This is a genomic window from Roseivivax sp. CAU 1761, assembly GCF_054482755.1.
On the sequence record NZ_JBTLRM010000009.1, the window covers coordinates 31,603 to 87,000 of the forward strand.

General features: G+C 70.2%; 53 protein-coding genes (1 of these 53 only partly in view). 21 read left to right on the top strand and 32 right to left on the bottom strand.

Going from position 1 to position 55,398, the window contains the following annotated elements:
• Positions 1–65 precede the first annotated feature (65 nt).
• The 7 genes from ACXYMW_RS07820 to ACXYMW_RS07850 form a co-directional block, all read right to left on the bottom strand.
• Positions 66–1,211, bottom strand: coding sequence for an iron-containing alcohol dehydrogenase (locus ACXYMW_RS07820; protein WP_459034752.1), 1,146 nt, complete (start codon positions 1,209–1,211; stop codon positions 66–68).
• Entirely contained in the window at positions 1,208–2,590 is a 1,383-nt protein-coding gene (locus ACXYMW_RS07825; protein ID WP_459034753.1) for an aldehyde dehydrogenase family protein, read from the bottom strand. The genes ACXYMW_RS07820 and ACXYMW_RS07825 overlap by 4 nt, the downstream gene beginning before the upstream one ends.
• 1 nt (position 2,591) lies before the next feature.
• A complete protein-coding gene (locus tag ACXYMW_RS07830; protein WP_459034754.1) occupies positions 2,592–3,956 on the bottom strand; it encodes a glutamine synthetase family protein in 1,365 nt (454 codons plus the stop codon).
• Positions 3,957–4,029: 73 nt separating this feature from the next.
• Positions 4,030–5,067, bottom strand: coding sequence for a TRAP transporter substrate-binding protein (locus ACXYMW_RS07835; protein WP_459034755.1), 1,038 nt, complete (start codon positions 5,065–5,067; stop codon positions 4,030–4,032).
• 56 nt (positions 5,068–5,123) lie between these two features.
• On the bottom strand, positions 5,124–6,452 hold the full coding sequence (locus ACXYMW_RS07840) for a TRAP transporter large permease (protein WP_459034756.1): 1,329 nt from the start codon (positions 6,450–6,452) through the stop codon (positions 5,124–5,126).
• On the bottom strand, positions 6,442–6,987 hold the full coding sequence (locus ACXYMW_RS07845; protein WP_459034757.1) for a TRAP transporter small permease subunit: 546 nt from the start codon (positions 6,985–6,987) through the stop codon (positions 6,442–6,444). Before ACXYMW_RS07845 ends, ACXYMW_RS07840 begins: the two co-directional genes overlap by 11 nt.
• On the bottom strand, positions 6,984–7,778 hold the full coding sequence (locus ACXYMW_RS07850) for an N-formylglutamate amidohydrolase (RefSeq protein ID WP_459034758.1): 795 nt from the start codon (positions 7,776–7,778) through the stop codon (positions 6,984–6,986). Before ACXYMW_RS07850 ends, ACXYMW_RS07845 begins: the two co-directional genes overlap by 4 nt.
• Positions 7,779–7,841: 63 nt before the next feature.
• Here ACXYMW_RS07850 and ACXYMW_RS07855 point away from each other — a divergent pair, with 63 nt between their 5' ends.
• Positions 7,842–8,732: a MurR/RpiR family transcriptional regulator gene (locus ACXYMW_RS07855; protein ID WP_459034759.1), complete on the top strand. Its 891-nt coding sequence runs from the start codon at positions 7,842–7,844 to the stop codon at positions 8,730–8,732.
• 6 nt (positions 8,733–8,738) lie between these two features.
• Here the strand turns inward: ACXYMW_RS07855 and urtE are convergent, their stop codons facing one another.
• The 6 genes from urtE to urtA form a co-directional block, all read right to left on the bottom strand.
• Positions 8,739–9,434, bottom strand: coding sequence for an urea ABC transporter ATP-binding subunit UrtE (gene urtE / locus ACXYMW_RS07860; RefSeq protein ID WP_459034760.1), 696 nt, complete (start codon positions 9,432–9,434; stop codon positions 8,739–8,741).
• Between the two features lie 3 nt (positions 9,435–9,437).
• The gene (urtD, locus tag ACXYMW_RS07865) at positions 9,438–10,181 is read right to left on the bottom strand and encodes an urea ABC transporter ATP-binding protein UrtD (RefSeq protein ID WP_459034761.1); all 744 of its coding nucleotides are present in this window, start codon (positions 10,179–10,181) and stop codon (positions 9,438–9,440) included.
• Complete coding sequence (urtC, locus tag ACXYMW_RS07870; RefSeq protein ID WP_459034762.1) at positions 10,178–11,419, bottom strand: urea ABC transporter permease subunit UrtC; 1,242 nt, start codon at positions 11,417–11,419, stop codon at positions 10,178–10,180. The genes urtD and urtC overlap by 4 nt, the downstream gene beginning before the upstream one ends.
• 34 nt (positions 11,420–11,453) lie before the next feature.
• Complete coding sequence (locus ACXYMW_RS07875) at positions 11,454–11,855, bottom strand: DUF6636 domain-containing protein (RefSeq protein ID WP_459034763.1); 402 nt, start codon at positions 11,853–11,855, stop codon at positions 11,454–11,456.
• A gap of 122 nt (positions 11,856–11,977) precedes the next feature.
• Entirely contained in the window at positions 11,978–13,945 is a 1,968-nt protein-coding gene (urtB, locus tag ACXYMW_RS07880) for an urea ABC transporter permease subunit UrtB (RefSeq protein ID WP_459034764.1), read from the bottom strand.
• A gap of 53 nt (positions 13,946–13,998) precedes the next feature.
• A complete protein-coding gene (gene urtA, locus ACXYMW_RS07885; RefSeq protein WP_459034765.1) occupies positions 13,999–15,279 on the bottom strand; it encodes an urea ABC transporter substrate-binding protein in 1,281 nt (426 codons plus the stop codon).
• A 448-nt stretch (positions 15,280–15,727) separates the two neighbouring features.
• Between urtA and ACXYMW_RS07890 the strand changes: the two genes are divergently transcribed.
• From ACXYMW_RS07890 to ureG, 8 genes are read left to right on the top strand one after another with little or no spacing between them, the layout of a single operon-like run.
• Positions 15,728–16,522: an urease accessory protein UreD gene (locus ACXYMW_RS07890; protein WP_459034766.1), complete on the top strand. Its 795-nt coding sequence runs from the start codon at positions 15,728–15,730 to the stop codon at positions 16,520–16,522.
• A gap of 1 nt (position 16,523) precedes the next feature.
• Positions 16,524–16,826 carry an urease subunit gamma gene (locus ACXYMW_RS07895; RefSeq protein WP_459034767.1) on the top strand — a complete coding sequence of 101 codons (303 nt, stop codon included), beginning with the start codon at positions 16,524–16,526 and terminating at the stop codon, positions 16,824–16,826.
• A gap of 11 nt (positions 16,827–16,837) precedes the next feature.
• Positions 16,838–17,146 carry an urease subunit beta gene (locus ACXYMW_RS07900; protein ID WP_459034768.1) on the top strand — a complete coding sequence of 103 codons (309 nt, stop codon included), beginning with the start codon at positions 16,838–16,840 and terminating at the stop codon, positions 17,144–17,146.
• A 60-nt stretch (positions 17,147–17,206) separates the two neighbouring features.
• The gene (locus ACXYMW_RS07905) at positions 17,207–17,563 is read left to right on the top strand and encodes a lysozyme inhibitor LprI family protein (protein ID WP_459034769.1); all 357 of its coding nucleotides are present in this window, start codon (positions 17,207–17,209) and stop codon (positions 17,561–17,563) included.
• Between the two features lie 46 nt (positions 17,564–17,609).
• Positions 17,610–19,322 (top strand): urease subunit alpha, encoded by a 1,713-nt coding sequence (ureC, locus tag ACXYMW_RS07910; RefSeq protein ID WP_459034770.1) that lies wholly within the window; start codon positions 17,610–17,612, stop codon positions 19,320–19,322.
• 11 nt (positions 19,323–19,333) lie between these two features.
• Positions 19,334–19,801, top strand: coding sequence for an urease accessory protein UreE (locus tag ACXYMW_RS07915; protein ID WP_459034771.1), 468 nt, complete (start codon positions 19,334–19,336; stop codon positions 19,799–19,801).
• On the top strand, positions 19,785–20,450 hold the full coding sequence (locus ACXYMW_RS07920; protein WP_459034772.1) for an urease accessory protein UreF: 666 nt from the start codon (positions 19,785–19,787) through the stop codon (positions 20,448–20,450). Before ACXYMW_RS07915 ends, ACXYMW_RS07920 begins: the two co-directional genes overlap by 17 nt.
• Positions 20,447–21,100: an urease accessory protein UreG gene (gene ureG, locus ACXYMW_RS07925; protein WP_459034773.1), complete on the top strand. Its 654-nt coding sequence runs from the start codon at positions 20,447–20,449 to the stop codon at positions 21,098–21,100. Before ACXYMW_RS07920 ends, ureG begins: the two co-directional genes overlap by 4 nt.
• 10 nt (positions 21,101–21,110) lie before the next feature.
• Here ureG and ACXYMW_RS07930 read toward each other — a convergent pair whose 3' ends face one another.
• The 9 genes from ACXYMW_RS07930 to minC form a co-directional block, all read right to left on the bottom strand.
• Positions 21,111–21,272, bottom strand: a complete 162-nt coding sequence (locus ACXYMW_RS07930) for a hypothetical protein (RefSeq protein ID WP_459034774.1) — start codon at positions 21,270–21,272, stop codon at positions 21,111–21,113.
• A 557-nt stretch (positions 21,273–21,829) separates the two neighbouring features.
• Positions 21,830–22,612, bottom strand: a complete 783-nt coding sequence (locus tag ACXYMW_RS07935) for a crotonase/enoyl-CoA hydratase family protein (RefSeq protein WP_459034775.1) — start codon at positions 22,610–22,612, stop codon at positions 21,830–21,832.
• On the bottom strand, positions 22,609–23,466 hold the full coding sequence (locus ACXYMW_RS07940) for a hydroxymethylglutaryl-CoA lyase (protein WP_459034776.1): 858 nt from the start codon (positions 23,464–23,466) through the stop codon (positions 22,609–22,611). Before ACXYMW_RS07940 ends, ACXYMW_RS07935 begins: the two co-directional genes overlap by 4 nt.
• Positions 23,459–25,462, bottom strand: a complete 2,004-nt coding sequence (locus ACXYMW_RS07945) for an acetyl/propionyl/methylcrotonyl-CoA carboxylase subunit alpha (RefSeq protein ID WP_459034777.1) — start codon at positions 25,460–25,462, stop codon at positions 23,459–23,461. The genes ACXYMW_RS07940 and ACXYMW_RS07945 overlap by 8 nt, the downstream gene beginning before the upstream one ends.
• A 10-nt stretch (positions 25,463–25,472) precedes the next feature.
• On the bottom strand, positions 25,473–27,080 hold the full coding sequence (locus ACXYMW_RS07950; RefSeq protein ID WP_459034778.1) for a carboxyl transferase domain-containing protein: 1,608 nt from the start codon (positions 27,078–27,080) through the stop codon (positions 25,473–25,475).
• Positions 27,080–28,246, bottom strand: coding sequence for an acyl-CoA dehydrogenase family protein (locus tag ACXYMW_RS07955; RefSeq protein ID WP_459034779.1), 1,167 nt, complete (start codon positions 28,244–28,246; stop codon positions 27,080–27,082). The genes ACXYMW_RS07950 and ACXYMW_RS07955 overlap by 1 nt, the downstream gene beginning before the upstream one ends.
• A gap of 222 nt (positions 28,247–28,468) precedes the next feature.
• Complete coding sequence (gene minE / locus ACXYMW_RS07960) at positions 28,469–28,735, bottom strand: cell division topological specificity factor MinE (RefSeq protein ID WP_459034780.1); 267 nt, start codon at positions 28,733–28,735, stop codon at positions 28,469–28,471.
• A gap of 1 nt (position 28,736) precedes the next feature.
• Complete coding sequence (minD, locus tag ACXYMW_RS07965) at positions 28,737–29,555, bottom strand: septum site-determining protein MinD (protein WP_459034781.1); 819 nt, start codon at positions 29,553–29,555, stop codon at positions 28,737–28,739.
• A gap of 23 nt (positions 29,556–29,578) precedes the next feature.
• Positions 29,579–30,397 carry a septum site-determining protein MinC gene (minC, locus tag ACXYMW_RS07970; RefSeq protein ID WP_459034782.1) on the bottom strand — a complete coding sequence of 273 codons (819 nt, stop codon included), beginning with the start codon at positions 30,395–30,397 and terminating at the stop codon, positions 29,579–29,581.
• A gap of 181 nt (positions 30,398–30,578) precedes the next feature.
• Here minC and ACXYMW_RS07975 point away from each other — a divergent pair, with 181 nt between their 5' ends.
• From ACXYMW_RS07975 to htpX, 4 genes are all read left to right on the top strand, one after another.
• Positions 30,579–31,130, top strand: coding sequence for a PAS domain-containing protein (locus tag ACXYMW_RS07975; RefSeq protein ID WP_459034783.1), 552 nt, complete (start codon positions 30,579–30,581; stop codon positions 31,128–31,130).
• Positions 31,131–31,152: 22 nt separating this feature from the next.
• Positions 31,153–34,614 (top strand): chemotaxis protein CheB, encoded by a 3,462-nt coding sequence (locus ACXYMW_RS07980; protein WP_459034784.1) that lies wholly within the window; start codon positions 31,153–31,155, stop codon positions 34,612–34,614.
• 13 nt (positions 34,615–34,627) lie between these two features.
• Positions 34,628–35,014, top strand: coding sequence for a response regulator (locus ACXYMW_RS07985; RefSeq protein ID WP_459034785.1), 387 nt, complete (start codon positions 34,628–34,630; stop codon positions 35,012–35,014).
• 129 nt (positions 35,015–35,143) lie between these two features.
• Complete coding sequence (gene htpX / locus ACXYMW_RS07990) at positions 35,144–36,046, top strand: zinc metalloprotease HtpX (RefSeq protein WP_459034786.1); 903 nt, start codon at positions 35,144–35,146, stop codon at positions 36,044–36,046.
• A 45-nt stretch (positions 36,047–36,091) separates the two neighbouring features.
• Here the strand turns inward: htpX and ACXYMW_RS07995 are convergent, their stop codons facing one another.
• Together ACXYMW_RS07995 and ACXYMW_RS08000 are read right to left on the bottom strand one after the other, a co-directional pair.
• Positions 36,092–37,453: an FAD-binding oxidoreductase gene (locus tag ACXYMW_RS07995; RefSeq protein ID WP_459034834.1), complete on the bottom strand. Its 1,362-nt coding sequence runs from the start codon at positions 37,451–37,453 to the stop codon at positions 36,092–36,094.
• An 8-nt stretch (positions 37,454–37,461) separates the two neighbouring features.
• The gene (locus ACXYMW_RS08000) at positions 37,462–38,064 is read right to left on the bottom strand and encodes a LysE family translocator (protein WP_459034787.1); all 603 of its coding nucleotides are present in this window, start codon (positions 38,062–38,064) and stop codon (positions 37,462–37,464) included.
• A gap of 299 nt (positions 38,065–38,363) precedes the next feature.
• Here ACXYMW_RS08000 and ACXYMW_RS08005 point away from each other — a divergent pair, with 299 nt between their 5' ends.
• Both ACXYMW_RS08005 and ACXYMW_RS08010 read left to right on the top strand, forming a co-directional pair.
• Positions 38,364–40,133, top strand: coding sequence for an IlvD/Edd family dehydratase (locus tag ACXYMW_RS08005; protein WP_459034788.1), 1,770 nt, complete (start codon positions 38,364–38,366; stop codon positions 40,131–40,133).
• Between the two features lie 10 nt (positions 40,134–40,143).
• On the top strand, positions 40,144–40,887 hold the full coding sequence (locus ACXYMW_RS08010; RefSeq protein ID WP_459034789.1) for an SDR family oxidoreductase: 744 nt from the start codon (positions 40,144–40,146) through the stop codon (positions 40,885–40,887).
• Positions 40,888–40,979: 92 nt separating this feature from the next.
• On the opposite strand, the gene ACXYMW_RS08015 is transcribed toward ACXYMW_RS08010, so the two are convergent.
• The 3 genes from ACXYMW_RS08015 to repA form a co-directional block, all read right to left on the bottom strand.
• Positions 40,980–42,014, bottom strand: a complete 1,035-nt coding sequence (locus tag ACXYMW_RS08015; RefSeq protein WP_459034790.1) for a helix-turn-helix domain-containing protein — start codon at positions 42,012–42,014, stop codon at positions 40,980–40,982.
• A 358-nt stretch (positions 42,015–42,372) separates the two neighbouring features.
• Entirely contained in the window at positions 42,373–43,314 is a 942-nt protein-coding gene (gene repB / locus ACXYMW_RS08020) for a plasmid partitioning protein RepB (protein WP_459034791.1), read from the bottom strand.
• Positions 43,311–44,510 (bottom strand): plasmid partitioning protein RepA, encoded by a 1,200-nt coding sequence (gene repA / locus ACXYMW_RS08025; RefSeq protein WP_459034792.1) that lies wholly within the window; start codon positions 44,508–44,510, stop codon positions 43,311–43,313. Before repA ends, repB begins: the two co-directional genes overlap by 4 nt.
• A gap of 465 nt (positions 44,511–44,975) precedes the next feature.
• Between repA and ACXYMW_RS08030 the strand changes: the two genes are divergently transcribed.
• On the top strand, positions 44,976–45,938 hold the full coding sequence (locus ACXYMW_RS08030) for an NAD(P)-dependent oxidoreductase (protein ID WP_459034793.1): 963 nt from the start codon (positions 44,976–44,978) through the stop codon (positions 45,936–45,938).
• 43 nt (positions 45,939–45,981) lie between these two features.
• Here the strand turns inward: ACXYMW_RS08030 and ACXYMW_RS08035 are convergent, their stop codons facing one another.
• Genes ACXYMW_RS08035 through ACXYMW_RS08050 form a run of 4 tightly spaced genes read right to left on the bottom strand, consistent with a single transcriptional unit; the run spans position 45,982 to position 48,310 of the window.
• On the bottom strand, positions 45,982–46,368 hold the full coding sequence (locus ACXYMW_RS08035) for a type II toxin-antitoxin system VapC family toxin (protein WP_459034794.1): 387 nt from the start codon (positions 46,366–46,368) through the stop codon (positions 45,982–45,984).
• Complete coding sequence (locus ACXYMW_RS08040) at positions 46,365–46,601, bottom strand: type II toxin-antitoxin system Phd/YefM family antitoxin (protein ID WP_459034795.1); 237 nt, start codon at positions 46,599–46,601, stop codon at positions 46,365–46,367. Before ACXYMW_RS08040 ends, ACXYMW_RS08035 begins: the two co-directional genes overlap by 4 nt.
• Before the next feature lie 42 nt (positions 46,602–46,643).
• Entirely contained in the window at positions 46,644–47,585 is a 942-nt protein-coding gene (locus ACXYMW_RS08045; RefSeq protein ID WP_459034796.1) for a DMT family transporter, read from the bottom strand.
• Positions 47,585–48,310: an SDR family oxidoreductase gene (locus ACXYMW_RS08050; RefSeq protein WP_459034797.1), complete on the bottom strand. Its 726-nt coding sequence runs from the start codon at positions 48,308–48,310 to the stop codon at positions 47,585–47,587. Before ACXYMW_RS08050 ends, ACXYMW_RS08045 begins: the two co-directional genes overlap by 1 nt.
• 245 nt (positions 48,311–48,555) lie before the next feature.
• On the opposite strand from ACXYMW_RS08050, the gene ACXYMW_RS08055 reads away from it, so the two are divergent.
• The 3 genes from ACXYMW_RS08055 (at position 48,556) to ACXYMW_RS08065 (ending at position 51,104) form a co-directional block, all read left to right on the top strand.
• A complete protein-coding gene (locus tag ACXYMW_RS08055; protein WP_459034798.1) occupies positions 48,556–49,293 on the top strand; it encodes a GntR family transcriptional regulator in 738 nt (245 codons plus the stop codon).
• A 53-nt stretch (positions 49,294–49,346) separates the two neighbouring features.
• Entirely contained in the window at positions 49,347–50,246 is a 900-nt protein-coding gene (gene ltnD / locus ACXYMW_RS08060) for an L-threonate dehydrogenase (RefSeq protein ID WP_459034799.1), read from the top strand.
• A gap of 90 nt (positions 50,247–50,336) precedes the next feature.
• Positions 50,337–51,104: a hydroxypyruvate isomerase family protein gene (locus tag ACXYMW_RS08065; RefSeq protein WP_459034800.1), complete on the top strand. Its 768-nt coding sequence runs from the start codon at positions 50,337–50,339 to the stop codon at positions 51,102–51,104.
• A 40-nt stretch (positions 51,105–51,144) separates the two neighbouring features.
• Here ACXYMW_RS08065 and ACXYMW_RS08070 read toward each other — a convergent pair whose 3' ends face one another.
• Positions 51,145–53,247 (bottom strand): catalase, encoded by a 2,103-nt coding sequence (locus ACXYMW_RS08070; protein ID WP_459034801.1) that lies wholly within the window; start codon positions 53,245–53,247, stop codon positions 51,145–51,147.
• 183 nt (positions 53,248–53,430) lie between these two features.
• Between ACXYMW_RS08070 and ACXYMW_RS08075 the strand changes: the two genes are divergently transcribed.
• Together ACXYMW_RS08075 and ACXYMW_RS08080 are read left to right on the top strand one after the other, a co-directional pair.
• On the top strand, positions 53,431–54,357 hold the full coding sequence (locus ACXYMW_RS08075) for a LysR family transcriptional regulator (protein WP_459034802.1): 927 nt from the start codon (positions 53,431–53,433) through the stop codon (positions 54,355–54,357).
• Positions 54,358–54,463: 106 nt separating this feature from the next.
• On the top strand, positions 54,464–55,398 hold the 5' portion of the coding sequence (locus tag ACXYMW_RS08080; protein ID WP_459034803.1) for a Bug family tripartite tricarboxylate transporter substrate binding protein. The gene runs 70 nt beyond the window's last position; 935 of the gene's 1,005 nt are visible here — the first part of the coding sequence; it begins with the start codon at positions 54,464–54,466; its stop codon lies beyond the right edge, outside the window.

Sequence of the window (55,398 nt, forward strand, 5' to 3'; positions counted from 1 at the left end):
CCTCTCCCCCCCCCCCCCCCCCCCCCACCCCCGGGATATTTCCGCTCAGAAGAAGACCGGCGGGGTCAGAGGACCCGGTCGAAGAGGGCGTGCAGGTTCTGCGCGTCGAGCGGGACCGGGTTGCCGCCGCAGGACGGATCCTCGAGCGCCATGGCGACGAGGTCGTCGATGCGGTCGCGGGCGGCGCCGAGCTCAGAGAGGCGTTCGGGGATGGCGAAGCCGGCGTTGAACTCGGTCACGAAGGCGCGGAATCCGTCGAAGCCGCCGGTGATGCCGAGATAAGGCGCGGCGCGGTCGAAGCGGTCGCGGATCGCCGGCGCGTTCAGCTCCAGCACCGCCGGCATGCAGACCGCGTTGGTGGTGCCGTGATGGGTGTTGTAGAGCGCGCCCACCGGGTGGCTCATGGCATGGATCGCGCCCAGGCCCTTCTGGAAGGCGGTGGCGCCCATCGCCGCGGCCGACATCATGTTGGCCCGCGCCTCGAGATCGCCGCCCTCGGCATAGGCCCGCGGCAGGTTCTCGATCACCAGCTTCATGCCCTCGAGCGCGATGCCCTGGCTCATCGGGTGGTAATGCGGCGAGGAGAAGGCCTCGACGCAATGCGCGAAGGCGTCGAGCCCGGTGCCGGCGGTGATGGCGCGCGGCATGCCCACGGTCAGCTCCGGGTCGCAGATCACCTGCGCCGGCAGCACCTTGGGGTGGAAGATGATCTTCTTCACGTGGGTTTCGGAATTGGTGATGACGCTGGCGCGGCCGACCTCGGATCCGGTCCCGGCAGTGGTCGGCACGGCGACGATCGGCGCGATGGCCGCGGCGTCCGCGCGGGTCCACCAATCGCCGATATCCTCGAAATCCCAGACCGGGCGGGTCTGGCCGGCCATAAAGGCCACCATCTTGCCGAGATCGAGCCCGGAGCCGCCGCCGAAGGCGATCACCCCGTCATGGCCGCCGGCGCGGTAGGCCTCGACCCCGGCGGCGAGGTTCTGCTCCGAGGGGTTCGGATCGACCTCGGCGAAGAGGCCGCGGCCGAGCCCCGCCGCGTCCATGAGATCGAGCGTGCGGGCGGTGATGTCGAGCGCGGCGAGGCCGCGATCGGTCACCAGGAGCGGGCGTTCGATGCCGGCCGCGGCGCAGGCCGCGCCGATCTCGGCGATGCGGCCGGCGCCGAAGCGGATGGCGGTGGGATAGGACCAGTTGGCCACGAGACTCATGCGGTCACCTTCTTGAGATGGTAGGATTTCGGCCTTGTGAGGTTGTGATAGCCGATCACCGACAGCCCGCCGCCGCGCCCGGTCTCCTTGCAGCCGGTCCAGCACAGGCCGGGATCGAGGTAATCGGCGCGGTTGAGGAACACGGTGCCGGTCTCGAGCCGGTCGCCGAGCGCCGCGGCGCGGTCGACATCGCGGCTCCAAAGGCTCGCGGTGAGGCCGTAGCGGCTGTCGTTCATCAAGCGCAGCGCTTCGTCGTCGTCCGCCACCTTCATGATGCCGACCACCGGGCCGAAGCTTTCCTCGCGCATCACCGCCATGTCGTGGCTCACCCCGGTCAGGACCTGCGGCGTCAGATAGGCGCCGCCATCGTCGGCCGGGTCGGTGGCGAGATGCGCGGTGGCGCCCTCCGCCACCGCCGCGGCGATCTGGTCGCGCACCACCTGGGCGAAGCGGGCATGGGCCATCGGCCCGAGGCTGGTCTCGGGGTCGAGCGGGTTGCCGAGCTTCAGCTCGCGGGTCCAGGCCACCGCCCTTTCGACGAAGGCGTCGTAGAGGCTGTCGTGGACGTAGATGCGCTCGATGCCGCAGCAGCATTGCCCGGAATTGAACATCGCCCCGTCCATCAGCCCGGGCACCGCGGCGTCGAGATCGGCATCCGCCATGACGTAGCCCGGATCCTTGCCGCCGAGCTCGGTCGAGACCGGCACGAAGGTGCCCGCCGCGGCCCGCTCCATGGCGCGCCCGCCGGCCACCGAGCCGGTGAAGTTGACGAAGTCGAAGGCGCGTTCGGAAATCAGCGCCGAAGTGGTGTCGTGATCGAGGAAGACGTTCTGGAAGACGTCCTCGGGCACGCCGGCTTCGTGGAAGGCGCGGGCCATGCGCTCGCCCACCAGCAGGGTCTGGGTGGCGTGTTTGAGGATCACCGTGTTGCCGGCGATCAGCGCCGGGGCGACGGTGTTGATCGCGGTCATGTAGGGGTAGTTCCACGGCGCCACCACGAAGACCACGCCCCAGGGCTGGCGGCGGATGTAGCGCCGGAAGCTCGCATCCTCGCCCACCGCGATGTCGGCCAGCGCCTCGGCGGCGATCGCGGCCATGTGCCTGCCGCGCTCGGCGAAGCCGCCGAACTCGCCGCCGAAGCGCACCGGGCGGCCCATCATGCGGGCCAGTTCCGGCACCACCTCGTCGTTCATCGCGCCCACCGCCTCGATCCCCTTGAGGACGAGGTCGATGCGCTCCTCCAGCGGCCGCGCCGCCCAGGCGGGCTGCGCCGCGCGGGCGCGCGCCGCCGCCGCGGCGCCCTCCTCGCGGCTCAGCACCGGGCGTTCGGCGAAGACCGATCCGTCGATCGGCGAGATGCAGTGCAGGGTCTTGCTCATGTCAGGCTCTCTCGAATCCGCGGGCGAGTTCCCAGTCCGTCACGGCCCGGTCGAACTCCTCCTGTTCCCATTCGGCGCAGCGCACGTAGTGATCCACCACGCCCGACCCGAGGGCCGCGCGCAGCATCTCCGAGCCGCGCAGCGTCTCGGTGGCGGCGCGCAGGGTGCGGGGGATCTCCGGCGCGTCGCCGGTCTCGTAGATGTCGCCGCGGGTCGGCGGCGCCAGCGTCATCCGGTCCTCGATGCCCTTCATCCCCGCCGCCAGCAGCGCGGCCTGGGCGAGATAGGGGTTCATGTCCGACCCGCCGATGCGGCATTCCACCCGCACCCCCCGTGTGCCGTCGCCGCAGAGCCGGAATCCGGCGGTGCGGTTGTCCACCGACCAGACGGTCTTGGTGGGGGCGAAGGTGCCCGGCGCGAAGCGCTTGTAGCTGTTGACGTAGGGCGCGAGGAAGACGGTGTAGTCCGGCGCGTAGGCGATCAGCCCGGCCATGAAATGCCGCATCGTGTCCGACATGCCGAGCTCCGCGCCCTCGTCGTGGAAGGCGGGGCGGCCGTCCTGCCAGAGCGACATGTGCACGTGGCTCGACGAGCCGACGCGGCCCGCCGCCCATTTCGGCAGGAAGCTCGCGGCGCGGCCCTGCTGCCAGGCGATCTCCTTGGTGGCGTGCTTGGCGATGGTGTGGTGATCGGCGCAGTCGAGCGCGCCGGCATAGCGGATGTTGAGCTCCTGCTGGCCGAGCTCGGCCTCGCCCTTGGTGTTCTCCACCGGGATGCCGGCGGCGACGAGGTGGTTGCGCAGGGGCCGCAGGATGCCCTCCTCCTTGGTGGTCTGGAAGAGGTTGTAATCCTCGTTGTGCCCCGAGAGCGGCACCAGCTCGCGGTAGCCCTCCTTCTGCAGGGTGCGGTAATCCTTCTCGAAGAGGAAGAATTCGAGCTCCGTGGCCATCATCGCCTCGAAGCCCAGATCGGCCAGCCGGGCGATCTGGCGCTTCAGCATCTCGCGCGGGGCATGGGCGATCGGCGCGTGGTCGTGGTGGTCGAGCACGTCGCCCAGGACCAGCGCGGTCTTTTCCAGCCAGGGCACAAGGCGCAGCGTCGAAAGGTCGGGCTTCAGGACGTAATCGCCGTAGCCGGTGCGCCAGGAGGTGGCCTTGTAGCCTTCGGGCGTCGACATCACGAGGTCGGTGGCCAGGAGGTAATTGCAGCAATGCGTCTCGCGCGCCGAATGTTCGAGGAAGTTCGAGACGTGGAAGCGCTTGCCCATGAGCCGGCCCTGCATGTCGACGAGCGCCACCAGCACGGTGTCGATCTCGCCGGTGGCGGCCTTTTCCTTCAGGGTCTCGAATGTCAGGTTGCCCGGCATCTGGTCACTTTCCGTCGCGCATCAGGGAGGGCGGCCCGGTCAGGGGCCGCCCGGGTCGTGGAAGGGGTCCGGCTCAGAACGTGTAGGGCGGGCCGGCCTGGTTGATGACCTCGTTGTAGTCGCGGAAGATCTGCACGATCTTGGCGTGCACCTCGCCCTCCTCGGCGATCTCGGTCCAGAACTCCTTGGCGGCATTCTCGACCTCGGCCCATTCCTCGGCCGGGACGGTGCGCAGCTCGAGCTTCTCGCCCTCGGCGCGCAGCCGCGCCTCGCCGCCCCAGTACCACTGGTTGCGGTAGGTGTGGCCGGCCTCGATGGAGGCCATGACGAGCTGCTTGAGATGCTCGGGCAGATCGGCCCAGCGTTCCTGGTTGACGAAGAACGACCCGATCCAGGCGCCGGAGATGTTGTTGGTGAGGAAGTAGTCGGTCACGTCGGCCCAGCCGACGGTGTAATCCTCGGTGATCCCCGACCAGGCCATGCCGTCGAGCTCGCCGGTCTGCACCGCGACCTCGGCATCCTCGTAGGGGATGTTCACCGGCACCACGCCGAAGCGGCTCAAGAAGCGCCCGGCGGTGGGGAAGGTGTAGAGCTTCAGCCCGTCGAGATCGGCGACGCTGGTGATCTCCTTCTTGGTGTTGAAGTTGCAGGGATCCTGACCCGCGGCGGACAGCCACTTCACCCCGACCTTGGCATATTCCTCGTCCCAGATCTCCTTCAGCCCGTACTGGTTGAACAGCACCGGCACGTCGAGGATGTGCTTGGTGGCGAAGGGGAAGTAGCCGCCGAAGACCCGCAGCGGCGTGGGCGAGGCCATGCTGTCATCGTCGGAATGCACGCCGTCGATGGTGCCGCGCTGCAGCGCCTGGAACAGCTCGCCGGTGGGCACGATCTGGTCGGCGTAGAACAGCTCGATCTCCAGCTCGCCGTTGGCGGCGGTGTTGATGTAGTCGATGATCGGCTTGGTCACCTGCTCGCCCAGGGCCGAGCCGGCATAGGTCTGGAAGCGCCAGCGGATCGGCTCCTGGGCGTGCAGCACGGCCGGGGTGGCGAGCGTCGCCGGGGCGGCCAGCGCGGCGCCGCGGAGGAATCTGCGTCTCGAGGTTGTCATCGTCTCTCTCTCCTGTCGGGTTGCATTCGGGCCGGTTTGTCCGGCCGCCTTGATTGTCAGTTTCCGTAGATCACCCCGGGCAGCCAGAGCGCGATCTCGGGGAAGACCATCACCAGCGTCAGCGCCACGATCATCACGCCGACGAAGGGCACGATGGAGCGGTAGATGTCGCGCAGGCCGATCTCGGGCGGGGCCATGGCGCGCATCAGGAAGAGATTGTAGCCGAAGGGCGGCGTCATATAGGCGATCTGGCAGGTGATGGTGTAGAGCACGCCGTACCAGACCAGGTCGAAGCCCAGCTGGCCGACCAGCGGCACGTAGAGCGGCGCCACGATCACCAGCATCGCCGTGTCGTCGAGGAAGGTGCCCATCAGCAGGAAGGACAGCTGCATCAGGATCAGGATCACCCAGGGGTCGAGCCCCCAGCGGTCGGTGAACAGATCCTCGATCGCCTTGACCGCGCCGAGCCCGTCGAACACCGCCCCGAAGGCCAGCGCGGCAAGGATGATCCACATGAACATACAGGTGATGCCCAGGGTCTGGCGCACGCTGGTCTCGAACACCGCGCGGGTCATGCGGCCCTTCAGCACCGCCGCGAGGAAGGCCGCGATGGCGCCGATGGCGGAGCTTTCGACGAGGCTCGTCCAGCCGTTGACGAAGGGCACCATCATCACCGCGAAGATGCCCACCGGCAAAAGGCCGGCGCGCAGCAGGCGCAGCTTCTCGCCCCAGGTGATCTCCGCGCGCTCCTCCTCCGAGAGGGCGGGGCCGAGGGACGGCTGGAACTTGCAGCGGATGGCGATGTAGATGACGAAGAGCGCCGCCATCATCAGCCCCGGCACCGCGCCCGCCAGCCAGAGCTGGCCCACCGGCTGGCGCGCGATCATCGCGTAGAGCACCAGCACCACCGAGGGCGGCACCAGGATGCCGAGCGACGACCCGGCCTGGATCACCCCGGTCACCATCAGCTTGTCGTAATTGCGCTTCAGGAGTTCCGGCAGCGCGATGGTGGCGCCGATCGCCATGCCCGCCACCGACAGCCCGTTCATCGCCGAGATCAGCACCATCAGGCCGATCGTGCCGATGGCGAGCCCGCCCGACAGCCCGCCCATCCAGACGTGGAACATGCGGTAGAGGTCGTCGGCGATCTTCGATTCCGACAGCACGTAGCCCATGAAGATGAACATCGGCAGGGTCAGCAGCGGGTACCAGCGCATCAGCTTGATCGCCGCGGCGAAGCCCAGGTCGTAGCCGCCGCGGTCGCCCCAGAGCAGCACCGCCGCCACCACCGCCACGAAGCCGATGGCGCCGAAGACGCGCTGCCCGGTGAAGAGCATCAGCATCATGGTGGAGAACATTAGCGCCGCGATCAGCTCATAGGGCATCGCCCGGCTCCTCGTTCTGGCGCCGGAGCGGGGTGCCGGTCTTGAGGAAAAGAACGTCCTTGGCAAGCTCCGACAGGGTCTGCAGCAGCATCAGAAAGATGCCGACGCACATGATCACCTTGATCGGCCAGATATAGGGACGCCAGGCCGAGGAGCTGCGCTCGCCGCCATACTGGAAGCTGTAGATCGTCGACTCGATCCCGCCCCAGAGCAGGATGCCGAGATAGACCAGCAGGAACAGCACGGTAAACGCGTCGGTCCAGGCCTTCCGGCGCGGCGACAGCTCGCCGTAGAACAGGTCCATGCGCACGTTGGAGCCCATCTGCATCGCGTAGGGCCCGCCGAGGATGTAGTAGCCGACCATCACGAACTGGGCCATTTCCAGCGTCCACAGCGTCGGCGTGAAGAAGGTCTTGTTGATCGACGAGAACAGCAGGATGGCCATCAGCACGAAGATGCCCAGCATCACCACCCGCCCCAGCAGGTAGTTGCAGCGGTCGATCACGGCGACGTAGCGGCGCAGGAAGGCGATCATGGCGCGCCCTCCGCGTCCCGGAGCGCGGGCACCGCGCGCAGCGTGCCGGCAAGATGCTCGGCCATCGCCGCGGCGCTGTCGGGCGTGTCGATCAGGTCGTTGCGGATCTCGATCATCAGCGCCGGGCGGTTGCGCGCGGTGCCGTGCAGTTCGAGCGTGTGGGTGACCCCGTCGGCGGCGGAATAGGGCTCGTTCAGCGCCGCCCGCCAGAGCCCGCGCGCCGTCTCGGCCGCCAGCGCGGCCTCGGCCAGCCCGGGATCGGCGTCGTGCAGGAAGCCCAGATCGACCGCGCGGCGGGCGCCGCGGTAGACCGGGGTGAAGCTGTGCACGGTGATCAGCGCCACCGACCCGGCCCGCGCCGTCTGCCGGTCGAGCAGTTCCGCCAGGGTGGCGTGGAACGGCGTGTGGATGCGGGCATGGCGCTCGGCGCGGGCCTCGGCCGAAAGGTCGCGGTTGCCCGGTACCGCGTGGATCTCGCTGTATGCCGGGATCGCGTCGGGCGCGTCGGCGGGGCGGTTCAGATCGTAGACCAGGCGCGAGATCGTGCCCGCCAGCAGCGGGGCGTCCAGCCGCTTTGCCAGCGCCACGGCGACGTCGCGGGCGCCGATATCCCAGGCCGCGTGGCTGTAGCGCGCCGCCGCGTCGAGCCCGAGATCGTCCAGATCCGGCGGGATATGCGCCGCGGCGTGTTCGCAGACCAGCACCAGGGGCGCCCGACCGTCGGCGTTCGTCACCTCCACCGCTGTCCAGCCGCTGTCGCGCACGCCGCCCCCCGTGGTTTGTGTAAACATCACTACAGTAAATTGTGGCCTGTCAAGAATTATCCTGTAGTATGCTCTTCATCCCGAGTTTGCATGAAGAGAAAGGAACAGAGCTTGGCCCGCAGCAGCCTCCTGGTCCGCGACCTCCTGAAAGAGCGGCAGACCGACCTGACCGCCGCCGAACGCAAGCTCGCGGCGGTGCTGCTCGAGGATTCGCTGCTCTCGGGGCTGCAATCGATCACCAAGCTGGCGGAAAGCGCCGAGGTCTCGACCCCCACGGTGATCCGGCTGGCGCGCAAGCTCGGCTACGAAGGCTTTCCCGATCTCCAGGACGCCATCCGCGAGGAGATCGGCGCGCGCATGAAGCAGCCGCTGGCCAAGCTCGAGACGGCGCGCCGCGACAGCCACCGCGCCCATTTCGTGTCGCGCTTCGTCGAGGCGGTGGCGAGCAACGTCAACCGCACGCTGGACCGGCTCGACCTGGGAGAATTCGACCGCGTGGCGGACCTGCTGGCCGATCCGGCGCGGCGGCTGCATCTGCTGGGCGGGCGCATCACCCGCTCCAACGCGCATTACTTCTACAACCACCTGCAGATCATCCGGCCGCAGGTCTTCCTCGTCGACAGCTCGCCCAGCGTCTGGCCGCAATCGCTGCTCGACATGGATGCCAGCTCGACCCTGGTGATCTTCGACATTCGCCGCTACGAGAAGGAGCTTGAGAAGCTCGCCGGCCTCGCCGTCGGCCAGGGCGCCGACATCGTGCTCTTCACCGATGCCTGGGGCTCGCCGATCGAGCGCCACGCCGCCTTCTGCTTCCGCGCCCAGGTCGAGGTGCCGTCGAGCTGGGATTCGACGCTGGCGATCAATTTCCTGATCGAGGCGCTGGTGGCCGAGATCCAGAACAAGCGCTCGGATTCGAGCGCCGAGCGCATCGCCGCGCTGGAGCGGATGATCGGCGAGTCGCGGATCTTCCGCTCCGGCTGAGACGGCTCAGACCGAGACGCAGCCGAGCAGCATGTCGCGGCTGAAGCGGTCGCGCGCGCCCGACAATTCGGCCCGGCCGCGGCGCAGCACCAGCACCCGGTCGGCAAGGTCGTAGGCGAAGTCGAAATACTGCTCGACCAGCACGATGGCCATTTCGCCCTCGTCGCGCAGATGCCGGATCACCCGGCCGATCTGCTGGATGATGTTGGGCTGGATGCCCTCGGTCGGCTCGTCGAGCAGCAGAAGCTTCGGCCGGGTGATCAGCGCCCGCGCGATCGCCAGCTGCTGCTGCTGGCCGCCCGACAGGTCGCCGCCGCGCCGCGTCAGCATCTTCTTGAGCACCGGGAACAGCTCGTAGATCTCCTCCGGCACCCGGCGCGCGCCCTCGGGCAGGCAGGCAAAGCCGGTTTCGAGGTTCTCGGCCACCGTCATCAGGGGAAAGATCTCGCGCCCCTGGGGGACGTAGGCGATGCCCTTCTGCGCCAGCCGGTGCGCCGGCAGCACGCCCAGATCCTCGCCGTCGAGCCGCATCGTCCCGCCGGAGCGCGGATGGCTGCCCGAGATCGCCTTCATCAGGCTGGTCTTGCCGACGCCGTTGGTGCCCATGACGCAGGTCACCTCGCCCTGCCGCGCCTCGAGCGAGATGTCGTGCAGGATCCGCGAATGGCCGTAATGCAGGGTCAGGTTCTCGATGTGCAGCATGTCTCAGCGCCCCAGATAGACGTCGATGACCTCGCGGTTCGACGTGACGTGATCGAGCGACCCCTCGGCCAGCACCGCGCCCTCGTGCAGCACCGTGACCTTGCAGTTGAGCCGCCGCACGAACTCCATGTCGTGCTCGATGACCACCACGGCGCGGCTTTCGGCGGCGCGGGTCAGGATCTCGGTGGTGTGTTCGCGCTCCTCCGGGGTCATCCCGGCGGCGGGCTCGTCGACGAGCAGCAGCCGCGGCTCCTGCGCCAGCAGCATGCCGATCTCGAGCCATTGCTTCTGGCCGTGGCTGAGCTCGCCCGAGATGCGGTCGAGCTGCGCCCCGAGGCCGATCTCGCCGGCCAGCTCCTCGACCCGCGCCATGTCCTCGGGGCCCGGGCGCCAGAACAGCACCGCGAAGGGCCCGCGCTTGGCGCGCAGCGCCAGCAGCAGGTTGTCGCGCACGCTCTGGTCCTCGAAGACGGTGGGCTTCTGGAACTTGCGGCCCACCCCCTCGCGGGCGATCCGCGCCTCCGACAGGGACAGGAGCGAGATCGACTTCTCGCCCCAGATCACCCGCCCCTCGTCGGGCCGGGTCTTGCCGGTGACGATGTCCATGAAGGTGGTCTTGCCGGCGCCGTTGGGGCCGATGATGGCGCGCAGCTCGGCGCGGCCGATCTGGAAGGACAGGTTGTTGATGGCGCGGAAGCCGTCGAACGAGACCGAGACGCCCGACACTTCGAGAAGGGTGCTGTTCATTCCGCCGCCTCCCGCTCGCGCAGCGCGCCCGCATCGGGGCCGTAAGCGGCGCCGTGGCGGTCGCCGCGGCGGCGCTCGGTCCACAGATCGACCAGCCCGCCGATGCCCTTCGGCGCAAACAGCGTGACCAGCACGAAGCTCAGGCCCAAGAGCACCAGCCACCAATCGACCCATTTCACCGTGTAGAGGCCGAGATCGATGTCGGGCGCCTGCCCGCCGGTGAACCAGCTCGACACCAGCGACACGAAGGCGGCGCCGATCACCGCGCCGTAGAGCCGGCCGCGGCCGCCCACCGCGACCCAGACCGCGAGGTAGATCGAGGCGATGGGCGCGATCTCGGCCGGGTTGATGATGCCGGCCTGCGGGTAGTAGAGCGCGCCCGCGATGCCGGCGATGCAGGCGGTCAGGGTGAAGACGAAGAGCTTGTAGCCCTCCACCGAGTAGCCGAGGAAGCGCACCCGGGCCTCGTTGTCGCGGATGCCGCGGATCACCGAGCCGAACTTGCCGTCGACGACCCAGGCGCAGAGCAGGTAGCCCAGCCCCAGAGCCAGCGCCGAGCCCCAGAGGAACCACAGCGACACGACCGATTGCGGCGCCGCGACCCCGGGCAGGTTCTGCAGGCCCGACAGGCCGTTATTGCCGCGCAGCCCGCTGTCGTTCTGGAACAGGTAGAGCGCCAGGGCCAGGGTCATCGCCTGGGTCAGGATCGACAGATAGACGCCGGTGACGCGGCTGCGGAAGGCGAGCCAGCCAAAGACCAGCGCCAGCAGACCCGGCAGCAGCACCACCAGCGCCAGCTGGATCGCGAGGCTGTCGGCGAAGGCCCAGATCAAGGGGAAGTCGCTGCCGCCCACGACGCCGAAGATCTGGTTGCCGATGGCGGCCTCGATCTCGGCCGCGGTGGGCGGGATCGGTGCCGCGGCGAGCGAGTCGACGACGATGTCGCGGGTGCGCTCGTACATCAACCACATGCCGATCATGTAGCCGCCGAGCCCGAAGAAGGCGAAATGCCCGAGGCTGAGGATGCCGCAATAGCCCCAGACCAGATCCATCGCCAGCGCCGCGAGGCAGAGGCAGAGCGTCTTGCCCAGCGTCTTGACGAAGGAGGTGGAGATCAGCCCGCTGCCCATCGCCTCGGAGGCCAGCGTCACCGCCAGGGTGAAGAGCGCCAGGCCCGACAGGAAGATCAGCACCGAGGGTCGGGCGAGCAGCGGCCGGTACCGCGCCGCGCCGGTCATCGGACCGCTCCCGGGCGGGCGGCCGGCGCCCGGCTCAGAACACCTGCTGCGACCGTCGCGACAGGAAGAAGCCGTGCCCGGACGGGTTGCGGCAGGTCAGGCCGGTGCGCTCGGACCGGCAGGTGATCGCGCCGAACGCGCCGGACTGTCCGTAGGGCGCGACGTCGCTGTAATCCACCCGGCGCGGGGCCCGGCTGCAGCCCATGCGCGCCGGACCGGAGGCGCGGAGATGGAATTCGTGCCCCCAGCTGGCCGAGCAATTGCCAGGACGCGCCATCGCCGGCGGGCCGGAGCGCTCGACGATGGTGCAGGTGATCTCCGAGGCCTCGACCGCGCCGTTGCAGTAGATGTTGCCCGAGGGGGTCATGAAGCCGTAGCCGTCGGCCCGGGCCCCGGTGGCGAGGCCGAGCAGGCCGATGAACAGAAGCCGTTGCATCGCAATTCCTTTCCGGTGGCAAATCGCTTCGGTCAAATGGTCCGTCGTCGAAAGCTGCGTCCCGCCGGGACGCCTTGGAATGGCTGCGAGGATAGCGCGGATTGCGGTCGAAAGTCATGTGCTCAGGCCTCCGCCGCCCGGCCCTTGAGCGCGACGATGCCGCGCGGCCGGACCTGGATGAACAGGATGATGAAGACGATCATGAAGGTCTGCGCCGCCAGCGTGTTGGACGGGTTCAGCCACTCGATGCCCTTGTGCAGGGCGCCGATCATCGTGGCGCCGGCGAGGGTGCCCCAGATATTGCCGACGCCGCCCACCACCACGGTCATGAAGCTCTGCACGATGTAGTCCGAGCCGAGCTCCGAGGTGACCTTGGCAAAGAGGCCGATGGCGACCCCGGCGATGCCGGCGATGCCGGAGCCCAGCCCGAAGGTCAGCATGTTCACGCGGTCCGGGTTGATCCCCATGCTGGCCGCCATGCGGCGGTTCTGGGTCACCGCCCGGGTCTCGAGCCCGAGCCGGGTGCGCCGCATGATGAACAGGAAGAGGCCGAGGAAGACCAGCGCCAGCACGAAGATGGCGATCCGGATATAGCTGATCGAGACCACGTCGTTGATCATCCAGGCGCCGTCGAGCCAGCCGGGCGCGGTCAGCGGCCGGGCCTGCGTGCCGAAGACGTTCTTGGCGATCTGCTGCAGCGCGATGGAGATGCCGAAGGTCGCCAGCAGGGTCTCCAGCGGGCGGTGATAGAGATGGCGGATGACCAGCCGCTCCAGCGCCACGCCGGCGGCGAAGGTGACGGCAAAGGCCAGCGGCAGCGCGACGAGGATCGACAGCGTGTGGTTGGGCACGAATTGCTGCACCACGTAGCCGGTATAGGCGCCCATCATGATGAATTCGCCATGCGCCATGTTGATCACCCCCATGACGCCGAAGGTGATGGCGAGCCCGATGGCGGCGAGGAAGTAGATCGAAGCGAGGCTCAGCGCGTCGAGCGCGAGGTCGGCGGACTGGTTCAGCCCGACCTTGGTGGCGATGCGCGTGAGCGCGGCCTCGGCGGCGGCGGTGACCTCCGGGTCGGGCTCGGCATAGGTCTCGGCAAAGCGGAAACCGGCCAGCCGGCGGTCGATCTCGGCGGCGTCGGCGGCGGGCTCGGCCAGCCCGTCCTCGACCAGCCCGGCATAGGCGCGGGCGCGGGCCTCCTCGTCGGACAGCGCGGCCACCGGCACGCCGCCGACGCGGCCCTCGACGATGTTGGCCGCCAGCGTGTCGCGGATCGCCGACGGGTCGAGCCGCGGCGGCGCCAGGCGCGCCGCGACCGCGGCCTCGTAGGCCTCGCGGCGCGAGAAGCCGTCCTCGCCGGGGACCCGCTCCGCCTTGACGTTGCGGGTCTCGGGGATGGCGCCCTCGAAGACCTCGAGCCGGGTCGCCACCAGCGGGTTCAGGGTGGCGCGCACGTCGACGCCGAGATCGCCCGACATCTGCGCGATGGCGGCGATGCGGGCGGCGCGGTCGGGGTCGTGGGCGATGGTCAGCAGCCGCTCCAGCCGCATCTTCTTGGCCCGCAGGCCGGGATGGTCTTCGGTCTCGATCGAGGCGCGCAGCGGCTCCAGCGCGTCGCCGGCCGGGTTGCGCTCGAGCGAGGTCAGCGCGTCGGCGCGGCGCTCGGGGTCGGGATCGGTAAGCTGGAACTGCACCAGCGCCACCGCCAGCAGCGCCCGGATGCCGCTGTTGGGCTTGATCTGCTCGACCGCGTCCTCGTCGACCTCGCCGGCCGGGGCGCCGGTATCGACATCGGTCAGCCGCACGGTGTCGGCGCCGGTCTCGGCGCCGCGGAAGAACAGCCCGTCCTCTGCGCGGCGCCACAGCGCCTTGTCCTGCCAGGCCTGCAGCACGTCCTGGGCCTGCGGCAGGCCGCTTTCGGCCACCGCGGCGATCGCCGGCGCGATGGTCCGGCGCGAGCTTTCCTCGATCAGGTCGGCCTGCGCCTGCAGCACGGCCTGCATCGGCCCGGGGGCGGCGGCGTCCTGCGCCCGTGCCAGGGAGACGAAGGCCAGCAGCGCCAGCCCGGCGATCAGAAGACGGGTCATGTCGGTATCCTCGGCCGGGAGGGGGCGGCGTCCGCCCCCTCCTCCTGCACTGCTCAGTAATTCGAGAGGGTCTGCACGCAGGACTCGGTCTGGGTGTTGTACATGCCGCAATCGAGCTCCTGCCAATCGCTGGTCAGCACCGCCGATTCCGGCAGGAAGTCGGTCCAGGCATCGCCCTCGACCTCGTCGGTCTGCGAGATGATGTCGAACTGGCCGTCATCCTGGATCTCGCCGATCAGCACCGGCTTGGCGAGGTGATGGTTGGGCAGCATCACCGCGGTGCCGCCGGTCAGGTTGGGGAACTCCTGGCCGTACATCGCCTCGCGCACGGCATCGACCTCGACGGAGCCCGCGGCCTCGGCGGCGTTCACCCACATGTTGAAGCCGATGTAATGCGCCTCCATCGGGTCGTTGGTGACCCGGTCCTCGCCCATCCGCGCCTTCCACTTGGCGACGAATTCCTCGTTCGCGTCGGTGTCGGCGGACTGGAAGTAGTTCCACGCCGCGAGGTGGCCGACGAGGTTCGAGGTGTCGAGGCCCGACAGCTCCTCCTCGCCCACCGAGAAGGCGACCACGGGGATGTCCTCGGCCGAGATGCCGGCAGCGGCCAGCTCTTTGTAGAAGCCGATATTGGCGTCGCCGTTGATCGTCGAGATCACGCCGACCTTCTTGCCGTCGGCGCCGAGCGCGACCACGTCGGCGACGATCTTGGACCAGTCGGAATGGCCGAACGGGGTGTAGTTGACGAAGATGTCGGAGGCCGCGATGCCCTTGTCCTGCAGATAGGCCTCGAGGATGTTGTTGGTGGTCCGCGGGTAGACGTAGTCGGTGCCCAGAAGCGCGAACTTCTCGACGCCCAGCTCCTCGAGGAAGTAGTCGGTGGCCGGGATCGCCTGCTGGTTCGGCGCAGCGCCGGTATAGAAGACGTTCATGGAGCTTTCCTCACCCTCGTACTGGACCGGGTAGAACAGCAGGCCGTTCAGCTCCTCGATCACCGGCAGCACCGACTTGCGGCTGACGCTGGTCCAGTTGCCGAAGATCACGTCGACCTCGTGCACGGTCAGCAGCTCGCGCGCCTTCTCGGCGAAGAGCGGCCAGTCGGAGGCCGGGTCGACCACCACCGCCTCGAGCTCGCAGCCCAGCACGCCGCCCTTGGCGTTCTGATCCTCGACGAGCATCAGCATGGTGTCCTTCAGCGTGGTTTCCGAGATCGCCATCGTGCCGGACAGCGAATGCAGCACCCCGACCTTGATCGGGCAATCCTGCGCCAGCGCCGGCGCGGCCAGCGCCAGCGTCGCTGCGCTGGCGGCGAGTGTGGTTTTCAGAGCGGTCATCTGTCTCTCCTCGCGGGCCGCCGGTGCCGGGTCCTTGCCGCGGAGCGGCGCGCCGACTACCTCAAGGCCCGCAACTGTCTGGTTGCACCCCGTGTGGCGGCCGGGCCGAGCGCCAACTGCGTCCGGCCGTCACACACCCGCCCCCCGAGACCCGGAAGCCTCCCGAACGGATGACCCTGCATTGGTCATCGCGGCCGCGCAGGCAATTTCGCCCGCGGCCCGGACCCGGCCCGGGCCGGGATTTGCCGAACAATTGCGCAGATGACCGCGGCAACGGCGCGAAAACGGGCAGGTCGTGGCGGAATCGCCCGATGGATGGCCTGCGCAGATGGCAGCCGCCCGTTTTCGGGGCAGAAGCGGAACGACCCGCCGCCGTTCCGAGGAGACGACCATCACCCTGTCCGCCCCCCTGCCCCACCCGTCCGGGACCGGTGCCCTCGCGGCAGCGGTGCCCTGGGCGAGCGACCACGTGCAGCTGTCGAGCAAGCCGCGCGACGGCCGCAGCGTGCTGGACGGGCTGCACCAGGCCGGATCGCTCAAGGCGCTGTTTCCGCGGAGCACGGGGCGCAGCCTGCAGGCGGTGCTGGTCAACACCGCGGGCGGCATCACCGGCGGCGACCGCTTCGCGCTCGAAGCCGAGGCGGGCGCGGGCACCGCGCTGACCCTGACCACCCAGGCCTGCGAACGCGCCTACCGCGCGCTGCCGGGCGAGATCGGTCAGGTCCGAACCCGGCTCCGCGCCGGAGCCGGGGCGCGGCTCGACTGGGTGCCGCAGGAGACGATCCTGTTCCGCGGCGCCGCGCTCGACCGGCGGCTCGAGGTCGACCTCGACCCGACCGCACGGCTGCTGTTCTGCGAGCCGGTGATCTTCGGCCGCGCGGCGATGGGCGAGCGCCTCGATGCCGGCCGGTTCCGCGACCGCGTCGAGATCCGCCGCGGCGGCCGCCCGATCTATCTCGACGGCCTCGCGCTGGAGGGCGACATCGCCGGGCGCCTGGCCTGTCCCGCCACCGCCGGCGGCGCCGGAGCGATGGCCGCGCTGGTCTTCGCCGCGCCCGAGGCCGAGGCGCATCTCGCCGCGGTCCGGGCGCTGCTGCCCGCCACCGGCGGCGCCAGCCTCCTGGCCCCCGACCTCCTGGTTCTGCGGCTCCTGGCCGCGGACGGCCACCTGCTGCGCCGGAGCCTGATGCCGATCCTCGCCCGCCTGTCGGGCAATCCCCTGCCCCGTCCCTGGATGATCTGAGATGAACCTGACCCCGAGAGAGAAAGACAAGCTGCTGGTCGCCATGGCGGCCGAGGTGGCGCGCCGGCGTCTCGCCCGCGGCGTCAAGCTGAACCACCCCGAAGCCATCGCGCTGATCACCGACACGGTGGTCGAGGGCGCCCGCGACGGCCGCACGGTGGCCGAGATGATGGAGGCCGGCGCCCGCGTCCTCACCCGCGATCAGTGCATGGAGGGGGTGCCAGAGATGATCCACGACGTGCAGGTCGAGGCGACCTTTCCCGACGGCACCAAGCTCGTCACCGTGCACAACCCGATCCGCTGAGGAGGCCCGCCATGATCCCCGGAGAGATCCTGCCCGCCGAGGGCACGTTGACCCTGAACGAGGGCGCCGAGACCGTCGCGCTGATGGTCGCCAATACCGGCGACCGGCCGGTGCAGGTCGGCTCGCATTACCATTTCGCCGAGGCCAACCCGGCGCTCGACTTCGACCGCGCCGCGGCGCATGGCTGCCGGCTCGACATCGCCGCCGGCACCGCGGTGCGCTTCGAGCCCGGGCAGCGCCGGGCGGTGCAGCTGATCCCCTTCCGCGGGGCGCGCAGGGTCTACGGCTTCCAGGGCCGGGTCATGGGGGATCTGGGATGAATATTGCCCGCATCCGCCCCGGCATGGCACCCTTGGACTATTTCGCCAAGGATGTTTCCGATGCGCACGTTTCATATGCTCCTGGCGGTCCTTCTGACCGTTCCGCCCCTGTCGGCCGGCGCCGAACACAATTGCCCCGGCACGACCTCCATGGCCATGATCGAATGCGCCGTGCAGGATTGGCGCACCGCCGATGCCGAGCTCAACCGCCTGTGGAAAGTGCTGAAGCCGCGCGCCGATGCCCGCGGCACCGGGCAGAGCCTGCTTGCCGAACAGCGGCGCTGGCTGCAGCGGCGCGATGCCCATTGCGAACCCGAACTGCACCACGGCGGCAGTCTGGACCGCGCCCTGTACTACAGTTGCATGGCCGCCATGACCCGCAGCCGCAACGACCAGTTCCGCAGCATGCTGCGCTGACCGCGCCGCCGCGCCGTGCCGCCCTCCCGTCCCGGGAGGGCCGCTGATGCCCGTCGCCATCGACCGCACCGACTATGCCGCGATGTTCGGCCCGACCACGGGCGACCGCGTCCGCCTGGCCGATACCGACCTGATCATCGAGGTCGAGCGCGACCTCACCGGCCCCTATGGCGAGGAGGTCAAGTTCGGCGGCGGCAAGGTGATCCGCGACGGCATGGGCCAGTCGCAGCGCACCCGCGCCGAGGGCGCGCCCGACACCGTGATCACCAACGCCCTGATCCTCGACTGGACCGGCATCTACAAGGCCGACCTGGCTCTGCGCGACGGCCGCATCGCCGCCATCGGCAAGGCCGGCAACCCCGACACCCAGCCCGGCATCGACATCGTCATCGGCCCGGGCACCGAGATCATCGCCGGCGAGGGCCGCATCCTGACCGCCGGCGGCTTCGATTCGCACATCCATTACATCTGCCCGCAGCAGATCGACGACGCGCTGCATTCCGGCCTGACCACGATGCTCGGCGGCGGCACCGGCCCGGCGCATGGCACGCTGGCCACCACCTGCACGCCGGGGCCCTGGCATATCGGCCGCATGCTGCAGGCCGCCGACGCCTTCCCGATGAACCTCGCCTTCGCCGGCAAGGGCAATGCCTCGCTTCCGGCGGCGCTCGAGGAACAGGTGCGCGCCGGCGCCTGCGCGCTGAAGCTGCACGAGGATTGGGGCACCACGCCGGCGGCGATCGATTGCTGCCTGTCGGTGGCCGACGCGCTCGACGTGCAGGTGATGATCCACACCGACACGCTCAACGAGGCAGGCTTCGTCGAGCACACACTGGCGGCGATCAAGGGCCGCACCATCCACGCCTTCCACACCGAGGGCGCCGGCGGCGGCCATGCCCCCGACATCATCCGCATCTGCGGCGAGGAGCACGTGCTGCCCTCCTCGACCAACCCGACCCGGCCGTTCACCGTGAACACGCTGGAAGAGCATCTCGACATGCTGATGGTCTGCCACCACCTCGACAAGTCGATCCCCGAGGACGTGGCCTTCGCCGAGAGCCGGATCCGGCGCGAGACCATCGCCGCGGAGGACATCCTGCACGACATGGGGGCGTTCTCGATCATCGCCTCCGACAGCCAGGCCATGGGCCGCGTCGGCGAGGTGATCATCCGCACCTGGCAGACCGCCGACAAGATGAAGAAGCAGCGCGGCCGGCTGTCCGCCGAGACCGGCGCCAACGACAACCTGAGGGCCCGGCGCTACGTGGCGAAATACACCATCAACCCGGCCATCGCCCATGGGCTGAGCCACGAGATCGGCTCCGTCGAGGTCGGCAAGCGCGCCGACCTGGTGCTCTGGTCGCCGCCCTTCTTCGGGGTGAAGCCCGACATGGTGCTGATGGGCGGCATGATCGCGATGGCGCAGATGGGCGATCCCAACGCCTCGATCCCGACGCCCCAGCCGGTGCAGTCGCGGCCGATGTTCGGTGCCTATGGCCGGGCGATCGAGCGCTCGGCGGTGACCTTCGTCTCGGCCGCCGCCGAGGCCGACGGGCTGCGCGGCCGGCTCGGCCTCGCCAAGGACCTGGTGGCGGTCGCCAACACCCGTGCCATCGGCAAGCGCGACCTCAAGCTCAACGACGCCACGCCCGAGGTCGAGGTCGACCCCGAGACCTACGAGGTGCGCGCCGATGGCGAGCTGCTGACCTGCCAGCCGGCCGAGACCCTGCCGATGGCGCAACGCTACTTCCTGTTCTGAGGGCCACGATGATGAACGACACCCCGACCGAGACCCTGCCCGTGGCACGCGCGATCCGCGCCCCCGGCCAGTGGTCGGGCGCCGCCGCGCGCTGCGCGCTGAGCTACGAGGACCGCTTCCTGCGCCGCAAGGTGCTCGTGGCCGAGGACGGCCTGCGCCTGCTGGTCGATCTGCCGCAGACCGCCTCGCTCGATCATGGCGCGGCGCTGCTGCTCGACGACGGCCGGCTGGTGGAGATCGCCGCCGCGCCGGAGCCGCTGCTGGAGGTCGCCGGCGCCGACCTCGCCCGGCTGGCCTGGCATGTCGGCAACCGCCACACGCCCTGCCAGGTGCTGGCCGACCGACTGCGGATCCGCCGCGACCACGTGCTGCGCGACATGCTGGAGCGGCTCGGCGCGGCGCTGACCGAGATCGAGGCGCCGTTCCTGCCGGAGGGCGGCGCCTATGGCCACGGGCGGACCCATGGCCACGCCCACTGACCTGCCCGACCTCGCCGCGCTCGCCACCCTCGCGCAATGGCTCTCGCCGGCCTACCCGGTGGGCGCCTTCGCCTATTCGCACGGGCTCGAGGCCGCGGTGGAGACCGGCCGGGTCCGCGATGCCGCGGCGCTCGAGGGCTGGATCGCGGCGCTGCTGCGCGAGGGCGCCGGCGCCAGCGAGCCGCGCTTCCTCGCCGCCGCCTGGCATGCCCCGGACGCCGAGGCAGTCGCGGAGATCGACGCCCGGGCCCGCGCCTTCGCCGCCTCGCGCGAGCGGCTGATTGAGCTCGACCTGCAGGGCGCGGCCTTCGCCGCGACCACCGCAGCGCTCACCGGCCACGCCCTGCCGCGGCTGGCCTACCCGGTGGCGGTGGGCCGCGCGGCGCGGCTCGAGGGCCTGCCGCTGGTGGCCACCGCGACGCTCTACCTGCAGGCCTTCGCCGCCAACCTCGTCGCCGCCGGCCAGCGCCTGCTGCCGGTGGGCCAGACCGAGGGCCAGCGCCTGCTGCGCCGGCTCGCGCCGCTCTGCGCGGCGCAGGCCGCGGCGGCCGCCGACGGCGACCTGACCCGGCTCGGCAACGCCGCCTTTCTCGCCGACATCGCGGCGATGCAGCACGAAACCCAGAGATCGAGGATCTTCCGCACATGACCACCGCCCCCTCCCCCCACGGCCCACTCCGCATCGGCATCGGCGGCCCGGTCGGCGCCGGCAAGACGACGCTGACGGCGCGGCTCTGCGAATATCTCACGCCGCATCATTCGATCGCCGCGATCACCAACGACATCTACACGCAGGAGGATGCCGAGGCGCTGATGCGGATGCAGGTGCTGCCCTCGGACCGCATCCTGGGCGTGGAAACCGGCGGCTGCCCGCATACCGCGATCCGCGAGGATGCCTCGATCAACCTCGCGGCGGTGGCCGAGCTGACCGCGCGCCACCCGGACCTCGAGATCGTGCTGATCGAGAGCGGCGGCGACAACCTCTCGGCCACCTTTTCGCCGGAGCTTGCGGACCTGACGATCTACGTCATCGACGTCGCCGCCGGCGAGGAGATCCCGAGGAAGGGCGGCCCGGCGATCACCCGCTCGGACATCCTGGTGATCAACAAGACCGACCTCGCGCTGCATGTTGGCGCCAATCTGTCGGTGATGGAGCGCGACGCCGCGCGGATGCGCGCCGGCCGCCCCTTCACCTTCGCCCGGCTGCGCACCGGCGCGGGCGTGGCCCGGATCGCCCGGCTGATCGCCGAGATCGGCGGCCTCGCGCCGGTGCCGGAACCGGCCTCCGAGGAGGCCTGACCCCGCCGGCTCAGCGCCGGCGGTACAAGACCGCCAGCGCGACCACGGCGGCCACGGCGAGCCCCAGCATCAGCGGCGCCTCGAGCCCGTGCGGATGCATGTGCGGCCCGCCATGGGCCAGCGCCGGGGTGGCGGCCAGGGAAGCGAGGAGGACGGAGGCGGGACGGCGCATGGCGGAAATCCTGTCACAGTAAAAACCTGCCCCCTTCGACCCCGGACCGGCCCAAACCGCAATCACCTGCCCGGTTTTCCAGCACTTCCCCGTCCACCTGCTCAACAATCCCGCAGACCCACCCGCAATTGCCGAATAAAACAGCGCTCTGGCCAAGCCCTGAAAGTGCGTGGCCAGGCAGGCCGCAGCACTGCCGGCACGACACCCCTGCCCTCGGTCTTGCAGTACGAAGCCGCGCATCGACGGGCCGCGGCACGGCGATCCCGACCGCGGAATCCCACGCTTTATGCAACCAGCTCCGAAGACGCTCGAAGCTCAGCGCCCAGCCTCACCAGATCGCCGGGCCCGGGGGCGGCCCGGCGATGCGCGGCGGCCTGCGGCCTTTGTCCCGCGCGGGGATCCTCCCTGGGCGGCCGCGGCGCCATCGACCCCGATGACACCCTGCCGCTCCGTCAACCGGCCGACGCACCACCTCCGGCAAACACCGTGTCGCCCCCATCTTCTTCTGAGCAAAAATATCCCGGGGGTCCGGGGGCAGCGCCCCCGGCCGGTCGCCCTCAGGCCCAGCGGGGCGCGGTCTTGTCGAGAAAGCAGGCGATGCCGTGCCGCGATTCCTCGGTCTCCCAGGCGTCCGCGAGCTGCCGGACGGTGTCGTCGATCACCGCCGCGTCGATGCGCGGCCCGAGGCTGCGGGCCAGCGCCTTGGCGCGCCCCACCGCCCCCGGCGCCACCGCGAGATAGGGCGCGACCTCCGCCTCCACCGCGGCGTCCAGAGCGTCCTGCGGCACCGCCCGCGCCAGCACGCCCAGCTCCACCGCCTCGGCGGCGTCGAAGATCCGCGCCGACATGAAGACCCGGCGCGCCCGGCCCTCGCCCATGCGGGCCAGCACGTAGGGGCCGATGGTGGCCGGGATCAGCCCGAGCCGGGTTTCGGTGAAGCCGAACTTGGTGCCCTCCGCGGCCAGCGCCACGTCGCAGATGCAGGCGAGGCCGACGCCGCCGCCGAAGGCGCCGCCATGCAGCCGGCCGATCAGCGGCGTCGGCATCTCGTTCAGCGCGTTCAGCATCATGGCAAGCTTCTTGGCCTCGCGCATCCGGGTCGGCCGGTCGGCCTCGATCTGCGCCTTCATCCAGGTCAGGTCGCCGCCGGCGCAGAACACCTTGCCGGCGCCGGCGAGGACGATGGCGCGGGTGCCCTCGGCGGCGCCCAGGCTGCCCGCCATGTCGGTCAACTCGGCGATCATCGTGGCCGAGAGCACGTTGCGCTTCTCGGGCAGGTTCAACGTGACATAGGCGACGCCGCGCTCGTCCTGGCGGATGTCGAGGGTCTGGTAGCTCATGCGGCACTCCTCAAGGTTCGGGCGAAGGCCGCGGCCGCGGCCAGCCGGCCCGCGTCGAGGCCGGTCGCGAAGCCCAGCCGGTCCATCAGCGCCGCCACCTTCTCGGTCGCGACATTGCCCTTGGCGCCGGGCGCGTAGGGGCAGCCGCCGAGGCCTCCGACCGCCGCGTCGAAGCTGCGCAGGCCGCGGGCGAGGCTGGCCTCGATATTGTCGAGCGCGCGGCCGCCGGTGTCGTGGAAATGCCCGGCGAGGCGCGCGGCCGGGACCTCCTCGAGCACCGCGGCGAGCATGCGGTCGACGCTCTCCGGGGTGCCGGCGCCGATCGTGTCGCCGAGCGAGACCTCGTAGCAGCCGAGATCGCGCAGCCCGGCCGCGACCCGCGCCACCGCCGGCGGCGCCACCGGCCCGTCATAGGGGCAGTCGGTGACGCAGGAGACGTAGCCCCGCACCGGGAGGCCGGCCTCGCGCGCCGCCTCGGCCACCGGGGCGAAGCGCTCGAGGCTCTCGGCCACCGAGCAGTTGATGTTGGCGCGGCTGAACCCCTCCGATGCCGAGGCGAAGACCGCGACCTCCGAGGCGTTGGCCGCCCGCGCCGCCTCGAAGCCCTTCAGGTTCGGCGTCAGCACGGCGTAGGAGATGCCCGGACGGCGGGCGATGCCGGCCATGACCTCGGCGGCATCGGCCATCTGTGGCACCCATTTCGGGCTGACGAAGCTGGTCACCTCGATCCGCGCGAAGCCGCATTCCGACAACAGGTCGACGAGGCGGATCTTGTCCGCGGTGGCGATCTGCACCGCCTCGTTCTGCAACCCGTCGCGCGGGCCCATCTCGAAAATGTCGACGCGCTCAGCCATCCTCGGGCTCCAGCGTCAGCAGCACCGCGCCGTCCGAGACCTGGTCGCCCTCGGCCACCATGATCTCGGCCACCACGCCGTCGCGCGGGGCGCGCAGGGTGTGCTCCATCTTCATCGCCTCGAGCACCACCAGCGCGGCGCCGGCCTCGACGCTCTGGCCGGGCGCGGCCGACAGCATCCGCACGAGGCCCGGCATCGGCGCCGCGACCTGATCGCCGCCGGCCTCCTCGGCGGCGGCATCGGCCAGCGGGTCGGGCAGCCGCCAGGAGGCGCTGCGCCCCTCGGCGAAGACCGAGACGCGGTGCGCCTCCTCGACCACATCGATGCGGCGCCGGCGGCCGTGGCTCTCGAGGATCACGCCGCCCTCCGGGGCGGGGCGCAGCGACAGCTCGGTCGTGCCCTCGGGGCCGGCGACGGTGTAATGCCCGTGCCCGCGCAGGGTGACGCTGCGCTCGATCCGTCCGGCCTCGCTTTCGAGGAGGGCGTGCAGCGCATCCGCGGTCCAGTGCCGCCAGCCCGCCAGGGCGTCCCAGGGATCGGCGGCGTCGCGCGGGCTGAGCAGCCCCAGCGCCGCCACCGCCGCCACCGCGACGAGGTCCTCGCCCGGCCCCTCGGCCGAGACCAACGTGTCCAGATCGCGGCCGATCAGCCCGGTATCGACCTCGCCGGCGCGGAACCCCCGATGCCGCGACAGCGCCACGAGGAAGTCGAGATTGGTCACCGAGCCGGTGACCCGGCAGGCCTCGAGCGCGCGGGTCAGCCGGTTCAGCGCCGCCGTCCGGGTCGGCCCGTGCACGATCACCTTGGCGATCATCGGGTCGTAGAACGGGCTGATCTCGTCGCCGGGACGCACGCCGCTGTCGATGCGCACCGCGCCGCGGGAGAACTCCGCGCCCTCGGGGAAGGCCAGGTGGTCGAGCCGGCCGGTCGCCGGCAGGAAGCCCTTGGGCACGTCCTCGGCGTAGAGCCGGGCCTCGAAGGCCCAGCCGTCGATCCGCAGATTGTCCTGCGCCACCGGCAGCGGCTCGCCGGCCGCGACGCGGAGCTGCAGCTCGACGAAGTCGAGCCCGGTGATCGCCTCGGAGACCGGGTGCTCGACCTGCAGGCGGGTGTTCATCTCCATGAACCAGAAGCCGTCGGTCCGGAGCGGGCCGGAGCCGTCGACGATGAACTCCACCGTGCCGGCGCCGCGATAGCCGATGGCCTTCGCCGCATCGACCGCTGCCTGGCCCATGGCGGCGCGGACCTCCTCGGGCATGTCGGGGGCGGGCGCCTCCTCGATCACCTTCTGGTGGCGGCGCTGCAGCGAGCAGTCGCGCTCGAAGAGGTGGATGGCGTTGCCGTGGGCATCGCCGAAGACCTGGATCTCGATGTGCCGCGGCTGGGTGACGAACTTCTCGATCAAACAGGCGGGATCGCCGAAGGCGGCCTGCGCCTCGCGCTGCGCCGAGGCCAGCGCCTCGGCGAAATCGCCCGCCCGCTCGACCAGCCGCATGCCCTTGCCGCCGCCGCCGGCGCGCGCCTTGATCAGCACCGGGTAGCCGATCTCCTCCGCCCGTTCGGCGAGGAAGTCCGGCTCCTGCCGGTCGCCGTGATAGCCCGGCACCACCGGCACCCCGGCCTCCTCCATCAGCGCCTTGGCGGCGTCCTTCAGCCCCATGGCGCGGATCGCGCTGGCCGGGGGGCCGACGAAGACCAGCCCGGCGGCCTCGACCTTCTCGACGAAGTCGGGGTTCTCGGACAAAAAGCCGTAGCCCGGATGGATGGCCTCGGCGCCGGTGGCGCGCGCGGCTGCGATGATGCGGTCGGCCTGCAGGTAGCTCTCGGCCACCGCGGGCGGGCCGACATGCACCGCCTCGTCGGCCATCGCGACGTGGCGGGCGCCGGCATCGGCGTCGGAATAGACCGCGACGGTGCGGATGCCGAGCCGGCGGGCGGTGGCGATGACGCGGCAGGCGATCTCGCCGCGGTTGGCGATCAGGATTTTCTGGAACATCTCCGCCCCCTCACATCCGGAACACGCCGAAGCGCGTGTCCTCGACCGGCGCGTTCAGCGCCGCGGCCAGGCTCAGCGCCAGCACCTCGCGCGAGCGGCGCGGATTGATGATGCCGTCATCCCAGAGCCGCGCCGAGGCGTAGAGCGGGTGCGACTGGCGCTCGAACATCTCGATGGTCGGGCGCTTGAACTCGGCCTCGTCCTCGGCCGACCAGGCCCCGCCCTTGCGCTCGATGGCGTCGCGCTTGACGGTGGCCAGAACGCCCGCCGCCTGTTCGCCGCCCATCACCGAGATCCGGCTGTTGGGCCAGGTCCAGAGGAAGCGCGGGGAATAGGCGCGGCCGCACATGCCGTAATTGCCCGCCCCGAACGAGCCGCCGACCAGCAGGGTGATCTTCGGCACGCTGGTGGTGGCCACCGCGGTGACCAGCTTGGCGCCGTCCTTGGCGATGCCGGCGCTCTCGTAGGCGCGGCCGACCATGAAGCCGGTGATGTTCTGCAGGAAGACCAGCGGCACCTTGCGCTGCGAGCAGAGCTCGACGAAATGCGCGCCCTTCACCGCGGCCTCCGAGAACAGCACGCCATTGTTGGCGACGATGCCCACCGGCATGCCCATGACATGGGCGAAGCCGCAGACCAGGGTGGTGCCGTAGCGCGCCTTGAACTCGTCGAAGCGCGACCCGTCGACGATGCGGGCGATGACCTCGCGGATGTCGTAGGGGGTCTTCAGATCGGCCGGCACCACGCCGAGAATCTCGTCGGGGTCGTAGGCCGGGGCCTCGGGGCTCTGCAGCTCGACGGTGGCGGGCTTGGTGCGGTTGAGATTGGCCACCGCCTGCCGCGCCAGCGCCAACGCGTGGGCGTCGTCATTGGCGAGGTAGTCGGCCACGCCGGAGAGCCGGGTATGGACGTCGCCGCCGCCGAGATCCTCGGCCGAGACGACCTCGCCCGTCGCCGCCTTCACCAGCGGCGGGCCGGCGAGGAAGATGGTGCCCTGCTCCTTCACGATGATGGTGACGTCCGACATCGCCGGCACATAGGCGCCGCCCGCGGTGCAGGAGCCCATGACCACGGCGATCTGGGGAATGCCCTTGGCGCTCATGTTGGCCTGGTTGTAGAAGATGCGGCCGAAATGGTCGCGGTCGGGGAAGACCTCGTCCTGGTTGGGCAGGTTGGCCCCGCCGGAATCGACCAGGTAGATGCAGGGCAGGCGGTTCTGCTCGGCGATCTCCTGGGCGCGCAGGTGCTTCTTCACGCTCATCGGGAAGTAGGTGCCGCCCTTCACCGTGGCGTCGTTGCAGACCACCATGACCTCGCGCCCCTCGACGCGGCCGACGCCCGCGACCACGCCGGCCGAGGGGCTGGCGCCGTCATAGAGCCCGTGCGCGGCGAACATGCCGATCTCGAGGAAGGGCGAGCCGGGATCGAGCAGCCGCGCCACCCGGTCGCGGGGCAGGATCTTGCCGCGGCCGAGATGCCGTTCGCGCGCCGCGTCGCCGCCGCCCGCCAACGCCGCCTCGGCGGCCTCGCGCACCGGGGCGAGCGCCGCCTCATGCGCCGCGACGTTGGCCGCGAAGGCCTCCGAGCGCGGCGAGACGGAGGAGTGCAGGACCGCCATCAGGAGACCGCCGCCATCAGCTCGCGGCCGATCAGCATGCGGCGGATCTCCGAGGTGCCGGCGCCGATCTCCATCAGCTTGGCGTCGCGGAACAGCCGGCTCACCGGGGTCTCGTTCATGAAACCGGCGCCGCCCATGGCCTGCACCGCCTGGTGCGCCTGCACCATCGCCTGCTCGGAGGCGTAGAGGCAGCAGGCGGCGGCGTCCTGCCGCGTCACCCGGCCGGCATCGCAGGCCTTGGCGACCTCGTAGACATAGGCCCGGGCCGAGTTCATCGCCGTGTACATGTCGGCGATCTTGCCCTGCATCAGCTGGAACGATCCGATCGGCTTGCCGAACTGCTTGCGCTCCGCGAGATAGGGCATGATCTCGTCGAGGCAGGCCGCCATGATGCCGAGCCCGATGCCCGCCAGCACCACGCGCTCGTAGTCGAGCCCCGACATCAGCACCTTCACGCCGCGGCCCTCCTCGCCGAGGATGTTCTCGGCCGAGACCTCGACATCCTCGAAGGTCAGCTCGACGGTGTTCGAGCCGCGCATGCCGAGCTTGTCGAAATGCGGGCTCTGGCTGAAGCCCGGCATCGCCTTCTCGATCAGGAAGGCGGTGATGCCCTTGGAGCCCGCCGCGGGATCGGTCTTGGCGTAGACCACCAGCGTGTTGGCCTCGCCGCCATTGGTGATCCAGTACTTGTTGCCGTTCAGGATGTAGGAGGCGTTGCCCGACTTCTCGGCCTTCAGCGCCATGCCGACCACGTCCGACCCGGCGCCGGCCTCCGACATCGCCAGGGCGCCCACCGACTTGCCCGAGATCAGCCCGGGCAGGTACCTGGCCTTCTGTTCGGGCGTGGCATTGAGGTTGATCTGGTTGACGCAGAGATTGGAATGCGCGCCGTAGCTCAGCGACACGCTGGCCGAGGCGCGGGCGATCTCCTCGGTGGCCACGACATGGGCGAGATAGCCCATGCCGGCGCCGCCATCCTCCTCGGGCACGGTGATGCCCAGGAGTCCCAGATCGCCCATCTCGGTCCACAGATCCTCGGGAAAGGCGTTGGTCCGGTCGATCTCGCCCGCGATCGGGCGGATCCGCTCCTGGGCCCAGCGATTGACCATATCGCGCAAGGCGTTGACCTCGTCGCCGAGATCGAACCGCATGACGGCATCGAACATCGTGCCCCTCCCTAGGTTAATGAACGTCCGTTCATATACGCGCCGGCGCGGCGTCGGTCAACCGCCGCCGACCGGCACGAGGCTGCGCCGGATGGCGCCGCCGGACAAGCGTCTTGATGGCAGGAAGGGGCCGCGGCCCGGCCCGGAACGCAGGCCGCCCCCGGATTGCGGGACCGGGGGCGGCGGGCAGCGTCGCGGCGGGCGGGGCCCGCCCGGGGCGGCTCAGGCCTGCGCCTTGGCGCGGGTCGGCAGCTCGATGTTGATCTCGAGGCTCGAGATGTCGTCGGCCTGTTCCATGCGGATGTCGACGGCGTCGTTGTCGACCTTCACGTGACGGCGGATCGCCTCGAGGATGTCGCGCTGCAGCATCGGCAGGAAATCGGCCGAGGGGCCGTCATCGCCGCGCTCGTGCGCGAGCAGGATCTGCAGCCGTTCCTTGGCGGTCTGTGCGGAGCGGGGGCGGCGTGGCCTCAGGGTGAATCCGAACATTTCAGGCCGTCCGCCCGAACAGACGCCGGATCAGGCCGGGCTGGCGCTCGCTCTCGATGCGCATCTCGATCTCGGCCCCGGTCAGGCGCTTGACCGCGTCGTCATAGGCCTGCGCGGCGCGCGACGGCTCGCCCATCACCACCGGCACGCCCTCGTTCGAGGCGCGCAGCACGGCGGGGCTTTCCGGGATCACGCCGAGCAGCGGGATGGCGAGGATCTCGAGCACGTCCTCGACCGTCATCATCTCGCCCAGCTCGATCCGCTTGGGATCGTAGCGGGTGATCAGCAGATGCGCCGAGACCGGCGTGGCGCCGGATTGCTCGGCTCGCCGGGTCTTGGAGTTCAGCAGCCCCAGCATGCGGTCGCTGTCGCGCACCGAGGAGACCTCGGGGTTGGTCACCACGACCGCCTCGTCGGCGTAGTACATCGCCATCTGGGCGCCGCGCTCGATGCCGGCGGGGCTGTCGCAGACGATGTAGTCGAACTCCTCACGCAGCTCGTCGAGCACCTTGCCGACGCCCTCCTTGGTGAGCGCGTCCTTGTCGCGGGTCTGCGAGGTCGGCAGCACGAAGAGGTTGTCGAGCCGGCGGTCCTTGATCAGCGCCTGCTTGAGCTTGGCGTCGCCCTGGATGACGTTGATGAAGTCGAAGACCACGCGGCGCTCGCAGCCCATAATCATGTCGAGGTTGCGCAGGCCGACATCGAAATCGATGACGACGGTCTTGTGACCCTGCTGCGCCAGCGCGGCGCTGATGGCGGCGGCGGAGGTGGTCTTGCCCACCCCGCCCTTGCCGGACGTGACGACGACGATTCTGCTCACGAAAGGCTCCTGTCGGTTGAGGTTCAGTCGAGCGGCGAAACGGTCAGCCGCTCGCCGTCGAGATGGATGTGGGCGGGACGCAGCCGCAGCTCGGGACCGATGCTTTCGCTGGTGCGGTAGAGCCCGGCAATGGCCAGCAGCTCGGCATCGAGGCTGTGACAGAAGATCCGGGCGGTCTCGTCACCCTCGACGCCGGCCATGGCGCGGCCGCGCAGCCGGCCGTAGACATGGATGCTGCCCGAGGCGATGAGCTCGGCGCCCGAGCTCACCGTGCCGATCACCGTCAGGTCGCCGCGCTCGGCCACCACCGACTGGCCCGAGCGCACCGGCTCGGTGATGACCCGGTTGGCGGCGGCCAGCAGCGCCCGGCCGCGCGGCCGCGGTGCCGGCTCCTCGGCGCCGCCGGGCGTGCGCCGCACGGTGTTGGCGGGCCCCGCCGCGGGCATCGGCGCGTCGCGCCCGCCGGCCACCGGGATCAGCCCGGCGCGCCGCGCCGCCTCGACCTGGACCGGGCTGGCATTCTGCACCCCGAAGACGTCGAGCTGGCGCTGGCGCAGCGCCGCCACCAGCTCCGCGAGGTCGCGCTCGCCGAACTCGGCCCCGGCGGTGGCGAGGTCGATCACCACCGGCGCGCCGGCGAAGAATTGCGGCATCTTCGCCAGCCGCGCGTCGAGGTGGCGGAGGAACCGCGCATCGGGCGCCCCCGCCGGGTGCAGGGCGATGGCGGTGAGGAAACGGCCGCGGATCTGCAATGGCGCGAGGGGGGTCGCGACGTCGCCGGCCGCCGGCCGGGAGGATTCGGCTTGGGGTTGCACGCTGGTCTCGTCTTGCTGCTCGGTCACGGTCGGCTTGCTGCCGCGTCTGTTCTCCCTGCCTCCCTAATGCGAATCGCGCGCGAGGGCCAGAGAGTGCGGCGCGCGCCTGCCGTATCGGCAGCCTGCCGCCGTCCCGGAAATAGCCCTTGCCGAAGCCGGGACGCGGTCCAGCTATTGATGCTGGCCGAAGATCAACCGGAGTTTCGCGATGTCCGCCCTGCAGACCGCCCTGCCCGACCGCCTGCGGGAGTACCTCGATCGGTCGGCCGCGCCGCTGTCGGTCGCGGAGGTGGGCGGCGACATGCCGCTGGTCTACATCAACGAGCCGTTCCGCCGGCTCACCGGCTACGGTGACGAGGATTGCCTCGGACGCAACTGCCGCTTTCTCCAGGGCCCCGACACCGACCCGGACGACCGCCAGGCGCTGCGCGATTTCGTCGCCGACCCCGAGGCCGAGAACGGCCGCTTTCCGATCCTCAATTACCGCAAGGACGGCAGCGCCTTCCGCAACTACGTGCTGATGACCCGGCTGCGCGACCGCGAGGGCAGCACGCGCTTCATCCTCGGCTCGCAATTCGACATCACCACCGCGGCGCGGGAGCATACGGTGCAGAGCAAGGAGCACGCGCTGCGCGAGACCATGATCGACGTCGAGGCGCTGAGCCGCGAATTCGGTCTCGCGGTGCTCGCCTCGGCCCAGATGATTTCGGATTCGGTGGCCCTGCTCGCCCGATTGGCGCTGGACGAGGCCCCCCGCTAGGCTGCATCAGGTGCGGATGGACATGAATGATCAAGACCGCGAGCTGACACGCCGGGAGCCCGTCGATCCGGCCCAGCCGGAGCGTGTCTGCATCGTCGGGATCGGCGCCTCGGCCGGCGGGCTGGAGGCCATCCGCGAGATGCTGAGCACGGCGCGGGCGGATGCCAACCTGGCCTTCGTGGTGATCCAGCACCTCGACCCGACGCATGAGAGCCTGCTCGCGGAATTGCTGTCGCGCCACACCGCGCTCGAGGTGCTGCAGGCCGAGGGCGGCGAACGGGTCGCCCCCGGGCATGTCTACATCATCCCCCCGGGACACGGCCTGTCGATCGAGGACGGGGTGCTGGAGCTCACCGATTTCGCCCAGCCGCGCGGGCTGCGCCGCCCGATCGACGACTTCTTCGAGAGCCTCGCCCTCGACCAGGGGCCGTTCGCGGCCTGCGTGATCCTGTCGGGCACCGGCGCCGACGGCAGCGCCGGGCTGCGCGCCATCAAGGAGCATGGCGGTCTGTGCATCGTGCAGGAGCCCAACACCGCCAAGTATGACGGCATGCCGAGCTCCGCCCGCGCCACCGGCATGGTGGATTACGTCTGCGCGCCCGACAACATCGTCGACTGCATCGAGCAGTTCTACGCCCATGCGATGCTGCGCAAGGGCGTGGAGACGCCCCACCAGACCGTCGAGCAGAGCCTCGACGACATCTGCGCCGTGGTGCGCAGCACGGTCGGGCACGACTTTTCCGGCTACAAGCAATCCACCCTGGCCCGACGGGTGCAGCGCCGGATCCAGGTCCTCGACCTGGCCGATGCGCAGGAGTATCTCGCCCATCTCAAGACCGACATCGGCGAATGCGAGACGCTGTTCCGCGAACTGCTGATCAACGTCACCCGCTTCTTCCGCGACGCCGAGCATTTCCAGGTCCTGCGCGACAAGGTGATCCGCCCGCTGGTCGCTGCGGCCAGCACCTCGGACGAGATCCGGGTCTGGGTGCCCGGCTGCTCGAGCGGCGAGGAAGCCTATTCCATCGCCATGCTGTTCGCCCAGGAGCAGCGCCTGCAGGGGCGCCCGGTGCCGGTGCAGATCTTCGCCACCGACATCGACGAACAGATGCTGAGCATCGGCCGGGAGGGCGTCTATCCGCACCCCGCGCTGGCGGACATCCCCGAGGAGATGCGCGAGCAGTTCACCCTGGCGCGCGAGGGCAAGTTCCAGATCGCCTCCCGCATCCGCGAGATGGTGCGCTTCTCGGTGCACAGCCTGGTGCGCGACCCGCCCTTCTCCAACATCGACCTGCTGTCCTGCCGCAACCTGCTGATCTATTTCGGCGACGAGCTGCAATCCTCGGCGCTGCCGATCTTCCATTATGCGGTCCGCCCCAAGGGCACGCTGTTTCTCGGGCCGTCGGAAACGCTCGGCCGGTTCGACCACATGTTCCGCCCGGTCGACCAGCATGCCCGCATCTTCCAGCGCAACGAAGCGCGCCCGCAATATCCGCTGCATCTGCGCGGCCAGCCCGGACAGCGGCCGCGCGCGGTTCTGCGCAAGGCCCGCGACAACACTGTCGAGCACCGCCGCCGCCGGACGTCCGACGAGGAGCCGACGATCGCCGAACGCATCCTCGCCGCCTATGCCCCGCCGACGCTGCACGTCTCGGCCAACGGCGAGATCCTCGGCGCCTCGGGCCGACTGGGCAAGTATCTCGACGTGCAGCCCGGAACCACCGAGCCGCAATTCGCCGCCACGGCCGCGCAGCCCGGCGTGCGCGAGGCGATCTCGGCCATCATCCGCAAGGTCGCGGGCGGCACCCAGCGGGCGCTGACCCGCGATCTGAGCGCGCGCTCGGAATTCGGCGAGCAGAAGTTCGACCTCATCGCCGAGCCGCGCGGCGATGGATCCGTGCTGCTGGTGTTCCGCGAGACCGATCGCTTCCAGCCGATGGAGGACAGCGATTATGTCGAGGTCGAGCCCTCGGATTCCCACGTCCAGGCGCTGGAGGAGGAACTGCGCGCCACCCGGTCCCGCCTGCACGTCACCGTCGAGGAACTGGAGACCGCGAACGAGGAGCTGAAGAGCTCCAACGAAGAAATGATGTCGATGAACGAGGAGCTGCAATCGACCAACGAGGAGCTCTCCACCGTCAACGACGAGTTGAAGAGCAAGGTCGACGAGCTCTCGGTCGCCAATGCCGACCTGTCGAACTTCTTCAAATCCACCGCGCTGGCGCTGGTGGTGGTGGATTCCGAGACCCGCATCCGCAACTTCACCGACGCCTCCGAGGCGATCTATCCGTTCCGCGACGGCGATCGCGGGCGCCCGCTGCGCGAGGTCACCAGCACGGTGCGGCGCCATGACGACATCCTGGCCTGCGTCGACGAGGTGATGACCCGCGGCGATGCGCGCCACCTGCGCGTCACCGACCGTTCCGACAGCCGCACCTGGTCGCTGGTCATCACCCCCTACCGCAAGCGCGGCGGCGAGATCGACGGCGCCACCCTGGTCTTCACCGAACTGACCGAGGCGCTGCGGCTCGAGGACGCGCTGCATCACGAGGGCGAGCGGCTGCGGCTGGCGCTCGACGTGGCGCAGCTCGGCATCTGGGAATTTGATCCCGAGGCGCGCGCGCTGAAGCTCGACGACATGGTCTGCCAGCATTTCCAGAGCCAGGAGGGCCTGCTGTCGCTGCGCGACCTGCTGGAGCGGGTGGTCGAGGAGGACCGGGCCAGCCTCGAAAGCGCCATGCGCATGGAGACCGATCCGGCCGGCCTGCTCGACGTCACCTTCCGCATCGATGGCGGGTCGGAGCAGGCCCGCGCCCTGCGCTGCGTCGGCCGCCAGGTCCGGAGCGAGAACCGGATGCGCTTCCTCGGCGTGGTCATCGACGTGACCGAGGAACAGGAGGCGGTGCGCATCCGCGAGATCATGCTGCGCGAGATGAACCACCGGGTGAAGAACATGTTCTCGGTGCTGTCGGGCATGATCCGCATCGCGCGGCGCAATGCCGGATCGGTCGAGGAGCTGGTCAGCGGGCTCGAGGACCGGATCACCGCGCTGGCGCGCTCGCACGACCTCACCCAGCGGGCACCGAACGAACAGTCGCTGACGCTCGAGGACGCGATCCGCGGCTCGCTCGAACCCTATGCCGGCCACACCAAGCTGGTGATCGAGGGTCCCAAGGTGCCGATCAGCAACAAGGAACTCACCGCCTTGTCGCTGCTGATGCACGAATGGGCCACTAACGCCGCGAAATACGGGGTGCTGGGGCCGCTTTCCGGGCGGCTCGACGTGTCCTGGGCGCAACACGGAGAAAATGTGCATCTCGAGTGGAACGAAACCTACGACGACCCTGTTGAGGTCCATGAGGGGAAATCCGGGTTCGGTTCCACCCTGGTCCAGCTGTCTGCCGCGCAGCTCCAGGGACAGGTCGAGGTCGAGACGGGATCCTACCGGCGGAAGATGAGGTTGGTGTATGAGTCCGAAGGATAACGGTGCAGGCGGGATGCCGCGCAAGCGCGTGCTCATTTGCGAGGACGAGCCCATCGTGGCGCTCGACTTGCAATTCCTTGTCGAGGATATGGGCTACGAGCCGATCGGGCCGTTCTCCCGCGTCAGCGACGGCGAACGCGCCGCGCGCAGTCAGCATGTCGACGCCGCCATCCTGGACGTCCGCCTGCTCGACGGCGAGGTCTTTCCGGTCGCCAATGCCCTGCTCGAGAAGAATGTCGAGCTGATCTTCCATTCCGGCCATGCCCTGAGCCACGAGATCCTGGCCGCCTACCCGAACGCCCGGTGCTGCCCCAAGCCGCTGTCCACCTCGCAGCTGACCAAGGCGCTCGGCGACATCGTCGCCGCCAGCGACGCCGAGACGGTCGCCGGACCGGCCTGACCCCCTCCCCCGCCGCGTGACAATTAGACGGGCGCCGCTTCCGCGGCGCCTTTTGCGTTGCGCGGGGCTATTGCGCCGTCCCGGGTTTCGCCTAGGTCTTGCTCCGTCGCAGACACACGGACAACGCCCATGGGATACTTTAAGACCGCGCTGCTGATGGCCGCCATGACGGCGCTCTTCATGGGGATCGGCTACCTGCTGGCCGGGCCGAACGGCATGTGGATCGCGCTCGCCGTCGCCGCCGCGATGAACGCCGTGACCTGGTGGAATTCCGACAAGATGGTCCTGCGCATGCACAATGCGCGCCCGGTGGCCGCCAACGACCCGTCCGGGCTGACGCGCATGGTGGCCGACCTGGCGCGCAATGCCGGGCTGCCGATGCCCGCCGTCTATGTCATCGACACGCCGCAGCCCAACGCCTTCGCCACCGGGCGCAACCCGCAGAACGCCGCCGTCGCGGTCACCACCGGGCTGATGCGCAGCCTCTCGCGCGAGGAACTGGCCGGCGTGGTGGCCCACGAACTGGCGCATATCCGCAACCGCGACACCGCGATCATGACGGTGACCGCGACCTTTGCCGGCGCGATCTCGATGCTGGCGAACTTCGCCATGTTCTTCGGGCCCCGGCGTGAGGGCGGCATGGGCATCCTCGGGGTCATCGCGATGATGATCGTGGCGCCGCTCGCCGCGGCGCTGGTGCAGATGGCGATCAGCCGGACCCGCGAATACGCCGCCGACCGCGCCGGGGCGGAGATCTGCGGGCAGCCGCTCTGGCTCGCCGCGGCGCTGGAGCGCATCCAGCAGGGCGCGGCCCGGATCGACAACCACTCGGCCGAGCGCCATCCCGCCACCGCGCACATGTTCATCATCAACCCGCTGCACGCCCACAAGCACGACAACCTCTTCGCCACCCACCCGGCGACCGAGAACCGCGTGCGGGCGCTGCGCGAAATGGCCGGTGCGGCCGGCACCCCGGTCCGCGCCGCGGCGCCGGTGCAACCGCGGCGCGACAGCCGCGGCCCCTGGGGCTGAGGCGCGCCGCGCACGTCCCTGCCCCCTCCCCTGCTGCTGCGCGGCCTAGGGCAGCAGTTTGCCCGGATTGAGGATGCCCCTCGGATCGAGGGCATCCTTGATCGCCCGCATCACGCCGAGCGCCGCACCGTGCTCTTCCACCATCAGGTCGCGCTTGCCGAGACCGACGCCGTGTTCGCCCGAGATCGTGCCCCCGAGCGCCAGGGCCAGCCGCGCCAGGACATGGCCGAAATCGCGCACCGCCGCGACCTCGTCGGCAGCGCCGGGAGCGTGGCTGACGCCGCAATGGAAGTTGCCGTCGCCGACATGACCGACGATGGTCGCGGCCAGCTTGCGGGCCCGCGCTGCGCGCTGCGCCGTCACCACCGCTTCGGCCAGGCGCGAGATCGGCACGCAGACATCGGTGACGTAGAGCTGCCGGCCCGGCCCGCCGAGCGCCTGGCTGGCGTAATGCGCCCTGTGCCGCATGGTCCAGATCTGCGACCGCTCCTCGCTCCGCGCGGCGCTGCGCCAGGCCTCGGCGCCGAATTCGGCGGCGATGGCGCGGAAGCTCTCGGCCTGTTCCACAACCCCGGCGGGGCTGCCGTCGAATTCGAGGAAGAGGTGCGGCCGCTCGGGCAACCCGGCCTCGGAATGAAGGTTGAAGCCGCGCACCATCATCTCGTCCAGAAGCTCGATCCGGGCCATCGGCAGGCCGGACTGGATGGTGGCGATGACGCAGTTCACCGCCGCCTCGACATCCGCGAACCGGCAGGTCGCCGCGACCACCGCCTCGGGCACGCCGCGCAGCCGCAGGGTCAGCTCGGTGATCACCGCCAGCGTTCCCTCGGAGCCCAGCAGCAGCCGCGTCAGGTCGTAGCCGGCGGAGGATTTGCGCGCCGCGCTGCCGGTGCGGATCACCGTGCCGTCGGCCAGCACCGCCTCGAGCGCCAGCACGTTCTCCGCCATGGTGCCGTAGCGCACCGCGGTGGTCCCCGAGGCCCGCGTCGCCGCCATGCCGCCGAGCGAGGCATCCGCGCCCGGATCGATCGGGAAGAACAGGCCGGTGGCGCGCAGCTCGGAATTCAGCGCGAGCCGGGTGAGCCCGGGCTGCACCACCACCTGCAGGTCCGCGTCGCGGAGCGCCAGCACCCGGTTCATCCGCCCCATGTCGAGGCAGAGACCGCCCGACACCGCAAGGTGCTGCGCCTCCAGCGACGAGGCCGCGCCATAGGCCACCACGGGCCAGCGATGGGCGTGGCAGAAGGCCAGGATCGCCGACACTTCCGCGGTGCTTTCCGGGAACGCCACGGCGTCGGGCAGGTGTTCGGGATACCAGGTCTCGTTCTGGCCATGCGCGCGCAGCACGCCGGGCGCCAGGGAAAGGCGCGCGCCCAGAAGCGCCTGCAAGCTGTCGAGCGGGGGCATGTCGCGCATCATTTCTCTCCGCCAAGGCCGGTGAGCGCGGCGAGCGCCACCACCGCCAGCATCGCGCCGGCCATCAGGTAATTGATCCGGCGCTGCGCCGCCTCGGACAGGTCGAGCCGGTGCAGGCTCGCCCCGGCCCAGAGCCAGCCCAGATGGATCGGGATCCAGATCGCGTTGACGATCACCAGCTTCGCCGCGGTTTCGAAGATCATCTGGCCGGGGGCGAAGGGAAAGCCCGCGAACAGCGCGGTGTTCACGGCGTAGGCCTTTGGGTTGATCGCCTGCAGCGCCAGGCCGGCGCCGATCCCGGGCGCCCGGCGCGCCGCGACGAAGGCCAGCCGCGACCCCGCAAGCGCGATGCGCGCGGCGAGATAGAGCAGGTAGAGGATCGAGGCGGCCGTGAGCAGCCCGCGCAGCAGCGGCTCGGCCAGCACCAGGGCCGCGACTCCGGTTATCACCGCCAGCGCCACAAGGTTGGTGCCGATGAAGAGCCCCGCGATGTAGCGCAGCCCGGCGCGCATGCCGTAGCCCGCGCCGATCCCCGCCACCGACAGCACGCCGGGCCCCGGGGTGATGATGAGAAAGACCACCGCCAGCGCGAAGATCAGCACCGCCCTGCCCGTCCTGTCATCCGCGCCATCCTGCCCCCTGCCCGCCCGGACCTTGCTATACCGTTCCCTAGGGTCCGCCGCGCACCCTGGTCAATCCCCGCCGCCTCCCTGGCGCGGCGGCCGGGATAGCCACGGTGCGGGCGCGGCAGGGCTGCCGGGCATCCGATGGCTGCGCCCTCCATGGCCCCGCCCCCTCTCCGCGAGGGCGGAAGCCTGCAGCTGCCTTGCATTTTGGTATACCATTTCCGAGGATCGCCGCACGCTCGATACTTTCCATTGCCGACCGAGGGAGACTTCCGATGGCCGAGACCCGCGCGAACCGGCGCTTCCGCAGCCAGGAATGGTTCGACAATCCCAACAATCCCGGCATGACCGCGCTCTATCTCGAGCGCTACCAGAACCAGGCCTTCACGCGGGAGGAATTGCAGGGCGACCGGCCGATCATCGGCATCGCCAATACCGGCTCCGACCTCGCCCCCTGCAACAAGATCCACGTCTTCCTGATGGAGCGCATCAAGGCCGGCATCCGAGAGGCCGGCGGCGTGCCGATGGAATTCCCGGTGCATCCGATTCAGGAGACCGGCAAGCGCCCGACCGCGGCGCTGGACCGCAACCTCGCCTATCTCGGTCTGGTCGAGGTGCTGCACGGCTACCCGATCGACGGCGTGGTGCTGACCACCGGCTGCGACAAGACCACACCGGCGATGCTGATGGGCGCGGCCACGGTCGACCTGCCGGCCATCGCGCTCAATGGCGGCCCGATGCTCGACGGCTGGTGGAAGGGCCAGCGCGTGGGCTCCGGCGGGGTGATCTGGGAAGGCCGCCGCCTCCTGGCCGAGGGCAAGATCGACTATGCCGAGTTCATCGACCGGGCCTGCGCCTCGGCGCCCTCGCTCGGCCATTGCAACACCATGGGCACCGCCTCCACCATGAACGCCCTGGCCGAGGCTCTGGGCATGACCCTGACCGGATCCTCGGCGATCCCTGCCCCGTTCCGCGAGCGCATGGCGATGGCCTACCGCACCGGCCGGCGCATCGTCGAGATGGTCCACGAGGATCTGAAGCCCTCCGACATCCTGACCCGCAAGGCCTTCGAGAACGCCATCCGGGTCAACACCGCGATCGGCGGCTCGACCAACGCGCCGCCGCATCTGCAGGCCATCGCGCGCCATGCTGGGGTCGCGCTCGACGTCTTCGATTGGCAGGACTTGGGCCATGCCGAACCCTTGCTGGTCAACATGCAGCCCGCGGGCAAATATCTCGGCGAGGATTTCTATCGCGCGGGCGGCGTGCCGGCGGTGATGGGAGAGCTGCTCGCGGCCGGCCGCCTCCATTCCGAGGCGATGACCGCCACCGGCGCCACGCTGGGTGCCAATCTCGCCGGGCAGAGAAGCCTGAACCACGACGTGATCCGCCCCTATGGCGATCCGCTGCGCCAAGAGGCCGGGTTCGTCGTGCTGACCGGCAACCTGTTTGACAGCGCGCTGATGAAGACCTCGGTGATCTCCGAGGAGTTCCGCCGGCGCTTCCTGTCGACCGGCGTGCTGGAGGCCCGCGCCGTGGTCTTCGAGGGCCCGGAGGATTACCACGACCGGATCAACGATCCGGCGCTGGAGATCGACGAGCGGACCATCCTGTTCATCCGCAATGTCGGCTGCGTGGGCTATCCCGGCTCCGCCGAGGTGGTGAACATGCAGCCGCCCGACGCGGTTCTGAAGGCCGGCATCACCCATTTGCCGACCGCGGGCGACGGGCGGCAATCGGGTACCTCGGAAAGCCCCTCCATTCTCAACGCCTCGCCCGAGGCCGCGGTGGGCGGCGGGCTGGCGCATCTGCGGACCGGCGACCGCGTGCGGCTCGACCTCAATGCCGGGCGGATGGACGCGCTAGTGCCCGAGGCGGAATGGCAGGCGCGGAAGGCGGCGTGGACCCCGCCCGAGATGGTCAGCCAGACGCCCTGGCAGGATCTCTATCGCCGCCATGTCGGGCAATTGGCCGAGGGCGGTTGCCTCGAACTCGCAACCGCGTATCAGCGGGTGGCGCGCAACCTGCCGCGCGACAACCACTGAGGGGCGTCAAATGACAGCTGTCAAATCGATCCTGATCACCGGGGCCGGGAGCGGCGTCGGCCGTGCCACCGCCCGCGCCTTTCTCGAGGCCGGCTGGGGCGTGGGTCTCGTCGGCCGCCGTCCGGACCCGCTGGAGGAAACCGCGGCGGGGCACCCAAACGCGCGGGTTCTGCCCGGCGACGTCACCGATCCCAGCGCCATGGCCGCGGCGGTGGACCGCGTGGTGGCGGAGTGGGGCCGGCTCGACGCGCTGTTCAACAATGCCGGTCTGGCCCTCAAGGGCGCGCCGATCGACGAGCTCGACATCGGGGCGATCCGCGCGCTGATCGACGTCAACGTGATGGGCGCCTTCGTCGCCGCGCAGGCCGCCTTCCGCCAGATGCGCCGGCAGGACCCTCAGGGCGGGCGGATCATCAACAACGGCTCGGTCTCGGCGCAGGTGCCGCGCTGGGGCTCGGCGCCCTATACCGCGTCGAAACATGCGATGACGGGGCTCACCCGGTCGCTGTCGCTGGACGGGCGCGCCTTTGGCATTGCCTGCGGTCAAATCGACATCGGCAATGCCCTGACCGACATGGCCGAGGCGATGACCAAGGGCGTGCCGCAGGCCGATGGCAGCATCAAGGTGGAGCCGGTCATGGACGTGGCGCACGTGGCGCGGACGGTGCTGCACATGGCGTCGCTGCCGCCCGAGGCCAATGTCCAGTTCGTCACCGTCATGGCCACCGCCATGCCCTATATCGGCCGCGGCTGAACCGTGCCGCCGGGGGCGGGGCGCGCGGCGTCCCGTCCCGGAACCCTGCGCCCGCCGCAGTTTCGTGATCCCCGACATGCAGGCCCCGCCGGTCAGCCCGCCGCGGCGGCGCGCCGGCCCGGGATGCGGCCGTCGGCAATCGTCTCTCCCTCCCGCCAGCGCGTGGCGAGCGCCTGGAGATAGGCGCCCGGGGCGCGGATACGGTCCACCTTCTCGGCGACATGGTCCAGCAGGATAAGCATGCGCGCTGGCCCCAGCATCTCGAGAAGTGGTAGCAGGCGGGACCGGTCCAGTCCCAGGAAGCCGCCGAACTCGATCAGCAGCGCAGCCAGCGCCTGGGGCGTCCGGGGCGGGTCGGGGTAGAGCCCGGGCAGCACCCGGCAATTCTCCCATGACAGTTCGTCGTTCTCCGGCGCAACCGCGGCCGGGGCAGGGCGGGAGGATCTGGAATCTTTTCCTGAAGCCTCTATGTGCCGGACATTCTGTCCGCCATCGCCGGGCGAGACGTCCGCCGTGGCCGCGTGAGCGTGGTCATCTTCCCAGGCCCCGCAAGCGGCTTCGACCGTGGCCTCGATCCCGCGCATCTCCGCCAGGGTGGTGGTGGCGCGGCGCAGCGTCTGGCGCACCGAGGCCGCGAGCTCGGCGAGGGCCTGGGGCAGGGCGCCCGCCGCCGCCGACACGCGGCGGCTCACCTCGGCCAGCCGGGCGCTGATCCGGCTGCGCAGCGCGGCGCGTTCGGCGGCCTCCCGGTGCAGCCGGTCGCGCAGCTCGCCCAGTTCCCGGAGCCGCAGGAAGAGCGGGCGGAGATCGACCCCGTAGGCATCGACGACCCGGCCTTCGCCGTCGCGCACCGGAAAGCGCCGGCCATTGGCGGAGAGCCGCCGCGCGATCAGCCCGGCGCGTTCCAGCTCGCGCTCGCCACGCCGGAACCGGCGCTCGCACATGCAGCCGGCGCGCGACAGGATGCCCTGCACCTCGGCATAGCTCATGAGCAGCCCGTCGGCCCGCACCGGGCCCTTGGGCAGCACGCTCAGATGCGCCTGCAGCACGACGATCTCGCGCTCGCCGAGGCCCAGGCTGCGCCGGACCTCCTTGACGAGATCGAGCGCCTGCCAGCGATCGACCAAGAAATGCCCGGGCCGGGGACGGGGCCGCAATGCTCCGCCGGGCCCGGACCGCGACGGTGCGTCCGGGGTGATGTCTGTCATGGCACTGTTCGCCGGACATGACGAAACCCTGCTCCGAAATCGGGATTTCGGAGTTGATTTGCCCGCAGCCACACGCTATCCAGAAGTCAGCTACTACTTTTTGGATGCCCGGTGAGACTTCGGTTTTGCCGGGTTTCTTTTTGTCCGCTCCGCTCCTCTTTCTGCTCTTGTCCTCTGGCCCTCGCGGACCGGCGTGCTGGCAGCGTCTCCCTTATCTGGTGGTCCGGGGCGTCTGTCTCGCGCCCCGTAACCCCGGGATGACACCTGCCAAATCCTTTTATTTCAAGGACTTGCTCCATTCGTCATGAAGGTCGTCCAGGCGGGTCTCGAGATAGTCGAGAAATCCGCGATCCTGTTTCGAGGCCGCCTTCAGGCTGAGCGCGGCGCCCTTGCGGGCGACCGCCACGCTGCCCAGCCGCCGGGGCGCCACCGCCGCCGCCGGACGGGCCGGGCCGCGGGCCAGCGCCCGCAGGGCGGCCAGCAGCGCCTCGAGCCGCTCCTCGGGCGTGGCGCCGGGGTGTTGCCAGGCCTCCGCTGCCGGCACGCCGTGCCGGGCGACGCCCTTCTTGACCTCCTCCCAGCGGATGCGGCCGGCGCTGGTCGGGCCCACCGCCTCGATCACTTCGGCCGGCACCACCTCCATCAGCGTGCGCATGCGGCTGATCTCGGCCCGGTCCTTGCCGAGGATGCCGGCGATCTCCTCATCGCTCTTGCCGGCCTCGCGGATCTGCTGCGCGAAGAGCGCGCGCTCGACATAGGAGGTCTCGAGCCGGGCGGCGTTCTCGAGGCCCTGGGCGATCAGCGCCTCGTCCTCGCTCATCTCCGAGATCACCGCCGCGACGCGGCGGCCGAGCCGCCGGCAGGCCTCGACCCGGCGGCGGCCGTAGACGATCTCGTATTCCGGCTCGTCGAACTCGCTGGCGCGGGGCAGGGGGCGCACCAGGACCGGGATGCGCTGGCCGCTGGCCTCGATCGAGGCGGTCAGATCCTCGATGCCGTGGCCCACGTCGAGCCGGTCGCGGAAGCGCGAGGCGCGGATCCGCGCCGGGTCGATCTCGGACGGCGCGGCGGCCTGCAGCCGGGCCATTTCCGCCCGCATCTCCGACATCGTGGCGCCCATCACGCCGACGGCCCCGCGATAGCCGCCCTTGGGGGCCTCGCGGGGTCCGGTCTCCTGGGCTTCGCGGGCCCGGGCGAGGTTCTCCTTCAGCCCCTTCATGTCCGCCCCCAGCTTTTCTGGATCATCTCGTGGATCTCGTCGGTGACCGCGATCACGCTGTCGAGGATGCGCGCCAGGGTCCGGCGGTTGGTCTCGGCCGGCGAGACCTCCCAGACGCTGCGCTGCGACACCCCGGCCGCCGCCACTTCGGAGGATTTCAGAAACGGGTGCTTCATCACCTGGTCGCCGAAGATGTCGCGCAGATAGGCGGCGAGCTCGACCTGGCTGGCCACCGCGGTGTCGTAGCGGGTGATCAGGAAGCGCATATTGTCCATCTGGCGCACCCCGCCGCTGTCGGCGAGAACCTCGAGAAGGTTCGAGGACATGGTCAGGAACTGCGCCGCCGAGGCGATGTCGATGCGGTCGGGGATTACCGTCATCACCATCGAGGTCGAGGCCGAGAGCGCCGAGAGCGTGACATAGCCGAGCTGCGGCGGGCAATCGATCACCACGACGTCGTACTCGGCCTCCACGTCGGCCAGCGCCGCGGCCATGCGTTCGTAGAAGAGCGGCTTCTCCATCGCCTGCAGGGCGCGCGGGGTCTCGTGCTCGAATTCCGACAGCATCAGCCCGCCGGGGGCGAGGTCGAGGCCGGGGAAATAGGTCCGCCGCACGATGTCGCGCAGCGGCGCCGGCGGCTCCTTGGTCTCCGGATCCTTGTAGCGGATGGCGTCGTAGATCGTGCCGCCGGTGGCGAAATCGACCTCCGGGGCGTAGCCGAAGAAGGTGGTCAGCGAGGCCTGCGGGTCGCAGTCGATGCACAGCACCCGGTAGCCCTTGAGCGCCAGCCGTTGCGCGGTGTGGATCGCCGTCGTCGACTTGGCCGAACCGCCCTTGAAGTTGACGAAGCTCCAGACCTGCAGGTGGTCGCCCTCCTTGCGCCCGGGCAGGTACTTGTGCAGGTCGGAGCGCGCGTCGCGCGCGAGGATGCGCCGCACCTCGAGGATCTGCTCGGCGGTGTACATGCGCTGGCCGTTGGCGGCGAGCGGGATGTCGGGCAGGCGGCCCTCGGCATGAGCCTTGCGCAGATAGCCCGCCGAGACGCCGAGAAGCTCGGTCACCTCTCGGGTCGAAAAGCTGCGCAGGGTCTTGGTGTCGGCGGGTGCGAAGAACACCTGCGACATGCGCTCCAGCGCGCCGGAAAGATCGCGCGCATTCTCGCGGATCTTCTCGTGTAGAATTGGTCCGTCTGCCACTGCCTCGACCCGCTTCTTGTGAGGCTCTCTCTGGCGGCCTCTTTGTTTCGGGTAGCGACGCTCCGCGTTTCGGATGCCGCTTTGTCGCTACTAGAGATGCCCGGGATCGGGTCACAATTCAATCACTAATGCGCGCCGAAGGCCAATCTCTTGATCTCGAACGAAAAAAGCGGTGCGCTCAACGGGTTTGCCCGGGCCATCGGGCGATCGGACACGCCCGCACTTATCCACAGGGGGGCCGGGAATCGCTCCCGGCCGGGCGCGATTCCGCCCGCGGCAGGGTTTCGGTAGCGGATTCGGGGCCTTGCCGCGCGGCGTCTTGCGGGCGCGGCCGGCCGGGGCGGGGCCTCCGGGAAGCGGGCGGCGCCGTCGCGGCGCGGCACGGAGGATTCCCGCTCGCATCCCCGGGCCGGTGCGATACCCTCCGCCGCGAGTTTGCCACCACGACACAGCAAGGAGTCCGCCGTGCCCGAAACCCTCGCCATCGGAGCCTATTCCGAAGCGGATCGCCGGGGCCTCGCCGAGGCTTATGGCATCAGCGCGCCGTTGTCGCTGCCCGATGCGCTGGACCTGCCCGAGGCCGAGCGGGCGGAGGTGCGCGCCATCGCCTACAAGGGCCATGCCCGGTTCGGCGCGCCCGAGATGGCGGCCTTTCCCAGGCTGGGGCTGGTCGCCAATTACGGCGTCGGCTTCGACGCCATCGACATCGCCGAAGCGGCGGCCCGCGGCATCGCCGTGAGCAACACCCCGGACGTGCTGAACGACGACGTGGCCGACCTCGCGGTGGCGCTGCTGCTGGCGCAGATGCGCTGCCTCAGGCAGGGCGAGGCGCATATCCGCGCCGGGCATTGGGCCACCGGCGTCGACTTCGCGCTCAACCGCTCGCTCACCGGGGCGCGGATCGGCATCCTCGGCCTCGGCCGGATCGGGCGCGAGATCGCCGACCGGCTCGCCGCCTTCAAGACGGAGCTGCATTACTGGTCGCGGCGCGAGAAACCGGTGCCGGCGGGCTGGGTCCGGCAGACCGACCCGGTGGCGCTGGCGCGCGCCGTGGACGTGCTGGTGGTGGCGGTGGTCGGGGGCGCCGAGACCGAGGGCATCGTCTCGGCCGAGGTGCTCGACGCGCTCGGGGCGGACGGCGTGCTGGTCAACATCTCGCGGGGCAGCACGGTCGACGAGGCGGCGCTGCTGGAGCGGCTGGAGGAGGGGCGGCTGGCCGGGGCCGGGCTCGACGTGTTCCGGGGCGAGCCCCGCATCGACCCGCGCTTTCTGGCGCTCGACACGGTGGCGCTGCAGCCGCATCAGGGCTCCGGCACGCATGCCACCCGGGCGGCGATGGGCCGGCTGCAGCGCGACAACATCGCGGCCTTCCTGGCCGGGCGGCCGCTGATCACGCCGGTCACCCAACCGGGCCGGGCCGCGGAATGAGCGGAGCCGGTCGGACCGGCCCGGCGCGCCTTCGCAAGGCGCCTCAGACCGGCACGACCGGCCCGTCGTAACGCGCCAGCTGCGCGTCGGCGGTGACCAGCGCGAACCCCTCGGCCAGGGCCTGGGCCAGCAGCATGCGGTCGAAGGGGTCGTTGTGGTGCCGGGGCAGGGCGGCCAGGGTCAGGCAATGGGCGCCCTCTACCGCCAGCTCGCGGTAATCGTTCTGCAGCAGCCCGGTGCGCAGGACGCCGGGATCGGTGCGGAAATCCGGCCGGTCTAGGGCGCGCTTGATCGCCACCTCCCAGAGGCTCGCGGCGCTGAACCACAGCGTGTTGCCCGTATCCTCGATCAGGTCGCGCGCGGCGCGGCTCATCGCCGGGTGGTCGGCGGCGGCCCAGAGCAGGATGTGGGTGTCGAGCAGGAGGTTCACGCGCGCCCGTCGAAGGCGGCAGCGATCTCGTCGGCGCCCATGCGGTCGAAATCCTCCGGCACGTCGATCCGGCCCTTCAGGAAGCCGATGCGCCGCGGCGCCGGCACCGAGACGCCGGAGACCTGCACCAGCGGCTTGCCGGCGCGCGCGATCACGAAGCCCTGGCCCTTCGAGGCGGCCTCGACGAGGCGCGAGAGGTGGGTCTTGGCCTCGTGGATGTTGACGGTCTTCATCACGGTGCTCCGCTGGTCCTGTCCCGACCGGACCAACCTAACTTAGTCCACCCGGCCCGCCGCTTCAAGTTCGGCGCGCCGCCGCCCCAGCACGCGCTCGCGCTGCCAGATGTAGAGCCCGGCCAGCGCGATGATCGCGGCGCCGAGCAGCGTCCAGGCGGTGGGCCAGCTGCCGAAGACGAGGATCGAGGCCAGCGCCGCGGTGACGATCTGGATGTAGACGATGGGGGCGAGGATCGAGGCATCGGCCAGGCGGTGGGCGAAGGTCGCGAGGATGTGGCCGACGCCGCCGAACACGCCGAGCAGCGCCAGCGGGATGAAGTCCACCGCCCGGTCGGGCCATTGCCAGACCGCGAGCGCGAAGGGCGCGAGGCAGATTGTGGCCAGCCCCGAGGCCCAGATCTGCATGGTGGCGTTGCTGTCCACCCCGGCGAGCTTGCGGGTCAGGATGAAGTAGAGCGAGGCGAAGGTCATCGCCATCAGCACCAGCAGCATCGCCGGGTGGAACTCCGCGCCCCAGGGCTGCATCACCACCAGCACCCCGACGAAGCCCACGCAGACCGCGCCGAGCCGGTGCAGGCCGACCGTTTCGCCCAGCAGCGGGATCGCCAGCAGCGTCACCGCGATGGGGCCGGCGAACATGATCGTCGTGGTCACGGTGATCGGCAGGTATTGCAGCGCGGTGAAATTGCAGATCGTGCTGCCGAACAGGCAGCAGGCGCGCAGGGCCTGCACGCGGGGCGCGTTGGAGCGCAGGATGCCGGGGCCCTCGCGCGGCAGGAACAGCGCGAGCACCAGCAGGAAGTTCACCGCGTAGCGCACGAAGACCACCTGGATGGCGGCGATGCCGGCCATCACCAGCCACTTGGCGGAGGTGTCGTTGCCGGTGAACAGCATCACCGCGAGCGCCATCATCGCGACGCCGAACCCGGTGCGGTTCTCGCGCTGCGGGATGGCGTGCGGAGGATGCGGTTGCGGGGCCATCAGCCGCAGGACCAGCCGCCGTCGATGACATGCGCCTGCCCGGTGGTGAAGCTCGCTTCGTCCGAGCCGAGATAGACGGCGAGATGCGCGATCTCCTCGGCGCGGCCGATCCGGCCCATCGGCTGGCGCGCCACGAAGGCTTGCCGGGCAGCCTCGTAATCGCCGGTGGCGCGCAGCCGGTCCTGCAGCGACGGGCTTTCCACGGTGCCGGGGCAGATGGCGTTCACCCGGATGCCGCGGGCGACGTAGTCGATGGCGACCGCCTTGGTCAGGCCGATCACCGCGGCCTTGGACATGCCGTAGACCGCCCGGTTGGGGGCGCCGATGATCGAGGAGGCGGCCGAGGAGATGTTGATGATCGACCCGGCGCCGCGCTCCAGCATCGCCGGCAGCGCGGCCTTGATCGCGGTGAACTGCGCTTTCACGTTGAGCCGGATGGCAAAGTCGAACTCGTCCTCGGTGGCCTCCGCGATGGTGCCGTGATGCACGAAGCCGGCGCAGTTCACCAGGATGTCGGGCGCCGCGGCCTGCACCGCGGCGGTCAGCGCGGCGCCGTTGGTGACGTCGAGCGCCGCGGTCTCAGCGCCCTCGAGCCCATCCAGCAGCGCCGGTTTCAGGTCGGTGGCCACGACCCGGGCGCCCTCGCGCAGATAGGCAAGGGCAATGGCCCGTCCGATGCCCTGCCCGGCGGCGGTCACGAAGGCGCGTTTGCCGTTCAATCTCATCCCCCGTTCCTCCGACGTTTCGCGTGCGCGGTCAACGGGATGCGCGCCGGATCGGGGCGTTTCGGCGGGCCGATCCCGACAAAGGCGGTCCTGCGGGAATGGCGGCCTCGCGGGCCGGCGGCGGCCAACGGCGCGGCAGGCCGCCTGCGGAAATCGCGGGCATAGCCCTTTCGCCCGGCCGGCGGGGTTCGGTATACCAAATCCGCGCGGCGCGCGCGGTGCGGCAGCTTCACGGAGACCGACGGATGGCGGGCCCCAACCTTCCCGAAACCATCGCGCAGCACCTGCGGCGCGCCATCCTGCGCGGCGCGCTGGCGCCCGGCGCGCCGATCAAGGAGCGCGACCACGCCGCCGAGATGGGCGTCAGCCGCACCCCGATGCGCGAGGCCATCCGCATCCTCGCCAAGGAGGAGCTGGTGGAGCTGCGCCCGTCGCGCAGCCCGGTCGTGGCCAACCCCTCGGCAAAGGAGCTTTACGATCAGGGGCAGGTGCTGATCGCGCTGGAGCGGCTCTCGGGCGAGCTGGCCTGTCGCCATGCCACGGCGGCCGGGCTGGCGGCGGTGGCGGCCGCCGCCACGCGCATGGAAGAGAGCTTTCCCGAGGCCGGGCGGATCGAATCCTTCGAGCGCGACATGGCCTTCCACAGCGCCATCGCCGAGGCCTCGCAGAACGCGTCGCTGGCGCGCACCCATCGGGCCTATCTGGCCCGCCTCTGGCGCGCGCGGTTCCTCGCCTCGCGCAAGCGCGCCAACCGCGACCGGGCGCTGGAGCAGCATGCTGCCATCCTCGCCGCGCTGCTGGCGCGCGACGTCGCGGCCTTCCGCGCGGCGCTCGGCGCGCATCTCGACCACCTGCCCGACGACCTCGCCGAGATCGCCACCGATGCGCCCGCCTCGGGGCGCGGCGGGGCGGCGCCGGAGGAGGCGGACAGGGGCCGCGCCGCACCGCCGGGCGGAGCCGTCCCGCGCGGCCGCCGGGCTTGACCCGCCGCGCGGCCTGCGGAACGCTCGGTCCGGATGCGGGGGGACGGGGTGCCATGGCAGGAGCAAGGGTCGCGGTGATCGGCCTCGGGTCGATGGGATACGGCATGGCGACGGCGCTGCTTGCCGCCGGTCATCATGTGCTGGGCGTCGATCTCGACGCCGCGGCGGAGGCGCGGTTCCGGGCCGCGGGAGGGGCGGAGGGCGCGCTCGCCGACGCGGCGCCTGCGCTCGACGCGGTGGTGGTCGTGGTGCTGAACGCCGCCCAGACCGAGGCCGTGCTCTTCGGCGCCGAGGGCATCGCGCCCCGCCTGCGGCCCGGCACCGCCATCCTGGGCTGCGCCACCGTGCCGCCGGACTTCGCGCGGCGCATGGGCGAGGCCTGCACAGAACGCGGCCTGCATTATCTCGACGCGCCGATTTCCGGCGGCGCGGCGCGGGCCGTGGAGGGGCGGCTCTCGATCCTCGCCGCGGGCAGCGAGGCGGCCTTTGCCGCGGCGCGCCCGGTGCTCGATGCCTGCGCCGAACATGTCTTCGAGATCGGCCGCGCGCCGGGTCTCGGCAGCGCCATGAAGGCGGTGAACCAGCTTCTTGCCGGGGTGCATATCGCCGTCATGGGCGAGGCGCTGGCCTTCGGTCTCAGCCAGGGGCTCGACCCGGCGCAGGTGATGGCGGTGATCCCGCATTGCGCCGGCAGCAGCTGGATGCTGGAGAATCGCGGCCCGCATGTGCGCGACGGCGATTACACCCCGCATTCGGCGGTGGAGATCTGGACCAAGGACCTCGCCATCGTCGGCGACATGGCCCGGGGCGCGGCGCTGCCGATCCCGGTCGCGGCGGCCGCGCTGCAGCAATTCGTCGCCGCGGTGGGGATGGGGCTCGGCCGCGAGGACGACGCGGCGGTGACCAAGGTCTATGCCCGCGCGGCAGGCCTGACGCTTCCCGGCGAGGGCTGAGATGGCGGCGCGTCGCGGATGCGGCCGCCGGGTGCGGCGGGGAAGGCCTGTCGCCGCGCGGATTTGCGCGGGCAGGTGAGGGGAGGGGGGATGCGGTTCTCCGCCAATCTTGGTTTCCTTTGGACCGACCGGCCGCTGCCCGACGCGATCAGGGCGGCGCACCGGGCGGGATTCGATGCGGTGGAATGCCATTGGCCTTACGCCGAGCCGGTCGAGGCGGTGCGCGCGGCGCTGCAAGAGACCGGGCTGCCGATGCTGGGGCTCAACACCGCACGCGGCGACGCGGCGGGCGGCGAGAACGGGCTCACGGCGCTGCCTGGCCGCAAGGTCGAGGCGCGCGAGGCCATCGACGCCGCGCTCGACTATGCCGCGCAGATCGGCGCCGCACATGTCCACGTCATGGCCGGGGTGGCCGCGGGGCCGGCCGCCCATGCCGCCTATGTCGAGAACCTGACCTATGCGAGCGGGCGGGCGCGGGCCGCGGGACGCACCATCCTGATCGAGCCGCTCAACCCGCGCGACGCGCCCGGCTACTACCTGCAGAGCGCCGAGCAGGCGGCGGAGCTGATCGCCGAGATCGGCGCGCCGAACCTGCGGATGATGTTCGATTGCTACCACATCCAGATCCTGTCGGGTGACCTGACCCGCCGGCTGCGGCGCTTCCTGCCCTTGACCGGCCATGTCCAGATCGCCGCGGTGCCCGACCGCGGCGCGCCGGATCACGGCGAGGTCGATTACCGTCACGTGATGCGGACGCTGCGGGATCTGGGCTGGCAGGCGCCGGTCGGGGCGGAGTACCGCCCCGACGGTCCGACCGAGGACTCGCTCGGCTGGCTGCCGGTCCTGCGGCAGGCCTGACAAAGCGCGGCCCGGCGCAGCCGCGCCGGGCCGCCCGGGATCACGCCGCGGTCTCGCGCTCCCAGAAGCGCAGCTTGCGGCATTGCGCGACGAAGCTCTCGGCGTCCTTGCCGGCGGTGAGCGCCGGGCAGCCGCCATCGAGCTTGCTGTAGAGCCCGCAGGCCTCGGCCAGGCCCTTCGCCGCCGGGGCCATGGCGATGAACTTCGAATGCGCGAAGGCGTCGGACAGGAAATCGCGCGCCGTGGGCATGCCCGCCAGCTCGGCCGCGCTGTCCTTGCCGGGCACGATCGCCACCGCGTCGAACAGCACCGACGGGCCGCCATCGACCTTCTCGTCGGCCTCCCAGTGGGTGCCGGCGCTGTCGCTGATGCCGCCGATCTGCGGCGCCACGATCTTGAGCTTGGCGCCCTCGGCCTCGGCCGCGGATTTCAGCCCGTTCAGCAGGTCCGCATCGGCCCCGTCGGAGACCAGCACGCCGATCACCCCGCCCTTGAAGCTGTCGGGGCCGTTCTCGACGATGCTGAGCGCCGGAGACGGCTTGAGGTCGGTGCGCGTCGGCTGCGCCGCCGGGGCCGGCTCCGGCAGGTCCTTCAGGCCGATGCCCTGAGCCACGCCCTGGGCGAGCTTCTGGTCGATGTTGAGCAGATGCGAGACCACGCGCTTGCGCACCGCCTCCATCTCGCATTTCGACAATTCGAAGACCAGGGCGTCGCGGATGTGGTTCTGCTCCACCTCGGTCTGGCTGATGTAGAACAGCCGGGCCTGGCTGTAATGGTCGTTGAAGCTCTCGGGCCGCAGCCGCGCCTTCTCGCCCTCGACCCGGGCGGGGAAGCTGGAATAGCCCTTCAGCGGGTCCTCGCGCGGGCCCTCGTCCCAGCCGTTGGGCTCGTAGTTCACCCGGCCCCTGATGTGCTGGTCGGTCTGCATGTGGCCGTCCTGCTGGAAGTTGGCCACCGGGCAGCCCTTCGGCTGGTTGACCGGGATCTTGGTGAAGTTCGGCCCGCCCAGACGCTTCAGCTGGGTGTCGAGATAGGAGAAGTTGCGGCCCTGCAGCAGCGGATCGTCGGTGAAGTCGATGCCGGGCACGACGTTCTGGGTGCAGAAGGCCACCTGCTCGGTCTCGGCGAAGAAGTTGTCCACCACCCGGTCGAGCGTCATGGTGCCGATAACCTCGGGCTTCAGCACCTCTTCGGGGATCAGCTTGGTCGAATCAAGCACGTCGAAGTCGAAGCTGTCGGCGAAGTCCTGGTCGAACATCTGCACCGCCAGGTCCCATTTCGGCGGCATTCCGGTGGTGATCTCCTCCCAGGTGATGCGGCGATGGCGGTCGGGGTCGGCGCCGTTGGTCTTCACCGCCTCGTTCCAGACCTTCGATTGCAGCCCGAGATGCGGCTTCCAGATGAACTTGACGTAGGTCGACTTGCCCTCGGCATTGACGAAGCGGAAGGTGTGCACGCCGAAGCCCTCCATCGTCGAGAAGGAGCGCGGCAGGGTGCGGTCGGACATGATCCACATGACCATGTGCATCGCTTCCGGGGTCAGCGAGATGTAATCCCAGAAATTGTCGTGCGCCGTCTGGGCCTGCGGAAAGCCGGTATCCGGCTCGGGCTTGGCGGCGTGGATCAGGTCGGGGAACTTGATCGCGTCCTGAATGAAGAAGACCGGGATGTTGTTGCCCACGAGGTCCCAGTTGCCCTCGTCGGTGTAGAACTTGGTGGCGAAGCCGCGCACGTCGCGGGCGAGGTCGGGCGAGCCCTTGGAACCCGCGACGGTGGAGAAGCGCACGAAGACCTCGGTCGTCTTGCCCTTCTTCTGGAACGGCGCGGCGCGGGTGATGTCGCTCAGGTCGCGGGTGCATTCGAAGGTGCCCTTGGCGCCGAAGCCGCGGGCATGCACGACGCGCTCGGGGATGCGCTCGTGATCGAAATGGAAGATCTTCTCGCGCATCACGAAGTCTTCCAGCAGCGTCGGACCGGACTGGCCGGGCTTCAGGCTGTTCTGGTTGTCGGCGATGGTCACGCCCTGCGAGGTGGTCAGGCGGGGGGCGTCGCCGGTTGCGTGCTGGTGGTATTCCCCGCCGGTGCCCCGGGCGTCGAATTTGTGCGCCGCGTCGGTTTGCTGTGCGCGCTTCTGATCGGACATGGTTGCCCCTCTGCGGATGAGATACGTCGATGCGGATGGCGAGGACCGGGGCTCCCGGTCCGACGCCGAAACCCGGCAGCAGGGACATTCGTTCCCCGCCATTCCCGAGCGCTGCGGTCGGAATGCCGGGGCGCTTTTCCCCGACCCTCGGGCGCGGCATGGTGATCGCCTGGAGGAACGAGGATGCGCGAGATTACCCTGCGCCAGATCGAGGTCATCCGCGCGGTCATGCTGCGCGGCACGATCAGCGGCGCCGCCGATCACCTCGGGGTCTCGGCGCCCGGGATCAGCCGGCTGCTGAAGCACACCGAGGAATCGCTGGGGCTGCGGCTCTTCGAGCGCCAGGGCGGATTGTTCGTGCCGGCGGTGGAGGCCGGCCCGGTCTTTGACCAGATCCGCGAGGTCTACAAGGGCGTGGAGAACCTGCAGGCGGCGCTGTCCTCGCTCGACCGCGGCGAGGATGTGCGGCTCGCCATCGCCGCCGCGCCCTCGGTGGCGAACTTCGTCGCGGCGCGCGCCATCCGCACCCTGCGGCAGCGCTACCCGGCGCTCTATATCGACCTCAACATCCTCAAGATCGAGGAGACCCTCGACTACCTGCTGCTCGACCGCGGCGAGTTCGTGGTGATGAGTTCGGCGCTGCGCAATCCAGGCCTGACGGCCGAGAAGATCGCCGGGGCGCCGCTGGTGGCGATCCTGCCCGAGGGCCACCATCTGGCCGCCCGGAGCGTGGTTTCCGTCCACGACCTTGCCGCCGAGCCGATGGTCGGCGTCGACCCCGAGGATCCCTACGGCGCGCAGATGGCGGCGCCCTTCCTGCGCGCCGGTCTGGCGCCGACCTACTCGCTGCGCGGCCGCTTCGCGCAGACCGTCGTGAGCTTCGTGCGGCACGGCCTGGGCGTGGCGGTGATCGACGCCGTCTCGGTCGCCGAGGTCTACCTTCCGGGGCTGGTGCGGCGGCCCCTGGCGGAGCCCGGCGAGGTCACGCTCTACGCGCTCCAGAAGACCGGCCGCAGGTTGTCAAGCTTCGGCGAGGCGGCGCTGGCGGAGTTCCGGCGCGAGCTGCGCGCGGCCGCCGCGGCGGCCCCGGTGGCGCCGTCGCGGGCATAACATCAGGTTAATGATCCCGAGATCTGGGTATTTGACGTTACGTTCGCCCACCTCGATAGTGAGACCATCGAATGCTTCGGTTTCGACGGATCCTAGGGAGGACCACATGACCAAATACTTCGCTGGCGCCGCCTCGGCGCTTGTTCTCGCGGCCACCGGCGCGCTGGCGCAGGATTACCCGGCCAAGGAAATCCAGGGCATCATCCAGTGGGGGGCCGGCGGCTCCACCGACACCGTGATGCGCGCCGTGACCCCGGCCGCCGAGGAGGTGCTGGGCGGCACCGTGGTGATGCAGAACATGACCGGCGGCGTCGGCGCCATCGCGCTGAACCACGTGGCCGGGCAGGATGCCGACGGCTACACGCTGCTGATGGGCGCCGAGAACCCGCTGCTCTACAAGGTCATGGGCCTCGGCGACAAGGATTACGGCGACTTCACTCCGGTCAACGTGCTGGCCATGGGCATCCCGGTGCTGGTCGCCGGCGCCGACGCGCCGTTCGACGACTATGCCGGCATGATCGCCTATGCCAAGGAGAACCCGGGCGAGCTGCGCTTCGGCTCCACCGGTCCCGGCGGCCTGCCCTCGGTGGTGACCGCGATGATCCAGGCGGTCGAGGGCGAGCTCGACGCGACCTTCGTGCCCTATGACGGCGACGGCCCGGCGCTCACCGCGCTGCAGGGCGGCGCCATCGACGTGATGCCGGCGGTGCTCGGCGCCGCCATCGAGGGCATCCGCGCCGGCAACATGAAGCCGCTCGCGGTGTTCACCGAGGAACCGGTGGAGCAGCTGCCCGACGTGCAGCCGGTGGTCGCGTTCAACGAGGGCTTCGACACCTACCTGCCCTGGGGCCCGTTCTTCGGCGTCTTCGTCAAGGAGGGCACGCCCGAGGACGTGGTCGCCAAGCTGACCGACGCCTACAGCCAGGCCGCCGAGACCGAGGACTTCCAGCAGCTGATGGAGAACCGCGCCTACGAGGTGATGAATATCTCCGGCGCCGAAGCCGAGGACTTCCTGACCAACTGGCAGCAGACCACCGCCTG

Excerpts from the sequence above, each read along its gene's own strand:
- ACXYMW_RS07820 (WP_459034752.1), bottom strand. The coding sequence starts at position 1,211 with ATGAGTCTCGTGGCCAACTGGTCCTATCCCACCGCCATCCGCTTCGGC.
- ACXYMW_RS07825 (WP_459034753.1), bottom strand. The coding sequence starts at position 2,590 with ATGAGCAAGACCCTGCACTGCATCTCGCCGATCGACGGATCGGTCTTC.
- ACXYMW_RS07830 (WP_459034754.1), bottom strand. The coding sequence starts at position 3,956 with ATGCCGGGCAACCTGACATTCGAGACCCTGAAGGAAAAGGCCGCCACC.
- ACXYMW_RS07835 (WP_459034755.1), bottom strand. The coding sequence starts at position 5,067 with ATGACAACCTCGAGACGCAGATTCCTCCGCGGCGCCGCGCTGGCCGCC.
- ACXYMW_RS07840 (WP_459034756.1), bottom strand. The coding sequence starts at position 6,452 with ATGCCCTATGAGCTGATCGCGGCGCTAATGTTCTCCACCATGATGCTG.
- ACXYMW_RS07845 (WP_459034757.1), bottom strand. The coding sequence starts at position 6,987 with ATGATCGCCTTCCTGCGCCGCTACGTCGCCGTGATCGACCGCTGCAAC.
- ACXYMW_RS07850 (WP_459034758.1), bottom strand. The coding sequence starts at position 7,778 with ATGTTTACACAAACCACGGGGGGCGGCGTGCGCGACAGCGGCTGGACA.
- ACXYMW_RS07855 (WP_459034759.1), top strand. The coding sequence starts at position 7,842 with ATGAAGAGAAAGGAACAGAGCTTGGCCCGCAGCAGCCTCCTGGTCCGC.
- urtE (WP_459034760.1), bottom strand. The coding sequence starts at position 9,434 with ATGCTGCACATCGAGAACCTGACCCTGCATTACGGCCATTCGCGGATC.
- urtD (WP_459034761.1), bottom strand. The coding sequence starts at position 10,181 with ATGAACAGCACCCTTCTCGAAGTGTCGGGCGTCTCGGTCTCGTTCGAC.
- urtC (WP_459034762.1), bottom strand. The coding sequence starts at position 11,419 with ATGACCGGCGCGGCGCGGTACCGGCCGCTGCTCGCCCGACCCTCGGTG.
- ACXYMW_RS07875 (WP_459034763.1), bottom strand. The coding sequence starts at position 11,855 with ATGCAACGGCTTCTGTTCATCGGCCTGCTCGGCCTCGCCACCGGGGCC.
- urtB (WP_459034764.1), bottom strand. The coding sequence starts at position 13,945 with ATGACCCGTCTTCTGATCGCCGGGCTGGCGCTGCTGGCCTTCGTCTCC.
- urtA (WP_459034765.1), bottom strand. The coding sequence starts at position 15,279 with ATGACCGCTCTGAAAACCACACTCGCCGCCAGCGCAGCGACGCTGGCG.
- ACXYMW_RS07895 (WP_459034767.1), top strand. The coding sequence starts at position 16,524 with ATGAACCTGACCCCGAGAGAGAAAGACAAGCTGCTGGTCGCCATGGCG.
- ACXYMW_RS07900 (WP_459034768.1), top strand. The coding sequence starts at position 16,838 with ATGATCCCCGGAGAGATCCTGCCCGCCGAGGGCACGTTGACCCTGAAC.
- ACXYMW_RS07905 (WP_459034769.1), top strand. The coding sequence starts at position 17,207 with ATGCGCACGTTTCATATGCTCCTGGCGGTCCTTCTGACCGTTCCGCCC.
- ureC (WP_459034770.1), top strand. The coding sequence starts at position 17,610 with ATGCCCGTCGCCATCGACCGCACCGACTATGCCGCGATGTTCGGCCCG.
- ACXYMW_RS07915 (WP_459034771.1), top strand. The coding sequence starts at position 19,334 with ATGAACGACACCCCGACCGAGACCCTGCCCGTGGCACGCGCGATCCGC.
- ACXYMW_RS07920 (WP_459034772.1), top strand. The coding sequence starts at position 19,785 with ATGGCCACGCCCACTGACCTGCCCGACCTCGCCGCGCTCGCCACCCTC.
- ureG (WP_459034773.1), top strand. The coding sequence starts at position 20,447 with ATGACCACCGCCCCCTCCCCCCACGGCCCACTCCGCATCGGCATCGGC.
- ACXYMW_RS07930 (WP_459034774.1), bottom strand. The coding sequence starts at position 21,272 with ATGCGCCGTCCCGCCTCCGTCCTCCTCGCTTCCCTGGCCGCCACCCCG.
- ACXYMW_RS07935 (WP_459034775.1), bottom strand. The coding sequence starts at position 22,612 with ATGAGCTACCAGACCCTCGACATCCGCCAGGACGAGCGCGGCGTCGCC.
- ACXYMW_RS07940 (WP_459034776.1), bottom strand. The coding sequence starts at position 23,466 with ATGGCTGAGCGCGTCGACATTTTCGAGATGGGCCCGCGCGACGGGTTG.
- ACXYMW_RS07945 (WP_459034777.1), bottom strand. The coding sequence starts at position 25,462 with ATGTTCCAGAAAATCCTGATCGCCAACCGCGGCGAGATCGCCTGCCGC.
- ACXYMW_RS07950 (WP_459034778.1), bottom strand. The coding sequence starts at position 27,080 with ATGGCGGTCCTGCACTCCTCCGTCTCGCCGCGCTCGGAGGCCTTCGCG.
- ACXYMW_RS07955 (WP_459034779.1), bottom strand. The coding sequence starts at position 28,246 with ATGTTCGATGCCGTCATGCGGTTCGATCTCGGCGACGAGGTCAACGCC.
- minE (WP_459034780.1), bottom strand. The coding sequence starts at position 28,735 with ATGTTCGGATTCACCCTGAGGCCACGCCGCCCCCGCTCCGCACAGACC.
- ACXYMW_RS07975 (WP_459034783.1), top strand. The coding sequence starts at position 30,579 with ATGTCCGCCCTGCAGACCGCCCTGCCCGACCGCCTGCGGGAGTACCTC.
- ACXYMW_RS07980 (WP_459034784.1), top strand. The coding sequence starts at position 31,153 with ATGAATGATCAAGACCGCGAGCTGACACGCCGGGAGCCCGTCGATCCG.
- ACXYMW_RS07985 (WP_459034785.1), top strand. The coding sequence starts at position 34,628 with ATGCCGCGCAAGCGCGTGCTCATTTGCGAGGACGAGCCCATCGTGGCG.
- htpX (WP_459034786.1), top strand. The coding sequence starts at position 35,144 with ATGGGATACTTTAAGACCGCGCTGCTGATGGCCGCCATGACGGCGCTC.
- ACXYMW_RS07995 (WP_459034834.1), bottom strand. The coding sequence starts at position 37,453 with ATGCCCCCGCTCGACAGCTTGCAGGCGCTTCTGGGCGCGCGCCTTTCC.
- ACXYMW_RS08005 (WP_459034788.1), top strand. The coding sequence starts at position 38,364 with ATGGCCGAGACCCGCGCGAACCGGCGCTTCCGCAGCCAGGAATGGTTC.
- ACXYMW_RS08010 (WP_459034789.1), top strand. The coding sequence starts at position 40,144 with ATGACAGCTGTCAAATCGATCCTGATCACCGGGGCCGGGAGCGGCGTC.
- repB (WP_459034791.1), bottom strand. The coding sequence starts at position 43,314 with ATGAAGGGGCTGAAGGAGAACCTCGCCCGGGCCCGCGAAGCCCAGGAG.
- ACXYMW_RS08040 (WP_459034795.1), bottom strand. The coding sequence starts at position 46,601 with ATGAAGACCGTCAACATCCACGAGGCCAAGACCCACCTCTCGCGCCTC.
- ACXYMW_RS08045 (WP_459034796.1), bottom strand. The coding sequence starts at position 47,585 with ATGGCCCCGCAACCGCATCCTCCGCACGCCATCCCGCAGCGCGAGAAC.
- ACXYMW_RS08050 (WP_459034797.1), bottom strand. The coding sequence starts at position 48,310 with ATGAGATTGAACGGCAAACGCGCCTTCGTGACCGCCGCCGGGCAGGGC.
- ACXYMW_RS08055 (WP_459034798.1), top strand. The coding sequence starts at position 48,556 with ATGGCGGGCCCCAACCTTCCCGAAACCATCGCGCAGCACCTGCGGCGC.
- ltnD (WP_459034799.1), top strand. The coding sequence starts at position 49,347 with ATGGCAGGAGCAAGGGTCGCGGTGATCGGCCTCGGGTCGATGGGATAC.
- ACXYMW_RS08065 (WP_459034800.1), top strand. The coding sequence starts at position 50,337 with ATGCGGTTCTCCGCCAATCTTGGTTTCCTTTGGACCGACCGGCCGCTG.
- ACXYMW_RS08070 (WP_459034801.1), bottom strand. The coding sequence starts at position 53,247 with ATGTCCGATCAGAAGCGCGCACAGCAAACCGACGCGGCGCACAAATTC.
- ACXYMW_RS08075 (WP_459034802.1), top strand. The coding sequence starts at position 53,431 with ATGCGCGAGATTACCCTGCGCCAGATCGAGGTCATCCGCGCGGTCATG.